The sequence below is a fragment of the Wolbachia endosymbiont (group A) of Norellia spinipes genome (assembly GCF_964273535.1).
The window spans coordinates 1,614,800-1,672,470 of the sequence record NZ_OZ187006.1 but is presented as its reverse complement, the minus strand read 5'-3'; the positions used below and the strand labels follow the sequence as shown (position 1 = coordinate 1,672,470).

43 protein-coding genes and 8 pseudogenes (2 of these 51 running past the window's edge) are annotated in these 57,671 nt (G+C 35.2%); 23 read left to right on the top strand and 28 right to left on the bottom strand.

Annotated elements, in window-relative coordinates; genetic code table 11:
* The 4 genes from ACFZP3_RS08035 to ACFZP3_RS08020 form a co-directional block, all read right to left on the bottom strand.
* A protein-coding gene (locus ACFZP3_RS08035) for a hypothetical protein (RefSeq protein WP_253309617.1) crosses the window boundary here: on the bottom strand, positions 1-234 show its beginning. 369 nt of this gene lie to the left of the window's left edge; 234 of the gene's 603 nt are visible here — the first part of the coding sequence; the start codon lies at positions 232-234; the stop codon falls past the left edge of the window.
* 54 nt (positions 235-288) lie between these two features.
* Entirely contained in the window at positions 289-3,084 is a 2,796-nt protein-coding gene (gene uvrA / locus ACFZP3_RS08030) for an excinuclease ABC subunit UvrA (protein ID WP_253309618.1), read from the bottom strand.
* Between the two features lie 298 nt (positions 3,085-3,382).
* A complete protein-coding gene (locus ACFZP3_RS08025) occupies positions 3,383-3,895 on the bottom strand; it encodes a hypothetical protein (RefSeq protein WP_253309619.1) in 513 nt (170 codons plus the stop codon).
* A 203-nt stretch (positions 3,896-4,098) separates the two neighbouring features.
* Positions 4,099-7,221, bottom strand: coding sequence for an AIR synthase-related protein (locus ACFZP3_RS08020; protein ID WP_386086887.1), 3,123 nt, complete (start codon positions 7,219-7,221; stop codon positions 4,099-4,101).
* A gap of 107 nt (positions 7,222-7,328) precedes the next feature.
* On the opposite strand from ACFZP3_RS08020, the gene ACFZP3_RS08015 reads away from it, so the two are divergent.
* From ACFZP3_RS08015 to ACFZP3_RS08005, 3 genes and pseudogenes are all read left to right on the top strand, one after another.
* A complete protein-coding gene (locus ACFZP3_RS08015) occupies positions 7,329-10,154 on the top strand; it encodes a WPE palindromic element domain-containing protein (protein ID WP_386086888.1) in 2,826 nt (941 codons plus the stop codon).
* A 19-nt stretch (positions 10,155-10,173) separates the two neighbouring features.
* Complete coding sequence (locus ACFZP3_RS08010; protein WP_353273122.1) at positions 10,174-10,413, top strand: hypothetical protein; 240 nt, start codon at positions 10,174-10,176, stop codon at positions 10,411-10,413.
* Positions 10,414-10,717: 304 nt separating this feature from the next.
* Positions 10,718-11,733, top strand: a pseudogene (locus ACFZP3_RS08005) (IS110 family transposase).
* A gap of 228 nt (positions 11,734-11,961) precedes the next feature.
* Here ACFZP3_RS08005 and ACFZP3_RS08000 read toward each other — a convergent pair.
* The 8 genes and pseudogenes from ACFZP3_RS08000 to ACFZP3_RS07965 form a co-directional block, all read right to left on the bottom strand.
* Positions 11,962-12,664: pseudogene (locus ACFZP3_RS08000) on the bottom strand (transposase); the annotation flags it as partial.
* A gap of 23 nt (positions 12,665-12,687) precedes the next feature.
* Positions 12,688-15,738, bottom strand: coding sequence for a hypothetical protein (locus tag ACFZP3_RS07995; protein WP_265016526.1), 3,051 nt, complete (start codon positions 15,736-15,738; stop codon positions 12,688-12,690).
* An 850-nt stretch (positions 15,739-16,588) separates the two neighbouring features.
* A complete protein-coding gene (locus ACFZP3_RS07990) occupies positions 16,589-20,074 on the bottom strand; it encodes a cytoplasmic incompatibility factor CifB (RefSeq protein WP_386086889.1) in 3,486 nt (1,161 codons plus the stop codon).
* Positions 20,075-20,087: 13 nt separating this feature from the next.
* Positions 20,088-21,527, bottom strand: a complete 1,440-nt coding sequence (locus ACFZP3_RS07985) for a cytoplasmic incompatibility factor CifA (protein WP_386086890.1) — start codon at positions 21,525-21,527, stop codon at positions 20,088-20,090.
* A 271-nt stretch (positions 21,528-21,798) separates the two neighbouring features.
* A pseudogene (locus ACFZP3_RS07980) lies at positions 21,799-22,521 on the bottom strand (Rpn family recombination-promoting nuclease/putative transposase).
* Between the two features lie 204 nt (positions 22,522-22,725).
* Positions 22,726-23,988 (bottom strand): annotated as a pseudogene (ltrA, locus tag ACFZP3_RS07975) (group II intron reverse transcriptase/maturase); the annotation flags it as partial.
* A gap of 8 nt (positions 23,989-23,996) precedes the next feature.
* Positions 23,997-24,263: a hypothetical protein gene (locus tag ACFZP3_RS07970; RefSeq protein WP_386086891.1), complete on the bottom strand. Its 267-nt coding sequence runs from the start codon at positions 24,261-24,263 to the stop codon at positions 23,997-23,999.
* 359 nt (positions 24,264-24,622) lie between these two features.
* Positions 24,623-24,868 (bottom strand): annotated as a pseudogene (locus ACFZP3_RS07965) (PD-(D/E)XK nuclease family transposase); the annotation flags it as partial.
* A 415-nt stretch (positions 24,869-25,283) separates the two neighbouring features.
* On the opposite strand from ACFZP3_RS07965, the gene rnhA reads away from it, so the two are divergent.
* The 7 genes from rnhA to ACFZP3_RS07930 all read left to right on the top strand — a co-directional run bounded on the left by rnhA (position 25,284) and on the right by ACFZP3_RS07930 (position 32,621).
* Entirely contained in the window at positions 25,284-25,817 is a 534-nt protein-coding gene (rnhA, locus tag ACFZP3_RS07960; protein ID WP_386087113.1) for a ribonuclease HI, read from the top strand.
* Positions 25,808-27,607: a DNA mismatch repair endonuclease MutL gene (gene mutL, locus ACFZP3_RS07955; RefSeq protein WP_386086892.1), complete on the top strand. Its 1,800-nt coding sequence runs from the start codon at positions 25,808-25,810 to the stop codon at positions 27,605-27,607. Before rnhA ends, mutL begins: the two co-directional genes overlap by 10 nt.
* Positions 27,608-27,675: 68 nt before the next feature.
* Positions 27,676-28,605 carry a helix-turn-helix domain-containing protein gene (locus ACFZP3_RS07950; protein ID WP_386086893.1) on the top strand — a complete coding sequence of 310 codons (930 nt, stop codon included), beginning with the start codon at positions 27,676-27,678 and terminating at the stop codon, positions 28,603-28,605.
* Positions 28,606-28,769: 164 nt separating this feature from the next.
* Positions 28,770-29,432, top strand: a complete 663-nt coding sequence (locus ACFZP3_RS07945; RefSeq protein WP_386086894.1) for a RadC family protein — start codon at positions 28,770-28,772, stop codon at positions 29,430-29,432.
* Between the two features lie 106 nt (positions 29,433-29,538).
* Positions 29,539-30,693 carry a hypothetical protein gene (locus ACFZP3_RS07940; protein WP_253309529.1) on the top strand — a complete coding sequence of 385 codons (1,155 nt, stop codon included), beginning with the start codon at positions 29,539-29,541 and terminating at the stop codon, positions 30,691-30,693.
* Between the two features lie 79 nt (positions 30,694-30,772).
* Positions 30,773-31,678 carry a helix-turn-helix domain-containing protein gene (locus ACFZP3_RS07935; protein WP_386086895.1) on the top strand — a complete coding sequence of 302 codons (906 nt, stop codon included), beginning with the start codon at positions 30,773-30,775 and terminating at the stop codon, positions 31,676-31,678.
* 49 nt (positions 31,679-31,727) lie between these two features.
* Positions 31,728-32,621: a helix-turn-helix domain-containing protein gene (locus ACFZP3_RS07930; protein ID WP_386086896.1), complete on the top strand. Its 894-nt coding sequence runs from the start codon at positions 31,728-31,730 to the stop codon at positions 32,619-32,621.
* Between the two features lie 92 nt (positions 32,622-32,713).
* Here ACFZP3_RS07930 and ACFZP3_RS07925 read toward each other — a convergent pair whose 3' ends face one another.
* Positions 32,714-33,631 carry a patatin-like phospholipase family protein gene (locus tag ACFZP3_RS07925; RefSeq protein WP_386086897.1) on the bottom strand — a complete coding sequence of 306 codons (918 nt, stop codon included), beginning with the start codon at positions 33,629-33,631 and terminating at the stop codon, positions 32,714-32,716.
* On the opposite strand from ACFZP3_RS07925, the pseudogene ACFZP3_RS07920 reads away from it, so the two are divergent.
* Positions 33,630-34,136: pseudogene (locus tag ACFZP3_RS07920) on the top strand (phospholipase D family protein); the annotation flags it as partial. The gene ACFZP3_RS07925 and the pseudogene ACFZP3_RS07920 sit on opposite strands and share 2 nt — an antisense overlap.
* On the opposite strand, the gene ACFZP3_RS07915 reads toward ACFZP3_RS07920, so the two are convergent.
* The 15 genes from ACFZP3_RS07915 to ACFZP3_RS07845 form a co-directional block, all read right to left on the bottom strand.
* Positions 34,127-34,345, bottom strand: a complete 219-nt coding sequence (locus ACFZP3_RS07915) for a hypothetical protein (protein WP_386086898.1) — start codon at positions 34,343-34,345, stop codon at positions 34,127-34,129. The pseudogene ACFZP3_RS07920 and the gene ACFZP3_RS07915 overlap by 10 nt on opposite strands.
* Before the next feature lie 67 nt (positions 34,346-34,412).
* Positions 34,413-34,943, bottom strand: a complete 531-nt coding sequence (locus ACFZP3_RS07910) for an ankyrin repeat domain-containing protein (protein ID WP_386086899.1) — start codon at positions 34,941-34,943, stop codon at positions 34,413-34,415.
* 52 nt (positions 34,944-34,995) lie between these two features.
* Positions 34,996-35,931, bottom strand: coding sequence for a phage late control D family protein (locus tag ACFZP3_RS07905; RefSeq protein ID WP_386086900.1), 936 nt, complete (start codon positions 35,929-35,931; stop codon positions 34,996-34,998).
* Positions 35,932-36,141: a tail protein X gene (locus ACFZP3_RS07900; protein WP_264723594.1), complete on the bottom strand. Its 210-nt coding sequence runs from the start codon at positions 36,139-36,141 to the stop codon at positions 35,932-35,934. It abuts the gene before it with no gap.
* Entirely contained in the window at positions 36,138-36,494 is a 357-nt protein-coding gene (locus ACFZP3_RS07895) for a phage tail protein (protein ID WP_386086901.1), read from the bottom strand. Before ACFZP3_RS07895 ends, ACFZP3_RS07900 begins: the two co-directional genes overlap by 4 nt.
* The gene (locus ACFZP3_RS07890) at positions 36,494-38,755 is read right to left on the bottom strand and encodes a phage tail tape measure protein (RefSeq protein ID WP_386086902.1); all 2,262 of its coding nucleotides are present in this window, start codon (positions 38,753-38,755) and stop codon (positions 36,494-36,496) included. The genes ACFZP3_RS07895 and ACFZP3_RS07890 overlap by 1 nt, the downstream gene beginning before the upstream one ends.
* Before the next feature lie 115 nt (positions 38,756-38,870).
* Entirely contained in the window at positions 38,871-39,125 is a 255-nt protein-coding gene (locus tag ACFZP3_RS07885; RefSeq protein WP_386086903.1) for a phage tail assembly protein, read from the bottom strand.
* 36 nt (positions 39,126-39,161) lie between these two features.
* Positions 39,162-39,668: a phage major tail tube protein gene (locus ACFZP3_RS07880; protein WP_386086904.1), complete on the bottom strand. Its 507-nt coding sequence runs from the start codon at positions 39,666-39,668 to the stop codon at positions 39,162-39,164.
* A 21-nt stretch (positions 39,669-39,689) separates the two neighbouring features.
* Positions 39,690-40,868 carry a phage tail sheath subtilisin-like domain-containing protein gene (locus ACFZP3_RS07875; RefSeq protein ID WP_386086905.1) on the bottom strand — a complete coding sequence of 393 codons (1,179 nt, stop codon included), beginning with the start codon at positions 40,866-40,868 and terminating at the stop codon, positions 39,690-39,692.
* Positions 40,861-41,421, bottom strand: a complete 561-nt coding sequence (locus tag ACFZP3_RS07870) for a hypothetical protein (protein ID WP_019236467.1) — start codon at positions 41,419-41,421, stop codon at positions 40,861-40,863. The genes ACFZP3_RS07875 and ACFZP3_RS07870 overlap by 8 nt, the downstream gene beginning before the upstream one ends.
* 10 nt (positions 41,422-41,431) lie before the next feature.
* Entirely contained in the window at positions 41,432-42,874 is a 1,443-nt protein-coding gene (locus ACFZP3_RS07865; RefSeq protein ID WP_386086906.1) for a hypothetical protein, read from the bottom strand.
* The gene (locus tag ACFZP3_RS07860) at positions 42,871-43,065 is read right to left on the bottom strand and encodes a hypothetical protein (RefSeq protein WP_386086907.1); all 195 of its coding nucleotides are present in this window, start codon (positions 43,063-43,065) and stop codon (positions 42,871-42,873) included. Before ACFZP3_RS07860 ends, ACFZP3_RS07865 begins: the two co-directional genes overlap by 4 nt.
* A 4-nt stretch (positions 43,066-43,069) precedes the next feature.
* Positions 43,070-44,257, bottom strand: coding sequence for a hypothetical protein (locus tag ACFZP3_RS07855; protein WP_265032412.1), 1,188 nt, complete (start codon positions 44,255-44,257; stop codon positions 43,070-43,072).
* Between the two features lie 14 nt (positions 44,258-44,271).
* Positions 44,272-46,215, bottom strand: coding sequence for a DUF4815 domain-containing protein (locus ACFZP3_RS07850; RefSeq protein ID WP_386086908.1), 1,944 nt, complete (start codon positions 46,213-46,215; stop codon positions 44,272-44,274).
* Between the two features lie 16 nt (positions 46,216-46,231).
* Positions 46,232-46,915: a hypothetical protein gene (locus ACFZP3_RS07845; RefSeq protein WP_386086909.1), complete on the bottom strand. Its 684-nt coding sequence runs from the start codon at positions 46,913-46,915 to the stop codon at positions 46,232-46,234.
* Between the two features lie 251 nt (positions 46,916-47,166).
* Here ACFZP3_RS07845 and ACFZP3_RS07840 point away from each other — a divergent pair, with 251 nt between their 5' ends.
* The 12 genes and pseudogenes from ACFZP3_RS07840 to ACFZP3_RS07785 all read left to right on the top strand — a co-directional run.
* Complete coding sequence (locus tag ACFZP3_RS07840; RefSeq protein WP_386086910.1) at positions 47,167-47,646, top strand: sigma-70 family RNA polymerase sigma factor; 480 nt, start codon at positions 47,167-47,169, stop codon at positions 47,644-47,646.
* 52 nt (positions 47,647-47,698) lie between these two features.
* Positions 47,699-48,508, top strand: a complete 810-nt coding sequence (locus ACFZP3_RS07835; protein WP_264724057.1) for an ATP-binding protein — start codon at positions 47,699-47,701, stop codon at positions 48,506-48,508.
* A 19-nt stretch (positions 48,509-48,527) separates the two neighbouring features.
* On the top strand, positions 48,528-49,337 hold the full coding sequence (locus ACFZP3_RS07830; RefSeq protein WP_386086911.1) for an AAA family ATPase: 810 nt from the start codon (positions 48,528-48,530) through the stop codon (positions 49,335-49,337).
* A 26-nt stretch (positions 49,338-49,363) separates the two neighbouring features.
* A complete protein-coding gene (locus ACFZP3_RS07825; protein WP_353277479.1) occupies positions 49,364-49,855 on the top strand; it encodes a hypothetical protein in 492 nt (163 codons plus the stop codon).
* The gene (locus tag ACFZP3_RS07820; RefSeq protein WP_386086912.1) at positions 49,852-51,036 is read left to right on the top strand and encodes an AAA family ATPase; all 1,185 of its coding nucleotides are present in this window, start codon (positions 49,852-49,854) and stop codon (positions 51,034-51,036) included. Before ACFZP3_RS07825 ends, ACFZP3_RS07820 begins: the two co-directional genes overlap by 4 nt.
* 35 nt (positions 51,037-51,071) lie before the next feature.
* A complete protein-coding gene (locus ACFZP3_RS07815; RefSeq protein WP_386086913.1) occupies positions 51,072-51,281 on the top strand; it encodes a hypothetical protein in 210 nt (69 codons plus the stop codon).
* A gap of 1,610 nt (positions 51,282-52,891) precedes the next feature.
* Complete coding sequence (locus ACFZP3_RS07810; RefSeq protein WP_386086914.1) at positions 52,892-54,949, top strand: AAA family ATPase; 2,058 nt, start codon at positions 52,892-52,894, stop codon at positions 54,947-54,949.
* Positions 54,950-54,983: 34 nt separating this feature from the next.
* Positions 54,984-55,484: a sigma-70 family RNA polymerase sigma factor gene (locus ACFZP3_RS07805; protein WP_386086915.1), complete on the top strand. Its 501-nt coding sequence runs from the start codon at positions 54,984-54,986 to the stop codon at positions 55,482-55,484.
* Between the two features lie 17 nt (positions 55,485-55,501).
* Positions 55,502-55,678, top strand: a pseudogene (locus ACFZP3_RS07800) (AAA family ATPase); the annotation flags it as partial.
* Positions 55,679-55,765: 87 nt separating this feature from the next.
* Positions 55,766-56,768, top strand: a protein-coding gene (locus ACFZP3_RS07795) for an IS630-like element ISWpi10 family transposase (RefSeq protein WP_386086916.1) whose coding sequence is annotated in 2 segments (ribosomal slippage) — positions 55,766-56,275 and positions 56,277-56,768 — 1,002 coding nt in all. Because the reading frame shifts where the segments join, the coding sequence is not laid out codon by codon here.
* Between the two features lie 16 nt (positions 56,769-56,784).
* Positions 56,785-57,414 (top strand): annotated as a pseudogene (locus tag ACFZP3_RS07790) (AAA family ATPase); the annotation flags it as partial.
* Between the two features lie 16 nt (positions 57,415-57,430).
* On the top strand, positions 57,431-57,671 hold the 5' end (the start) of the coding sequence (locus ACFZP3_RS07785) for an AAA family ATPase (protein WP_386086917.1). It continues 566 nt past the right edge of the window; 241 of the gene's 807 nt are visible here — the first part of the coding sequence; its start codon is at positions 57,431-57,433; the stop codon falls past the right edge of the window.

Here is a 57,671-nt window from a genome sequence, read left to right as displayed (position 1 = left end):
TTCCTCTGCCCTGTAACCCACGTATTCACATTTATCATTGTTTTTATAATACTTGTTATAATTGTCTTTACTCTCAACTCCACAAATTACATCTTTCACAGGTCCTAGCACATTATCAACGTAATGTACGGACTTATAGAAACTATTTTCTGGAACTAGTGTGCAATCTTCTGCTCTCTTAGCAGGTACAATTCCATGTTTAGCATACCTTTTAAAATATTGATATATTGACATTACCCTCTCCAAATCATAAATATGCAACCTAGCCTAATATAATTAAGAAATAGTTTATAATAAATACGTTTTAAGATACCTGCCTGTAACACTTTCTGGAATTTTTACCACTTCTTCTGGAGTTCCAGTGGCAATCACTTCTCCGCCTTTTATTCCGCCCTCTGGTCCGATGTCTATTATATAATCTGCAGTTTTTATAACGTGCAAATTGTGCTCGATAACTATAACAGTGTTTCCCAGATCGACTAATCTATGGAGTATTTTTAGTAAGTTATTTATATCTTCAAAGTGTAATCCAGTTGTTGGCTCATCAAGAATATATAATGTTCTTCCGGTAAATCGTTTTGATAGCTCTTTGGACAGCTTTATTCGTTGTGCTTCACCCCCAGACAACGTTGTTGACGACTGTCCGAGTTTTATATAGCCAAGCCCCACTTCCTGCAAAGAAACCAACTTTTCTTTTACCATTGGAAGGTTTTCAAAAAAATCACAAGCCTGATCTATCGTCATATCAAGCACATCAGAGATTGATTTTCCTTTATAAGTAACTTCCAATGTTTCACGATTATACCTTCGCCCTTTACACTGCTCACACTTCACATAAACGTCCGGTAGAAAATGCATCTCTATCTTTAAGTGCCCATCACCTTTACAAGCCTCACACCTTCCCCCTCTGGTATTAAATGAAAACCGGCCTATATTATATCCCCTTGCTTTTGACTCCGAAAGACCTGCAAACCAATTTCTTATATGAGTAAACATACCGACATATGTTGCTGGATTTGACGCAGGAGTTCTACCAATTGGCGACTGATCAACTTCTATAACTTTATCTATATATTCAAGGCCTTCTATTCTATCACACCGACCATACCGTGCAGACGAATGATATATCTTATGTGCTGAATATTTATATAACGTTTCTATGACTAAACTTGATTTTCCCCCTCCTGATATTCCAGTAACACAAATAAGATTCCCTATAGGAAATTTAACGTTCACATTTTTTAAGTTATTTTCACATGCATTTATTACTTTTATGAACTGAGTTGCTTGCTTTCTTCTCCTTGGAATTAAAATTTTTTTCTCTCCACTCAAATATTGCCCTGTTATGCTCCCTGAATTTCTTTGCACCTGGTCTGGTGTTCCTTCTGCAATAACTTTTCCACCATTTACGCCAGCTCCAGGACCAATATCAATCGCATAATCAGCAGCCATTATTGTATCTTCATCATGCTCAACAACGATTACAGTGTTACCCATGTCTCTCAAGTCTTTCAGTGTAGCAATTAACCGATCATTATCGCATTGATGAAGGCCTATCGAGGGTTCATCAAGCACATACAGCACTCCTGTTAAACCAGAGCCAATTTGCGAAGCAAGTCTGATCCTCTGACTCTCACCGCCAGAGAGAGTGCTAGATTCTCGATCGAGCGTTAGGTAATTCAACCCTACATTCTTTAGAAATGCTAGCCTCTTGATTATTTCATTTAATATTTTACTTGAGATTTGCTTCTGTTGTTCTGTGAGCTTGTCTGGCAAATTTTCAAACCACTTAAGGGATTTATCGATGCTGAGCCCTGATATTTCACCTATATGTCTGCTATCAATTTTCACTGTGAGTGCTTCTTTTCTCAATCTATGGCCAGTACATTCCTTACAATGAATAACAGAGCAGTATCGCTCAACAAGCGTTTCATCATAATCCATCTGGTTCTCCAAGATACTGATCAAACCTTGAAATTTATTAGAGCCAAAGAGTATCATATCTTTTACTTCTTGATCTATGTTCTTCCACGGAACATCAAGGCTAAATTTACAATTTTCAGCCAGTGATAGAATTGCACTTTTTAGAAATCCATAACTTGTGTGCACTTGACGGAACATTGGTCCTACTGGCTTTAAAGCACCCTCAGATATTGAAAGAGTTTCATCTGGCACTATCAGCTTTACATCAACAGCCAGCTTTTTACCAAGCCCATTACACGAACCACATGCACCGTAAGGGCTGTTAAAAGAAAATAATCTTGGTTCTATTTCCTCAAGAGTGAAACCAGACTCGGGGCATGCAAAATTCTCTGAAAAAGTCAGAATTTGACCATTTTTATACTCGGAATTATGGTTGTCAGGTAGGTTTACTACTTCTACATACATTAGACCATTACCAAGTTTTAGTGCGGATTCTATACTACTTGGCAGTCGATTTCCTATATCGCCCAATATTGATATTCTATCTGCAACCACAAAAATGTCGTGTTTCTTGTTCTTATCAAGTTTAGGCAAGTCATCTACATTGTACACTTCACCATCTATTTTGAACCTTACGTAACCTTGTCTTTTAATTTCCAATATCTCTTTGAGATGTTCTCCCTTTCTACCACGCACAACAGGGGCAAGTATATATATTTTAGTTTCTAAAGGTAACGCAATTATAGTATCTACAATTTGAGATACAGTTTGCTTTGTTATCGGTAATCCAGTTGCAGGTGAATAAGGAACCCCTATTCGTGCATATACTAAGCGCAAGTAATCGTAAATTTCGGTAACAGTTCCAACTGTTGACCTTGGATTTTTTGAGATCGATTTCTGGTTGATAGATATTGCAGGGGAAAGACCTGTAATCGACTCAACATCTGGTTTATCCTGAATGTTGAGAAATTGACGCGCGTAAGCTGATAGGCTTTCAACGTATCGGCGTTGGCCTTCTGCATAAATCGTATCAAATGCGAGACTAGATTTACCAGAACCACTTAGCCCAGTTATAACAACTAGCTTATTTTTCGGTATATTGACATCTATACCTTGCAGATTATGTTCCCTTGCACCCTTAACTCTTATAAAATCGTCCATATTATACTATATAACGTATTTTAACCATTATAGCCTTAAAATACATGAATTTACAGTGATATGTTGATTTTCTATTGATTTTTTCAACTGTTACGGAAAATTAGGCAGCGTTTGGTAAATCGTCATTCCGCTACTTGTTAGCGGAATCTATGCTGAGATACCGGGCGGTATGACGTAGGGCTGTACAACTTGTGTTAGAGTCTTAGGGCAAATCTACTACCTATAAATTCTAAACTGTTGTTACGCACCAAATACATCCCCAGGACCCAAAGTCAGTTTAGCTATATCAGAAAACAGGTTATGTGGAAATCTTAAAATACTTCTTGTTTGCCAAGCAAAATAAATACATTCCTACAAACAAGCAGATGCTTAATACTGACGCATAAGAAAACTTAAAAATTAAATCTCTAATATATATTGCTAAGCATTTACCTGCAGAAAATTTGTATAGTAATCCAACACATACAACGGCACTATCAATTACTGATGCCATAATTAAAGTAATGAAATTTGCCATATGAAAATTCAACTTGGACTTCAATTTTTCAAAAACAATTATGCTCGAGAGAAGAGATACTAAAATTGCAGCATATGAAGTCAATATCATCAAACTAAAACTTTGCCATTTTAAAATACAGCATAGCGCTGTACACACTATTAAGCTATACGTAGCTTTTTCTTTGCCATAAAATTCAACCATTGAATTTACAACTAAAGCAGCTCCTATAAATAAAGCAGCACATATCATCAATTTATTTGAAGCGTTGAGTAAAGAAAGACTGATAAATAAGAGTGTCAGTAAAATAGACATAACTACCTACCCAAATTCAATGACATACATTTATTTTAAGTAAATATTGCACATAGTGAAAGAGTTATTTAACCTAATGGAAAAAAAACATTTTAAACTGACATGCTATAGCTACCCAAGAAAGGTTTTCCTACGTCATACCGCCGCGGCCGCTAACAAGCAGCGGGATGACGAGTTTGTCGTTTATCAAATCGTCTGTAAACCTAAGTTACTTTAGCTATATAATAACTATTTCCCAAATCTTTCAGATTTACTTTTAAAACATCCTTTATGTTTAGCACCTTTTTCTCTGTTACTTTGCCAATACATGAATAAGCCGCATCTTCAAACAACGCTTCAAACCTCTGCTGATTTTGTGGTGCAATAGTAACCAAAATTCTACTTTGCGATTCAGAAAACATTATTATCTTGTTTATTATGTCTGTATTTTGTGTTTTTCCTATTGGTACTAGTGAAAGATCGATTTCAGCACCAAGGTCTCCTGCAATTAGCGATTTTGCCAGAGCAATAATTAAGCCGCCTAAGTTTGGTGCAATTGCAGAGGCAATTATGCCATCTTTTATTGCCTGGTTGTAACGCTCATACAACTTCCTAGCGCTCTTTGCATCAACTTTTGGCACGTTGTTATTATCTATTCCACTATATAACTGATATTCAGATCTACCAAGCTCATCGTGGGTTGTACCAAGCACATATATCAAGTCCCCTGGAATTTTCACATCAAGCGATACCGCATTTTCAATATTTTCTATAACTCCAATTGCTGAAATGAGTAATGAAGGTGGTGCAGATATCATCACTTTCTCGCCATTTTCGTCATATCCCTTGAAGTCATTGAACATACTGTCTTTTCCGGATATGAATGGCGTTTTAAATGCAGTTGCAAAGTCGTAACAAGCCTCTGCAGCTCTCTTTAGCTGCCATAGCCTTTCTGGATTATAAGCATCGCACCAGCAAAAATTGTCGAGCAACGCTAGATGATTTATATTTCCTCCTGCAGCTACGTAGTTGCGTATTGCAGTGTCAATCGCACATGCTGCCATGTGATAAGTGTCAATTTCTCCATAACTTGAGCCAAATCCCTGCGATTTTACAACACCTTTGTTTGAAGAAAGGACTGGCCTCGAGACAACAGCTTCACTGCATACTCTTCCCTTGCCTTGCAGTGGTTTCAGTATTGACGACCCCTGAACCTCATGGTCATATTGCACCACTATGAACTCTTTGCTGCATATGTTTGGTCTGCTTAGCATTTTTTTTAATGCAAAGGTGTCATTCCAGTGCTTGACACTGGAATCCATTTCACATTCAATTCCACCGTTGGATGGGTTTTTGCATAAAATGTTTGCAGGCTCAGCCTGCTGGATCCCAGTGTCAAGCACTGGGATGACAGGGAAGAGTGTTGGGATGACAGGAGAGGGTTCCGGAATGACAGCAGGCTCCTTAGAACATGGCTTTGTTTGTAAATGCACTTTGGGATTACCGTCATGCAAAAATTCAGTTTCCATATCCATTATTACTGTCCCTTCAGGACATTTAACAACAGCTTTACCACTCTCATTAAACTCTCCAATCACACAAACCTCCACATCATGTTTTTTCATGATTTGCTTAAACGCAGGAAAATTTTCTTCTGGCACTGCTAAAGTCATTCTCTCTTGTGATTCTGATATCCATATTTCCCACGGAGCCATACCATCGTTTTTAAGGAGAACCTTGCTCAAATCAACTTCAAATCCGTCTTTTCCCATTTCACCAATAGACGATGATAGACCGCCTGCTCCATTATCCGTTATTGCATTATAAAGACCAAGATCTCTTGCTTTTATGACGGCATTGGATAGTTTTTTTTGTGTTATGGGGTCACCAATTTGCACAATCGTTGAAGGGCTGTTTCCCGACAAAGCCTCTGAAGAAAACGTTGCACCGTGAATTCCATCTCTTCCAACTCTTCCACCAATAATTACGATTTTATCGCCATTTTTTGGTCCTTTAATGTGTGAAGGTGCATTATTTATATTGCGTGGAATAATTCCGACACTTCCAACAAAGACTAATGGCTTGCCACAAAATCTATCGTCAAAATATACCGATCCAAGTTGCGTTGGAATGCCAGAACAGTTACCAGCAACATTAACGCCATGAATCACTTCTTTCATTATATATTTTGGCGGTAAGATCTCATCAGTGCGCTCCTTGTCCCTATAAAATTTGCCTTTTGCTTCTTTGGCAAAGCAAAAGTAATAGGTATTCATTATAGGCTCCGCGCCTTTCCCGAAACCCACTATATCACGATTAACTCCAAGCACTCCGGTCATTGCTCCACCAAATGGATCAAGAGCTGAAGGGCTATTGTGAGTTTCAACTTTATCGACAATCAAGTAATCGTCATCAAAAATTATTCCTCCTGCGTTGTCGGAGAAAACTGACACGCATATGTCAGAATTTATCTCACGCGTTGCACGCTTAATATAATGAGCATATAGACCGTCTTTTATTTCATCAATAGGGGAGCAAAAAATATTGTGTTTACAATGTTCAGACCAAGTCTGTGCCAGAGACTCAAGTTCAATATCATATGGATTTCTACCGAGTTTTTTAAAGTAATCCTTTATAGCTTTCATTGCTGCCAGCGAGAGCCCTAAAGTGCCATTACCATCGATTCCATCTCTGCTGATTTTTTCAAGCTCTTGGTCACTCACATTGAGGTCAACAGACTTAGTACTATCCTCTGTCATCCCAACCCTACCTTCTGTCATTCCAGTGCTTGACACTGGAATCCAGTTTGCATTATACAATTGCTTGAAATTTTCTGGATCCCAGTGTCGGGGCACTGGGATGACACCAGGTGTTGTATTCGATTTACCATAATATTTCCAGCTATAGTTCTTACAGATAAGTGTGCAATATTCAGTGATAGGGTTGAATTCTTGCTTTATATCATCTTCGGTTGGCATGCTTCCTTTACCCAAAATCAGCTTTGAACTTCTTGCTTTGATATGAACGCCTTCATCAATGTGGCCCTTGCTAATTAAATACTCTCTAACAATTTGTTTCGCTGTGTTGCCCATATTGTCAGTCATGCCAGGTAAAAAGCTTATTTCCAAGCCCCACTTTGCTTGTGGTTCTATGAAGTCATATTGAAGGTTTTCATTGTAGGAATAATAACGGCAGTCTTGTATGACTTTATTATAAAATAGCCCACAAATTTCTTCATGTAATTTTGATGGTAATTCTTTGCTTATGTAAATCAAGTAAACATTAACTACCCTTCTGCGGCCAACTTGTTCACATTTATTTAAAACTTCTATTCTGATGTTTGCCATGTAATATTGTGAAAGACTTTAATATATCATAGCATAAGAAACTGCGAGCACATTTATATTTTGAGTGATTTCTATATAATAAAATATTGTATTAATTGTTACTGTTAGTGGGAAGAGTTTTTACCGTTAATGTGGATGAGTCCTTTTTCAATGTATTGGTTCAGCACATATTTTCTGAATATGAAAGAGAAAAAATTCCCGAGATAAAGATCATACTTCCCTGCAAAAGGGATGTAATAGCGCTGCTGAGTGCGTTCAAGAATTATAACGCTAAAAAATGCATAATTTTGCCAGAGATAGTTTCACTGGAAAACATTGATGAAGAGGATTTAATATTAAATCTTGATAGAGTTAAAGTTATCAATCCAACAAAGAGGACGCTGCTACTCATTCAATTCATATTGGAGTGGAATAGAAAAAATAATGATAATTTCCCCATTGATTTAGCTTATAGCCTGCCATCATTGCTTGATAAAATTCAATCTACCCAAACAACGGATTGTTATCAATTCGATGAACATTCAAAAAAAATAGAGAATTTCATAAGCTTACTCATTGAGAGTTGGAATAAAATTTTAAAAGATTTAGGAGTAGTAGATATATTAGAACATAAGAGTGATTACATAAACAATATGATAATCTCTTTACAAAAAGACCAACATATAATCTTTGTTGGAATTGGAAAGGATAAGTCGTTAATTAAGGCTATATATGACCTGCCGTTTGGAAAAATAATTTTTCCTAATCTGAATTTGAAAATTAAAGAGAAAGATTGGCAATCACTTGATAAAAAACATTATCAATATTGCCTGAAAGATCTACTCGATTATTTAAATGTAGATAGAAGAGATGTGAGTTTTCTGCCAGAAGCGTGTTCTCCAGTGCCCAGACACTGGGATCCAGAAAACTTAACTTTAAATGAGCGCACCAGGTGGCTGTATAATGAAAACTGGATCCCAGTGTCAAGCACTGGGATGACAGAAGAAAGGGCTGGGATAACAGGAAGTCCTGAGGAATATCTAGATTACATTTTTGATACAACTGCCGATCTAAGCAAAGTTAGTAATGGACATATTGGCAATATTGAAGTCATCACTTGTGATTCCAGAGAGGAAGAAGCACAAGTGACATCATTAATTATAGAGAATGAAGGTTATGAAAACGTTTCTTTGGTTGTCTTTGATAAATTACTTGCAGCTCGTATAGCATGTTTATCAAGGCAACACAGTGCCATACCGGAAAATTATCCTTATATAACACTCCTACTTTATAGTATCGAAGTTTTGACCTCAAATTGGAGCAGTGTGTCATTACTTTCGCTCCTTAAACATAGGCTAGTGACTTTTGGTTACACTCAAGAAGAGTACACTCGGATTTTATCTGAATTTGAAATAGAGATATTACGCAACTTTAGTACAAATGGCCTTAAAGATATTATAGATGCTATTAATACCTATAAAAAGCTAAAACATAAAGAGGATATATTGCTTATTATCAATAGGTTAGAGGCTATACTTAATCTTTTACTTAACTCTATAAATTGCCCTATTTCTGATGTGGTGGCAACTCATTTGCAGTGTATTAATGTGCTATCTGGTATAAATTTTTCAGAGCTAAATAGTGAAATAGGTAGTTTCACCTGTAATTTCTTGAATGCATGTGAGGGTATAGAAATTAAGTGCTCCTTAGAGTTATATAGCCAAATTCTGACCTTATTTTTAGAGAAAGAGTTTTTCTCTGTAGCAAATGACTTGAATAAATTCAGCTTATATCACAACAAAGTTGTAATACTCGCTGGATTTAATGAAGCGCCAAGCTTTCAAAGTCCGCTTTTGAATGCACTTACGAGAGAAAAATTTAACCTTCCTTCTGCGCAAGAAGAGCAGGGGTATTTTTTTTATACTTTACACAATTTGTTTTGTGCAAGTAAGGTTTATATTACAAGATCGCTAAGCCATAGAAAACCAATTCTATTGCAGCGTTTGGAAATTCTGCTCAAGGAGGGGAAACAGCCGTATCGCGATTGGCTGAGGATATTAAATACGCCTGAATGTACTGTTCCATGTACTCAGCCTATGCCAAAACCTCAAACCGAAGTTAGAAAAGAAAAAATGCAGGTGATGTCTTGCAGTGCAATAGAAAAGCTAATTCGTAATCCTTATTCATTTTACGTTGAATATATACTGGGCCTTAAACAATTAAGAGACTTGAATTTTAAGCCATCGATATTGGAATTTGGCACTATGGTGCACAACATTCTTGCAAGATATTTACGCAACAAAAAGTCGCCAATGAGCATTGCACGAAAAGCATTCTCGACTAGTCAGTTTAATTTTTCAAATATGTGGTGGGTAAGACTGCAAAGGATAATTCAATCTTTTGTCGAATTTGATGAAACTCGAAGCAATTATGTTGAGTTGGAAAAGAGTTTTACCTGTCCGATATTTCATATTCCAGCGCGTGACGCTGGAATCTATATTTCTTGTGATGATGTATCCCAGTATGAAACTGCTTGGATGACAAATAGAGATCTGATCCCACAAGAAATTTTACTGACAGCAAGATGTGATAGAGTTGAGTATCTACCAAGTGGGCAAGTAGCAATTATAGACTATAAACTTGGTTCACCACCTTCCAACGAAGAAGTGATGTCGGGGTTTTTTCCACAGTTAATTTTGCAAGCCTTAGCGGTAGAACATATAACAAAAAGAGAAGTTTCAGAACTTGCTTATTGGAAACTTGATTATGATAAAATAAAAGTTATTTCTATACAAAATTATAGATACAAAATGCAAGAATTAAAAAATGATCTGCCTGGTTTTTTATCTAATTATTTAAGTAATTCCACACCCTTTATTGCCTCTCCATATTTTGATAAATTCCTGAGATTTAATAGCTATAAACAGCTAGAAAGGGTAGGGGAGTGGTTGTAAATGGTGTCATCCGAGTAGCTTGACTACTTGGATTCAGGAAAAAGAATGGTGTCATGCAAGTAGCCTCCTTCTCCTGTCATCCCAGTGCCCCGACACTGGGATCCAGAAAAGTTTGCTTGTAAGCAAGCAAACTAGCATAGAAAGTGGTTACAACATTTTCGATGAGATTATATGGAAAACTGGATCCCAGTGTCTGGGCACTGGGATGACAGCAGTCCTACGTCATACCGCGATTCATTCGCGGTATCTCTTAACATAGATCCCGCTAACAAGAAGCGGGATGACGGTTGTCAGGGTGTCATCCGAGTAGCCTCTTTCTTGTTATCCGAGTAGCCCCTTCTTGTATCTTGTCAAAAGCATCTAATGTTTTAAGCTTAAGCATTAGGTGGAGAAGGGAGGAACTCTGTGCTTCTTCTTAGATATAAAATCTGTAGAGGAGATAAGAATTCCCTTCTCAAAAGTATAGGCTGGAAGGTATCGTAGAAAGACCTGAATGGTTCTAATTCTGTATTCACAAGACTAGCCTTACTTTTCATTTTTAATGGTAACGTATGGGGTTATATATGATCAACAACTTTTTGGGCATAGATATATCAAAAGATCGCTTTGATGTTTTTCTCTCATTTATAAGCAAAAAAGGAAAGCGTGAAACTAGAAAAAGAAGCTTTAAGAACGATGGTTTCAAAGTCTACTGAATTTTCTACACAAACATAATGTAGAAAAAGTAAAAACCTGCATGGAATCTACTGGTTGTTATAGCGAAGCACTGGCTGAATTTCTACACAATGCTGGACATTTTGTAAGTGTTGTAAATCCTTATTGCATAAAATCTTATGCAAGGAGTAAGCTGATACGACAAAAGAATGATCAGACCGATGCAGAAGTTATTGCTGATTATTGCCAAAGACAGGAACCTTCTAGTTGGACACCACCTTCTCCTGAAATGAAAAAATTAAAACATCTTTATCGTTGCTCAGTTGCGTTAAAAGATGAGTTAACATTAGTAAATAACCACTTAGAAAAAAAAGAGAGACTGCCTAAAGAAGTTGCAAATGCTTGGGAAGACCTTGCAATGAATATAGCTCAAAAAATAGAAACAATAAAAAACTCCGTACGTGAACTATTAAATCAACACAAAGAATTGTTGGAAAATTTTCAACTTCTATTGACTATTCCAGGCATAGGAGAAGAATCAGCAATAGCTATTTTAGCTGAAGTTTCTGATATAGAGGTTTTTAGAGATGCCAGGCAATTGGCAGCATATACAGGAGTTATACCACGAAATATGACGTCAGGTTCCTCTGTATATGCCAAACCCAGATTAAGTAAATCCGGTTCACAAACATTACGTAAGGCACTTTTCTTTCCTGCCATAGTAGCTAAGAATCACAATCCTATCATTATGAGCTTTTGCCAAAGATTAAAGGAAAAGGGTAAGCATAATATGGCCATCGTTGGTGCTGCAATGCGTAAGCTACTCCATATCATTTTCGGTATTCTGACATCCAAAAGTGCTTTTGATCCTAACCATATCAAAAACTACAGGGCTAGGAGGTTGACTGAAGGTTTAGTACTTTAAAATCAAAAATGCTTCCTATCTATCTTATGTAAAGTGGTATCTTACACAAATTTATTGAATGTTGTTGGTTAGTGGATATGTTGATAAGTAAACTTCATCTGTTTTGTGCGTATAAAACTAATTTACTTATCAACATATCCACTAACTATAATCTGTGTACTGTTACACAATTGGAAGTATTTTTTGATTTTATGATGCAACTTGGGAAATTTTTATAATTTTTTTGTTGACTAACAAGACGGTATCTCCTCTTTCTTTGAGGTCATTTAGCACTCCCAACCAGAAGTTAGCTCCTTCACTTTCAGCCAAATAAAAACCTAATACTTCTTTTTTGCCATTTTGATCTATGCCTAATATGTTATACATGCATTTACTTACGCAATGCCCGTCCTCTTTGACTTTAAAAAACCATGAAAACTATCGGATATACAGACTGCAGCGGGCGACTACGCCATTCGTTGATTACTGGTAGCAATTTGTCAGTAATACTTGATATCTCTGCCACCGATATTTTGTGATCATAAATTTCCTCAACATGTGACACTATATCTCTATAGCCCATACCACTGGCAAATGTGCTCAAAATCTTCGTTTCAAGCTCTGGATGTAAGTTTGTTTGCCTTTTTTTGACTATTTGTGGTTCGAAACTTCCTTCCCTATCTCTTGGCGTCAAAAGCTCAAATGACCCTGCGCTTGTACGTAAAGTCTTTGCATTCCTCCCATTTCTTCGATTATTCTCTTCGCTTTCAGCCGACAAGTGGTTTTCTATTTCACCTTCCAGGCTTACCTCCAGCAACTTTTTTATAAACGGTGTTAATGCTCCATCTCTTCCTGTCAACGGTCTTCCTTCTCGTATAGACGACAGGATATTTGTTTCTAATTCTTTATAATCTACCAAACCGGTAGTTCTGTTTACTACTTTCTGACTCATTGTCAAACCTCCATTTTTTTATATCAATTTATTACTTTTTTTTCGGTTTGACACAGTTTATTTAACACTCCCTGCTTAACAGCAGTTCCTACTTCCATATCTGGATTTTCTGCTTTCTTTTCATAAATTTTTACTGCTCCAAATAGTATAGCAGCAGTTACCACAGCTCCAACAAATATGCCAGCAGCTACCACAGGATCGAAAACTGCTGCACCTACAACTAAAGCGTAAATTCCCACTGCTATAAATGGAGAAGCTATCATCACACCATACATAATTTTCTTTTTTGTGCTGACTTGCTGAAAGGATTTACTTGCAGTACTAGGTGTTCCTATACTTTCACTTGCATTATGTACAGAGGCACATCTTCTTTGTGATCTTTCTTTTTGTTCCATGAAAATTGGAGCTCTAGAATTGGGATCGGCTTTAAGTAAATCTTCGTGGCTCATAGGTTTTGTATGAACTATATAGCGTGCCCAATCTGCTAGTGACATGTCGTCCGAGTATTCTAGTGCGTTTGTGCTCACTTGCTCCAATTGCTTGACTACACCTTTAAGCCCTTTTATTGACTCTTCTAACTCCTTGAGTGCTGCATCATTTAATGGGATGCTTTCTGCATAATCTACACAAGCCCCTAATCTCCTTACATTTTCTAGGTTTACTTTTTGTGTATTGAAAGTTCTTTCCAAATTAGATGTACTTCGTTTTAAAACACCGGTAAAAACGCTTATAACAGCTTTTTTATCATAACGATATTGAATGCTTAGATTACTCAACTCGCTCTTTATTCTTTTTGCAACTGCGTTTCGAAGACTTTGTTCTTTCTGAAGATGAGGATTCAAATCATAGAGTACGATAATTTGCTTTATATCCCACTCCAACAAAGCAGAACACGTTTTAATATTACCTTCTCCATCTCGAATATAATTTTCATGCCCCTCCTCAAGCTTTGTAATGAGGTTTGCTCCTGATAGCGTAGTTATTTCATCAACCTTTAAGCAGCTTTCATCAGATGTAAACATATCAAAATAACATGATCCTTTACTTTTTGCATCTCTTCCAACTCTTCCCATAAGCTGAAGTAAAAACATTGGATCTAGCATTTCGGTTTTGTCTTTTACTATAGCTGCAGCTCTGCTGAGTCTTGGAGCATCAATTCCTAATGCCAGCTCTTTAGAAATAGTGTTTGGCACAAAGCCAGCCTTAATTATACTAAGTATATTCTTTTTATCCATATCATCAATATACTGATAGATTTGCTCTCCATTACTTTTGAAACGCTTCACACTTCCATTAAAGCAACAGATAACTGCATCCTGCTCACAAAATTTTTTAATTTTAGGAAATTCGTTAAAAATATGCTCATGTAGTTTTTTATCTCCAGGATAGTTACGTTCCGTACTTTTTTTGTGACCTTGATCACTTTGAAGCTTATGTAATTTCAATATAGCATCTGTGAGTTCAGAATTGAACTCTAGAGAAGAAGAATCAGTAATTTCATATTTTTCATCAATAAATTTACTTATTTCATCCTTATTAACTGCTCTGCCACTCTTTTTATATTCATCCAAAGTATCAAGTATGTTATGTAGTTTAATGGAAGGAAGTAATTTGCTACCAATTTCAACATTTAAGTTTTCCTCTACCAGGCATCTTATATTGTTTTCTGTTAACCCAATATTCAGATCTTTAATTACTTTAACAAAAGATTCTATGCGCTTTTTTCTTCTTTCTTGAGCATCATCTTTTCTTCCCTCAGTGATATAATTTTTCACGTTTTCTGCCCACCTTTCTTCAGTGCCGATTAAACCTTTCTTATAAGCTTGACTGTCTAATGATTTGCTAATGAAATCTAAAAATGGCTGTGATAGCTTACTAAGATCACCGTTCTGCTTTGTTATCTCACTTATAAATTTCGCTACTGCATCTTTATATTGATTGAGTCTTGTATGGGTATTTTCACTTTTTTCTGTATATGCTATTTCTGGATTTACAAATCGCAACTCATATGTGCTTTTGCCTCGACCTTTAGCACTTACCATCTCTTCCAAGTTTTTAAATTTCATTTTATGGTAGTACACCACAGGCAATTTTCCAATACCAAGTGCTTCTCTTTCCTTTGGAGAAAGCAAGATCTGTTGTTTTATTTTAAATTCTTCACTGAGAAATTTATCTGGTGTAGCACTGAAAAAAGCAGTCGGGTTACCACGAGATACTTCAACTGCACGAGCCATTTGCACAGCATTTTCTTTCAATTTTGGAGCTTCATCGATAAGAATCAATGCTGGTTTGCTTTTATTTTTACCATATTTATCATTAAGCAAATTCCATTGCGTATTAAACGCTTCAGTAAAAGTTGAAGTTGCATATTCAGCATTTGTTTCAGAAAAAGGTTCAGCAAATTCTTGTGCAACTTCATCAGGTAAAAATGCTCTATCAAAATTATTTGATTGATTTCTCAAATTGTCGCTTGGAACTGCAGTAACGCAAGGAATATTTGTAAGATAAGCCCAGAATTTTAAGAGCGCTATATCCCCTGTTTTTCCTGAACCAGTTGCTATATTATTTGCTATTCTTAGTCTTTCTTCTAATGGTGTCCCTTCATCCTTTAAAACCTCTATGACTTTGTAAAAATTGGCAAAACGCAAAGCAAATGGAACTTTTTTACCTAGCCCACCGACTTTTAAATCTTGCAATCTTGATTGATCATGTAAACCAACAGCAAATGCCCTATTATTATTTGGATCTTTTTCGAAAGACACTTTACTATCGGCCCATAGAGCTATTATCTCTTCGTCAGTATATTTCAGTATATCTTTAGCTTCTGGTTTAGTATGCTCACCTAAAATTCCAAGCTCATAGCTACCACCTTTTTTGATAATGTTAACTTTATATGAATTACCTTTTACTTTAAACTCTGCTTGTGTTTTACCTTGAGTAATTGCTTCAACAATTATATCTTGCAGTGATTTTCCACTATCAACTTTAATCTCATTTAGTTTATATAATAGTAAGTAAGTGTTGTATATTTCCTCTGCAGTCCCAGAAATTTTCTCTTTTTGATGTAATCTCATCTTTTCCTCACTATTTTCTAATGAACAATTTAATTTTTGTTTAAGTTAGATAAAAGCTTAGCAACTCTTGTCAAAATTTGCAAGTAAATACTACTATCTCTAGCACTACAATAAATTTGTTTGTTTACTTCTTTAACCTTTCTCAGAACCACAAAAAGGTACATATATCTGTGAGAACAAGCCGCGTAAAAATAGGGTTGTGAAAATAGAAAAGTAAAACTGTTGCAACAAAGTTAAGCAAATTAGTTCATATATAAATTTAGTTAAAGTAGGCTAATATAGCTGGTTTTGCGATATAGTAAAATTATTATATAGAAAAGTTCGCACAGAACAAGCGGTAGACCATGCCATCCCAAGACAAACACTTCTCACGCTTATTGGCTTTGGTTGCTGAAAATAGTTATACAATTAAATTGTTAGCAATATATAACACTAAGTTAATATTAATCTCTACTCAAAAATACCAAAGAAGCATAAGGGTGAACTCACGGTAAAATAGGATAAAATCTTTTTTGTCGATAAACCACATAACCTTTACAAGGTTAACTTTAGCTTGAAAAAACATAAATCGGATTTCTATAGATTCCAATTTCCTTTGCAAATACTCTTTCATTATTGAATTTAATAATATAGGCAAATTTTTACACCAATCAATGTTACTCGAAAAGAACTGGATAACACGTTAAACCAGCTAAGCCTGCAATTATAGGCTATTCTTTCTTACCCTATTGGCTAATAATATTGGTTGTTTACACTCATAATCCACACTATTATCCTTCGTGACCATATAATTTTACAGTTCAGCATGTCCTTAACTTGAAGCTTATGTTTTGTTAAACACTTTCCACAATCAATATCTACCCAGTCGAGTACTTACACCAGAGACATTTGCATCACTTAACATAGTTGAAACCCCTTGACTCTCAAAGCTTTTTATTCCAGATAATCTCGCATCATTTACAGTTTTATTTGCATCGCTTGCATTCAATATTAGATTCTTATTCTGCTTTATTCCTTCACATTTTCTTTCCTCAGCTTCTTGCCTTGCTTCCATCTTATCATTTTTTGGTTGTTCTAGTTCTTTTAATAATTCCCTATTATCAGAATCACCAATACTAAGTATAGGCATTCCTCCCCCTCCCCCTGGTGGTTGCTGTTGCCATATCCTATGCGCTGGATATTGGAGCTCTAAAAAGTTTAATAGTAGTTCACGGATTTCATTTTGATTTTGAAGTCGTATAGCACCTCTAATCTGTGGATTATTGTCACGATCGTGTCCAGCATTAGTACCAGTGTTTCGAAATTCTCTTGAGATTTCTCTTCTCAGGTTTTGAAAGTACTGTTCATTTCTAAGATTATTTTGATCAACTATATTATTCAGACCTGGAACATTTAACGTAAGAGAATTACGTATTTCACCCAACACGCCTCGACCTTGTTCTCCAAGATTATTATTCTGTTGTAAAATTTGATTAATACTTCTGGCATTTTCTAATACCCATATGCCACAATTATAACCATCTTCTTGTTGTACTAACAAATTACCTTCTTGATCAGCTAAAACATTATGGACAGGAACAGGAACATTATTTATCCTAAGAGTATTCAGCTGATCTGGAACATTACCACCAAGTGAATTAGCATAATATCCATAATAATTTCCATTTTGGTAGACAATAACTAATGTAACCCAATGACTACGACCTGTATTGATGATCAAATTTGATATTAATATTTCACCAACTTGCACTCCTCTATAGTTAATATAACCTTGCAACTGATCATGTATATCTTGTTCTCTTATTACGTTAAACAATATATTACCTTCATCATGTGGCAGATTATATCGTTGTGCCCTTGCAGCGTAACGTATATCCTCATCTTGAAGCCAATAATGATAATTACAATTATCTGTTGCAAAATCTAGTGTAAGTATATCATGTACATCCCTCAGCTGACCGAAAGCACCATTTGGATTATTTTGAATATATGTATTTATTAGGGGTAAAATACTATTAAGTGCTACTGGCCTTACAATTCTTCCTGGTCTTAAGCTGCGACTACGACGATCAAATCTATGTACATACTCTTCTCTTCCTATTCCTTCTGGGAAAAGTATAAGATTACCTGCTTCATTTGCACCTCTATTAAACACAATAGGAAACAAAACCACCTCATTTCCAGAAGTAATAGGCAAATATCCTCTTTGTTTGCTCATCAATTCTGTTATTCTGTACCTTGCTTCGTCTTGCTCCTGTTCTACTTCTTCTTCATTATCAGCAAACCCTAATACATATCCAATTGGGTGAGTATCTGAATCATTCTCTGTAGGTTGTCTTAATAATAGAAGATCTAATCTATGCTCTGCAGCTCTTGTACTTACTTCTCCTGCCATTCTTATATCAGGACTATACGTTTGACCTACCCTGTATTCAGTAACCACTTTATCAGGATTGTTACAAACATAAAATATACCGTGCAGTATAGAACGAAATTTGTCATTGTTACTTACATCTATTATTGCATTACCATTCATATTATCTGGAACTAACACTCTAGAAATAGCTCTCAATAATTCTCTATGCTGAGCTATACCTTGCCACCCATCATTCATAACTTGATTCAAAGTATTATGTACATTTTCAGCATTAGGGACTCCTATAAGATTACCATCATAAGAAGTATATCTACTCCTACGTAGGTAACTATCAGGCGAATTAAATCTATCTAATAGAACATTTAGTCCATATTGATTATTAAGTATGTATGTAACTCTATTCACAGCACCATCATAACCTGGTGGTAGAGAGATGGCTTTTACTGATCGTATATCATGGGGATTTCTAATATCAAGGATAACTATAGGAAAACCTTGAGCATGGAAAACCATAGTTAAAGCATGTCTTCTTAAATCCTCATTATTATATCTAAATATGTACTTTTTTAGACGTACTTGATCTTCTCCCTCTCTTAGCTCTAAATATTCTCTTGTAACAGCACTATTCCCAAAAGCAAAACCAATTATATAATCAAGTATTCTGTCATGATTTTCTGCATTTCTTGGTATTTCGATAGGAAAATGTTGAAGCAAGAAATCTCTAACATTTTCTCTAATGCCTTCATCTTCTACACACTCAAATAATCTTTGTACTAAAGGAAACCTATTCTGTTGACGCTCTGCTATGCCAACCCTAAAAGGGGTTAGATGTGAATTAAAATTTAATCCAACACAGACAGCATGTCTTGATTCAGTATGAATAGATATAAATGAAGAAGCATGTAATCTTTGAGCGTCACCTCTAGCGTGTTCCAATGCAAACAATGTTCTCCATCCAATATTAATAACGATAGGAATGTTTTCTCTCTCTGCTTGATGGTGTACAAGAAAAGCAACGTACGAATTTACAAGAGATAAGTTAAGGTCAATATCTATTGTGCAAAGATGACTAAAATTCGCTAAAAAACCTAATAAAAACCCATGACTCTCAAACTTTTGATTGCGATCTTGAATATCATTTTCTAATGTGCCTGCGTAATTACGATAGATTCGAGTTATATATCTAAAAATTACTGTGCTATTGTCTCGTAAAGTTCGTACAACTCCACTTCTTAACATTTCTGCAAAGTTATCAATTCTTTGTTGACCTGGTGCAATTTGCACAAAATTGACCAACTCATCAAGCTGTCCATGCTGATTTTGATTGAGGTCCATCCCTTCTATTTCCTTAATTGTTAATTCGTGATTTTCTAAGAGCACTCTAATAAGATTGATTTCAGATGCTGAATATTTGGCAAATCTATCTCCACCTCGAGAATCTTTTTCGCGAATCTCTTCAAATACTACTGCTCCTTTCTCTCCCTGGCTCTTGCCTTTCCCATGCGTACACACTTTGTATTGCTCAAAACTTAGGCCTTCTTCCCTTAAATCCCGATTTTCCCGTCCAATCTCTTGCACTAGAGAATTTTTCTCCCTTTCACTAAATCTTAACCCATCACTATTAGGGACATCAGAGATGCTGTAACACCTGACAACTCGCTTTTTACCAAGGGATTTATTAGTTAAAACTGCAACCTTCAGGTTTCCTGTACTTCTATTCCTACCATCTGTATCAATACCATGATTATCAAAACGAATATAGACTCTCTCATCTGGAGCTAAAATACCTGCGTCATGTGCAGTAGCAAACATACTGAAAAAGAATACAGGAAGGAAACGACCCGTACCCACGTGATACAAGAAAGATGGACATTGATCTAAAAAGGATTCAAACTCTCGTCTAAAACCTTCAAGATTTTTATTGACCAAACTTCTGATAAATCCATCACCATTATTCATATAATATACCTTTCTACTTGCTACGGCGAGAAAAATCACTTACACCAGGGGTTCCAAGAATGGATTTCGGAGCATCACCAGAACCATCATGTCTAATAGAAAGACTAGAATCTTCAGCTTCCACTATGGATATGGACCGTCTTCGATAATCACCGGAACCATCATCTCTAGGAGGTAAAGTTGCTTTTTCTAACTCAGAAAACAATTCTTTTGCGAAATTACCGTAGTCTATATCTTCTTTCATTCCTTCTCTACCACATAATCTAAGGTCTTCTATCATAACTTCTTTGAAGGACTCAAACTTTTCAGGAAAGCAATCCTTGGCAAATAACATTATCTCTAATATTTCTTTTTTTTCATCAGACTTACGACCAGATCGTTCCCAATTAACCACTAACCCTGCAAGTGCGTTTTCTATAGGAACTTGGAAGTTAGAAGTATCGACAGCAGCCTCCTTGTGTTTATAAAAGCGATCACATCTCCACATTTCCATAATAAGAGATCTAGCTTGAGCATTAAACTCAGGATTTTCCAACATAACATTTGAAAGTGAGGAAAGAAGAAGTTTATATTCTTCATATGAGAATATTTTCTCTGAATGATCTCCGCCTCCACGTTCTGAAACTCCTTTATAACACCAGCACTGTACTAAATCATGCACTGTATCAAAAAAATACGAATCTATTAATTCAGCAAAAAGGGAATATACTCCTTTATCTTTCTGCGATAATTTCTGCAAAAGAGTATCTTTGTCAGCTACCTTATTTACACAAAAATCTAAAATAGGAGCATCTTTCTCAACAGATTGAACGCGAGACAGAGCAAGAATAGTTTCTGTAAGCTTCTTCTCTGCCATATCTTGATTTTCTTTTAAAATTTCTTTATAAAAATATTCTACTCCTTCACTCCACTTAAGTTTTACAGCACTATCAAAACCTTCTGATGCATTACTTGGTTGCTTCAATTCTCCAGACTCTTTATCTATCCAGAAATTAAATACATGTCCCTTCCTTCCAATGCCACTCAAAAGTGAATTTCTTATGTATTTGTCAGTTATAGGATTGCCACTACCATCAAGTTCATCAGAAGAAAAATTACTTTTGTAAGATTCAAATCTTTTTTGGAAGAATGGATGAATTTTATCTACCACACAGTAACTAGAAGCTATTTCATATATGCGAAGTGGATTATCTATTTTTTCTACTTTTTCTTCAGTCAACCTTTGACCTAGAACATGATTATTTAGTCTTGTACCTGACCAACAATTTTCATCTTGGAATATATTGTACAAAAACTGCAGTTTATCACCCTCAAAAGATTTAATATTCTCTATATAGGTCTCCGCCCACCTTTTAATAGCTAACTTCCTCCCAGCAGCTTCAGGATCTGTATGTTTTATAACATCTTGTAGCTTTTTAAGTACTGCAGCTTGACGCTTTGTTTCTATTGGCATTTTACCCCCTATATAAAAATATTTACTGCATTATGCAAAAGTTAGAATTAAATGGCAACACTAAAATTATCAAGGACAAGAAAAATTTTATGAAAAACATTTTTTATATTTAAATATCATCTATTTTGCACTTAACTGATGCGTAGAATTGGTGAGAAAATCAAACAGGCCATAGCGAGAATAGCGGAAGAGTTAGATATAGCCTCTAGACTAGTGGATAAAGAAATATAATAAGTTAAAAATGGATAGAGCTTTAAGGGAGTTGCAATACTTAGGCTTTTTCCTTGAGTTGTTCAATTTCATCTATCGAAAGGCCGGTAGACTCAGCTATTAAGTTAACAGATACGCCAGCTTTCAGTAAGTTTTTTGCAACTTCAATTTTACCTTCAATTTTACCTTTTTGATGGCCGATTGATGGCCGATTTGGATGCCTTCTAGTCTACCTTCATGTTTAGCATCATCGAGTTTTTGTTCCAAGATAGCAGCTTCTTTTTTTAAATCCATTACCCTTTCTTCATAAGCCACTAGATCCTTCTCATTCCTATGCTAGCTTTATTATTGGTGACTTTTCTGCTATTTTCCTTAAATCTTCATCAGTTGTTTCTTCTGCATATTTAAAGAAAAATAGCCAACGATCTACTACATTTTCTAGCTGCTCTTCTCTGTTCTTAGGAAACTTTGGCAGCTCAATGAAGATAAATTGAAAATCTTTTAAGTCATGCTCGTTAGTTTTTTCATCTCTTATGGTATGGCTAGATATATAATCAGGCTTATCAGGAAATAAATTACAATTGGAAATAGCAATAAAGAAAACCTTCTTTAAATCAGTGTACTTACCACCTTTATCAGCCTGCCTTGAGTAAGCCTTAGCAGCATATAATTGAGCCCGTTTTTCGAAGCCTTTATCACGAGCGAGTTGGTCAGGTAAGGAAGCAATATTACTACTACTCCCTCCCTTAGAAACGCAGCCTCTTGAAAAGGAGCTTGCCAACATTCTTGTTCGTTTTACTCTCTCATCAAAATACTTTTTCCATTTTAAGTCAAGGGGATTTGCATCCGCTCTGATTTTAACATGTCGTCTGATAAGTATATCAATCAGCTTAAGCAGTCTTAAATACCGTATCTCTTTTGGTTTGTTCTTGCATATGGGTGCAGCAAAGACCCATTGTCGTTGACCCATTACTTTGAAGTAACGATTCTTTATCCAACGTAATCCTTTACGAGGATGTCTTTTCTTTGCCCATTTCCATAAACTATGCCAAATTTCATTGTCGATCTTTCTAAACGCTTTTTTAGCACACACATGGTGATAGTAATTTCCCCATCCTCTCAGTAGAGAATTGAGTGACTTAATTACTATAGCCTGAGTGTTCGCTATATTTGCTTTTATCAATGTACGTGCTTTATTCAGAAGTCTTTTAATACTTTCTTTCGAAGGTTTAATAATTAACTTCTTATTATATCTACGTACATTACAACCAAGAAAGTCAAACCCTGTTGTGATAGATGTAATCTTTGTCTTCTCTTCTGACAGAATTAAACCTCGCTCATGAAGAAAAGATGATATTAAAGGCTTAACTTCATTTTCCAGTACTTCATGTGTGAAACCTGAAATAATAAAGTCGTCTGCGTACCTGATTACATTCACTCCACTTCTGATTTTTCCTCTTCTTTTGCTACCTAATTTACCAAAGCGACTTTCTAATAACTGTTCAAGACCATCTAAGGTAAAGTTAGCTAGTATTGGAGAAATTATACTTCCTTGCGGAGTGCCAGCAGTTGTGGGATACAGAGTTTTCGATTCTAGGAAACCAGCTTTTAACCATCTATGAAGAATTTTCTTCTCCATAGGAATATGCTTCATGAGCCATTCATGGTTAATGTTATCAAAACAACCTTTGATATCACCTTCGAGTATCCATTGTAGTTGATTACGACTTGCCAGTAATAAGTGGCAAGCCACAGTAGCGTCTGCGCAGGATCTTTTAGGTCTAAAGCCGTAAGAGTGACGATCACTGATTGTTTCAGCTACCGGTTCCAACGCGAGCAGATACAATGCTTGCATCGCTCTATCTTTTATCGTGGGTATACCAAGAGGCCTTCTTTTGCCATTAGATTTACTGATATAAATTCGTTTGAGCGGAGAAGGTTTATATCCTCTTTGTTTTAAAAGCTTTATTCCTTGAAATTTAGCATTGCAAGTTGACCATAGTTGACGATCTACACCTGCTGTGGTTTTTCCTTGGTTTTCAGTTACTCTCTTAACAGCCAAAGCTTTTCCGCTAAAAGAGCGTGTGAGAAGATGTTGTAAAGCTTTTACCTTACCCCATCTTCCTTCTTGGACAGCCTTAACAATACGTCTTTGTAGCCTCACAATAACTTTCTGGCATTTCTTCCATGGCAATTGCTTCCATGCTTCAAAGCTTTCGGTAGATGCACTTACAGGTTTACTTGTAATCATCTGCTTTCCTACCTTAAGTGGTTAACAAAGTTTCTTGTCACGAGGGACCAAATGGAAGTCTGCTCGTTTTCACGAGAATTAATGTTACAAATTCTATCCATTTCGTTACAAAATGGCATTCGCTTTCTCCATTCTCCTTTACCTGCACTTCCATCAGCATTCCTTGCGGTTTGCTTGCCATGTAGGCGAAAATACAGGCTTACCCTGTTCCTTCTATCATACAACAGTGGGTTAGGTGGCTTCTCTATACCGGTGGAGTTATTATTTGCGTACATCTAGAAATGAAAAATGTAACTTATCCACATTACCTTTTGGTCAGAGCTTATCAGCATCTTTAGCTCTTTCATCGTATCGGTACTTATAAAGCTTCACTTACGTTCACCATACCACTAAGCCTAGCCCTCCAACCACATGATGCTTGCAGTTTATGCCCCTCTCACGATTGAGCATCTTCTTTTTCAAGAGGAGGTTCATTGTCCGCATCGCTTGGCACCAACCGGTTGCCCGATTCGCACTGATGCGTAGACTCAGATGGCAAAACATCTGGTTTAATAAGTTTTAGAATCCTTTCAGTTTCTTTCTGAATGAATTCCTCTCCTTTTAAACAATATGACCGAAGACTTTCAGGTCGCACCATTTCGACTATGACTTGCAGCCCATTTTCATCTCTACAAAGAACATCAACAATACTCTGCTTTTTAGCGGCAATTTCAGGATCCAAAATGGTAGCTAAGAATTCAACATCGTGAATAGCAGCTAAACCAGTAAAGCCTAAAATATCGTTCAAGAAATGAATGAGAATATCTTTGTTTTTCTCAGTGCCAAATATTCTTTTGAAGGCATAATCATTGCGAGCATCAAGAAACTTCGAAAGAGCCATGACGAATTAACCTAAAAAGCATTAATAATTATACACAATTGTGAAGAAATATTCAACGTTTTTGTGCTAAAGCCTATTAAGGTTAGCTAAATTTCAAGAGTCGGCAAAAACTACCTTCATAAATGACCCTAGAATGCTATTACGCACCTTAATGTTATATTTTATCATCTTTTACAACTCCCTCTATAAACCCCAGCAAATGAATTCATGAGCTATAAAGAGCTTTAAAAACAATTATTTTGGGTATGAGAGACTAACCTCCTAATAAAAATACGAGCCTAAAAGCTCAATTACGATTTACCTAACATCGTGAGGACAGGTTCATTAGCCTCCCACACCTTTACATGATAAAGATCTTGAAACTTAATGTCAACATTTCAGTAGCAAATTTATGTTAAATCTATATCCTGTCAATATGGACAAAAAGAAGGTTATAATATATACAGATGGAGCATGTTCTGGAAATCCGGGGCCTGGTGGATGGGCAGCCGTGGTGATGTATGAAAATAAAAGTGTCTTTATCAAAAAACGCATCTCTGGAGGTGAAGAAAACACAACGAATAACAAAATGGAATTAAAGGCTGTGATTAATGGGCTAAAGATGTTGAAAGTTTCTTGCAAAGTTATTTTACACACTGATAGTCGTTATATTAAGCAAGGTATAACAGAGTGGATCAATAAATGGAAGGTAAATGGTTGGAAGACAACCGATAAAAAGCCAGTGAAGAACAGGGAATTATGGCAGGAACTAGAAGAAGTTGCTTTGCAGCATGATATTAATTGGAAGTGGGTTAGAGCTCACAACGGTAATATGTACAATGAGGAGGCAGATAGACTTGCTAGAAAGGAATCTAAAAAGCTAAAATATAGAGATTGTGAGGTCAAGAAATCACCAAAAAATAGAGGGAACTCTAAGTTTCATAGATTGGGTGGAGTATTATGGCAATAATTCTTTTAGACACAAAAACTATAAATCGTATAGCAGCGGGAGAGGTAATAGAGAGGCCAGCAAGTGTAGTAAAGGAATTAGTTGAAAATGCAATAGATGCTGGAAGTTCAGAGATAGAGATCAAAATAGAAAGTGGTGGGCGTAATCTTATAACTGTGACAGATAATGGAAATGGAATAGAAAAGGAAGATTTGGAACTTGCGTTTATGCGCTACGCTACTTCAAAATTAAGCGATAGTGAGTTAATAGAGATCAAGCACCTTGGGTTTAGAGGAGAAGCTTTACCTTCAATTGCAGCAGTAAGCAGAATGAAATTATCGTCTAAGGCAAGTAGAGCAAAGGAAGCATGGTCTATAAGGTATGAGGGAGGAGAAAAAATAAGAGAGATTACACCTTGTTCTTTGCTACAGGGTACATATATTGAAGTTCGTGACTTATTTTTTGCCACTCCAAATAGATTAAAATTTCTAAAAACCGAGAGGGCAGAAACACAAAGCATTGTTGACATTGTAAATAACTTAGCAATGATTAACTATAGTATTGGGTTTACTCTCACTTCCGGTAATAAAAAGCTCTTAAAATATGTTAAGCAAACTTCATTATTTAACAGATTATGTGAAACAGAAGAAGAATTTCAGAGCAATTCGCTGGAAGTTAAAGAGGAAGAAGATGGCATCAAACTTACGGGACACATCTGTAAACCAACTATTAGTCGTGGCAATTCAACTCAGATCTATACGTTTGTTAATGGAAGGCCAATAAAAGATAATCTACTTATTGGTGCAATTAGATATGCGTATCAAGATTTTATTCTAAGTGGGAGGTATCCTTTTGCAGTGCTGCACTTAGAGATACCATACGATCAAGTAGATGTAAATGTGCATCCAAATAAATCGGAAGTAAGATTTCAGAATAAAAGGCTAATATATGAAATAGTGAGAAGAGGGATAATAAAAGCATTATCAACGAGGTTTGCAGCAAGTGGTCAAGGTATTGAAGAGGAGCTAATTTTTAATGATAGTAAAAGCCAAGAGCAGGTTGATAGTAAAGAGAAAAAGAATCAAAAAGAGTTTTATGAAAAGAGACCAAGTCTTTTAGAAAATCGTCTAATGAAAGAATTCAATGCACCAGATGAAAGAAGGCAAAGCTTACCAGAAACGTTTAAGTATGGAGAATCTCCACCCCAAAAGGGAGCGATGGTTCTAGAAAGGGAGCAAATTGATTTGATAGAGGATCACCCTCTAGGATATGCACGCTGTCAGGTCCACAGTACTTACATTATTGCTGAGGCTAAAGGCAAATTAATTATAGTAGATCAGCACGCAGCTCATGAAAGATTGATATACGAGTGCTTAAAGCAAAAATCAAGCATAAAAAGACAGAAACTTCTTCTTCCTGAAACAGTTAAAATCAAAAACCAAGCTGGAATGGGGATGATTGAAACTTATAAAGATGAGCTTTTTGAAATGGGTTTTGGTATTGAAATAGAATCAGAAGATAAAGTAAGGGTGAAAGAAATACCTGCAATCTTAGGAACAATAGATATAAAAGAGATGCTAGTTGATATAGTAGATAAGTTAACGGAAATGGAAGATACGTTGCCAATAGAGGATAAGGTGAATAAAATATCAGCCACAATCGCTTGCCATGGAGCAGGAAGAAAAATGAAATTGGAAGAGATGAATGAGATACTAAGACAAATTGAGAAAACTCCATATTCTGGTCATGAAAGACCAACTTATATAGAAATGAAACTAAGTGATATAGAAAAATTGTTTGAAAGGAGATGAGTTCAGTTTGTCAAAAAGGTTCTCAATTAAGCATACGTAACAGCTCTTCTGGTTATGGAGTATAAAATGTGAAAAAAGAGAATAATTACTCTAATTTTTTATATTATAAAGTAGTAGGACAGAAAGTAAGAAGTTGTAGGATAGCAAAGGGGTATACTCAAAAAGATTTAGCAAAAAAAATCAGTGTAACGTATCAAATAGTACTACAATATGAAAAAGGAACACGAAAAATTTCGATTGAAAAGTTGTGCGCTATAGCAAAGGTATTATCAATTAATATTACGGATCTTATTCCTGTATCAAATGAAAAAATCTGTTTTGAAGATAAGGGAGAGGAAATATTAAATCTAGTAAGAAAATATAAAACGATTAATGATCAAGAGTTGCGGAAGGTGTTTTACTTGCTAACAAAATTTACCCGAGTTGGTGAGAAAAGTAGTAAAAAAGCAGAGAAAGTAAAAATTGCAAAGGGCCTGGTTAAAGCAGGGATTTCTGTTGATATTGTTTCACAAGCAATTGGCCTCTCTGCTGATGAATGTGTTGAAGAAAAAATAGGTTCTATATACTGCAAAATAGGAAAGAAGATAAAAGAATGGAGACTAGTGCGGGAATATACTCAGAAGGATTTAGCAAAGAAAATGAGTACAACACGTGATGAAATAAGCAACTATGAACAAGGAAGAACTGCTGTTCCACTGGGAAGATTATATGAGATAGCAAAGGCGTTATCGATTAATATCATGGACCTACTTGAACTAACAGAGGATGCAGATGATAAAGTGGTACCTAATTTAATTGAAGAATACAAAAAAATTGAAAGCCAAGAACTACGTTATGCACTAATGAAATCTCTGTTTGAAAGCATACAAATTTGCGAAGAGAAAGTGAAAAGAGCAGAAAAGATGAAAATTGTAAAGGATTTAGTTAAGGAAGGAATTTCTATCAATATTATTTTAAAAACAGTAGGCATCTCTTTAGACGAAATTCAACAAATTTAAAATAAAAAATCAGTATCTATTAATATCTTTACTTTTTGATGAAAAAATAAGTAAAAAAGATTGAAAAATTGATTTGACTTCACTCGGAAGCTATGGCTCTATGCCAATGCTGATAAAGCAGTAAATATTAAAAAAAAGTTTGTTGTTAGTGAAGGGTAAATTATATGAATAATAATAAGAATAAAGAAGAAATAGAATTCAGAATATTAGAAAGCAAAGGCAAAGCACTACTTGATCGTGAAATAATGGAAACATTTTTAAGTGCAGTACATGAAAGGCCGCAAGCTCAAGAAATTGCTAAAAATCTGGTGAATACTTATGCAGGAGTAGGAAGGATTTTAGGTAGAGAAATGGATAACCTGAAAGTTATAGAAGGAGTAACTGATTCTGCAGTAGCAATGATTATGTGTGTTAAGGAAACACTAGAAAGGGTACTGAGAGAAAAGCTCAAAAGTGAGCCAATAATGGACTTACAAGGGCTAGTAGAGTACTTAAACGTAAGTATAGGCCACTCAGAAAGGGAATGTGTAAAAATACTGTACTTGAATAAAAGGCGTCAACTAATTGGAGAAGAATCCTATATTGGTGAAATGGAAAAAGCACCAGTATACATAAAGGAAATTACAAGAAAAGCATTAATAAAGAATGCAACATTAGTAATAATGTCACACAACCACCCTGGGGGAAGTTTAGAACCTTCAGAAGAAGATCAAGAAGTAACAAAGAGCTTAGCAGCAGCATGTAGTACTGTAAGCGTTAGATTATTTGATCATATTATCATTACAAGTGGGGGTTATTTTAGCTTTAGAGAAAACGGATTGTTATAGCAGAAAGTATTTGCAAATCTACTCATATTAATTTATAATGAGTAATATAATGTATAATAACAAAGTTTATTGTACACTTAAAAAGTATTTTTAATATGAGGTTTATATGACTAGTAAAGATCAGAATAAAAAGACTAATGTTAATCACAAGAAAATATTTGGTGCTCTTGAGAGCGTTGATATAGAGCAGTCTAAATTTGTGAGTAAAATTAATAGCCAGAAGGAGATAAAACTGGAAGATACAATGCCTTTCCCTAGCAGAAACGTTCGTGAAAACAAAATCAACTATGGAAAAGGACTTGATTATATATATGGCACAAAACCTGTAAGTGATCAAGAAGATAAAAATCCATTTGCCTCAGCTTTGCAAAAAATAAAGCCAAATACAGAGAAGCTGAGCTGGTTTAAGAGTTCTATAGTAGAGGCAAAAAACGTAAATGAATTGCACAAAGTTATAGACAAAGTACTAGCTTCTGGAGCAAGGCTAAATGCATGTAATGATGGAGAATGGAGCTTCGCGGAATATGTGATACTGGGCACACATTTTCATAAATTTGATAAGGCTGATCGTAAAAAGCTAATACGTAAATTAATGCTAAGTGGTGCAGAGTTTCATGATACTCTACTGCAGAATAAACTGATAGGTGAAATCTATAATGAGCTACAGCCAGAAGTTCAGCCACAGATAGATAAGCAACTAGAAGAGCTAGAGGAAGCTGGCGAAAATGCTGTGCAAGAAGGAGAATTAATAGATGTTGAGATAGATAATACAACATCGTATATAGAATTTTCTGGGAATAGTAAGGTAGAGGTAGCCAAAATACTGGAAGCAAACAGAAAGTTAGGAAGTAATATCTTAAAAATTGGTAATGATGCAGTTGAAGTTAAAAGTGAGAAGGGAGGTATAAGAAACTATACCGATATTTCAGATGGCAGCTCTATCATGTTAGAATTTCCTACAAGCATTGGTAAGCTAAATATTATATTGTACCACGATGTAAAAAAATATGATCAAGTACAAGTCAGAGTAGAAAACAAGGAAATGTGGGCTGAACTACAACAAAGAGGAGAAGAAATAGGAAAAAATTGTCTTTTTGCTGGAGTAAAACTTAAAGAAGCAGTAGAAAAGGGAAGTTTTATGAGGTGTGGCATATGGAATAGCAAGCAGCTTATGAAGGAGGTTGATAGCCCAAGTGAAAAATTGTTTTCATGGGCAGACAAAGTACGTGAAAATAGTAAAGAAACTTGTAGGGCACTTTAATTTAAAGGTTCCAGAGTCTGGCTATTATATCTGGAGCCTTTGAGCTATAATAGAAAATATTATATGCAAGGTTCTTTTTGTGGAAAAAAGTCTAGATTATAAAGTGGGAGAAAAATTAAAAAGCTGGAGGTTAGAGCGAGGGTACACTCAGAAAGATTTAGCAGAGAAAATTTGTGTAAAATACTGGGTGATATTGCAATATGAGAAAGGGAATCGTAGAGTTCCAATTGAAAGGTTGTATTCTATAACTGAGGCACTATCAATCAGTATTACGGATCTTATTCCTGTATCAAAAAGCTGTCTTGAAGATGAAGAAGAAATATTAAATCTAGTAAGAGAATATAAAAAGATTAACGATCAGGAGTTACGTAAGATGTTTTGTTTGCTAACCAAATTTGTCCAAGTTAGTGAGAAAAGTAGTAGAAAATCGGAAAAAATAAAAATTGCAAAGAGTCTGGTTAAAGCAGGAGTTTCTGTTGACGTTGTTTCGAAAACAATTGGTCTCTCTGCTGATGAATGTGTTGAAGAAAAAGTTGGTTCTATCTACTACCAAATAGGCAAAAAGATAAAGGAATGGAGACTAGTGAGAGAGTATACTCAAAAGGATTTAGCGGAGAAAATGAGTACAACACGTGACGAAATAAGCAACTATGAACAAGGACGCGTAGCTACTCCACTGGGAAAATTATATGAGATAGCAGAAACATTATCGATTAGTATTACAGATCTACTAACAGAGGAAGATGAAGGTAGTAAAGTGGAAAATGAGCTACCGAATTTGATTAAAGAATACAAAGAAATTGAGAGCCAAGAACTACGTCATGCACTAATAAAATCTTTGTTTGAAGGGATACGTATTTGTGAGGGGAAAGTGAGAGAGATAGAAAGGATTAAAGTTGCAAAGGATCTAGTAAAAGGGGGAATTTCTATTGATACTATTTTGCAAGCGGTAGGTTTATCTATTGATATGGTTTTAGATGGATAGCTCGTAAAAAAATTATAGCAATAAAGTTTTTTTCTTAAATGGAGGATAAATGTTTGTTTCTGCAAGCAATGTTAGTTACGGAATAGGGCAAAGAATAGAAAATTGTAGGTTAATGCGAGGGCATACTCAAATAGGATTAGCAAGTCAAATAGGTTTAACATACCAAGAAATAAACAGCTATGAAGATGGGTATATTCCTATTCCAATTGAAGTACTATATATAATAGCAAGAGTATTATCAGTTGACGTTGTAGATTTATTACCTGAACCAGTAATAGTAAGGGAAGACAGCTATGAAGACGAGGAAATACTCTATCTAACGAAAATATACGAGAATCAAAAGTTAGGCAAAATAGTACCTTCATTAATCAGGTTTGTTCATATTAGCGAGAAAATCAATCAAGAGGAGGCAAGATTAGAAGTAGCAAAAAATCTAGTTAAAGAAGGAGTTTCAGTTGACATAATTTCCCAAGCAACCGGCTTATCTATTTACGAGTATGATAATACAGAGAAAGAAGTCTGCACTGATTCTATATACTACAGAGTAGGGCAAAGAATAAGAGAATGGAGATTGATAAGGAGATACACTCAAAAAGATTTGGCGGATAAAGTTGGTTTAACACTCAAGGAAATACACGACTATGAAAGAGGGTATACTGCTATAACATTTGATAAATTATATGAAATATCAGATGCATTATCAGTGAATATTAAAGTTCTGCTACCTAAAACAAGAGAAAGCAAAAAGCTATTGAGTTTAATGGATGAGTACGGAGAACAAGAATCATTAGTCAAATCTCTATCTGAAGATATGAAAAGTGGCAAGGAAAAAGTTAAAAAAACAGAAAGGATCAAGGTTGCAAAAAATCTAGCAAAGGAAGGTGTTGCTATTGATATTATTGTGCGAGCAAGTGGCCTAACTGCCGATGAGTGTGAAAATTGAATTGTGTTTAAGATATAAGTAAAAATGGTTAATATATTATCTATTCTAAACCCTTATTTAGCTCTGCAGAATTTTTTTGGCATTTCTACGTATCAAGATAAAACATCACAGAATTTATCGACTACTTTTTGATTTTCCTCTATCATTGCATTTGCTTCTTGCTGAAGAGATTTGATATTTTTTGATGTAATATTATCCATGTCAGGTGATGCTATTTTTAGTTGCGATTGTATACGTATATATTTATCAGCTATAACTTGATTAAGTTGATAGTTTACTGCATCTAAACTTGAGGCAAACATCACATGTAGTAGTGGTTTTATCCAGCTTATTTTTCCAAATCTCCTTGAATTAGCTATGCTTCTATCTCTTCTTCCAGTACCTATTGATAACAGTAGAATATCATCATTTGGAAATAACCTCTTACCACTTGCATATGCACAAGCCGCTGGATTATTGGCAAACACCCCACCATCCACTAATACTCTTTTTATCTGGTTAATTTTGAGATGTTTTGGCATGAAATAAGTAGGTGCAGCCGTTGCAGCTCTGAGTGCATCTTTCAGCTTAATATTACCTTCTTTCCAGCTTTTAAAGAAAAATGGACGATTATTGTGAATATCATAACTTGTTATCAGTACCTTACTTAATGTGTTTTTTAGAATATCCTCTCCAAAATATTTATCCAGTACAGATTCAATATTTTTATGTGGGTATTGTGCGCAGTTAAACCAAGATAATATTGATCTCCTAAAAAATGAAGACTTAAAAATATATGCTCCGTACTCTTGGTAAAGCTCAACTAAATCATTGGCTGAATATTGGGGATTTCCTCGTTCATCTTTTCTACATAATCCCGCTACAACAATTCCACCGGTTGAGGTTCCTGCCACTAAATCAAAGATTTCAGCTATCGGTTTCCTTGCCCTCTTTTCTATTTCTGCTAGTATAATGGCTGGTATGATGCCTCTTATGCCTCCGCCATCTACTGAAAGGATATATTTAGTCATGTTTAGATATTTATTGATTTTATTAACTTGTTCTCTTTTATCAGGTTGTGTTTCTTGTCCAAGTACTACTGTATGTTTCACTCCTAGAGAAAATTGCACCAATCTAATAATTGATTCCGTAGAGCATGCTAAAGGGTCTGTATTGGTTCAAGCATATTCATTTACTTCTAAATCTATTGCAAAGTCGCTAATCGAAGCTAAGGAACGTGGTGTTGATATTAAGGTTATTCTAGATGAATCACAAACTAGTTCAAAACATAGTGTAATTAACGAATTATTTGAGCACAAAATCCCGATATGGATTGACTTTAAACCTGCTATTGCTCATAGCAAGGTAATTATTATTGATAATCAAAAAGTCATAACTGGATCATTTAACTTTTCAGATGCAGCTCAGCAAAGAAATGCTGAAAACCTACTGATCATAACAGGAGATTCTCCACTAGTTGAACAATACGTCAAAAATTGGAAAAATCGCCAATCGCAGTCTAAGCATTATACACCAGACTTTAAGTTATCTTTGAATTCATCTAATTCCTCAGAAAGATTTTTCACCCTTTCCTCAAGTACTAACACTTTTTCCATTAAACCATATTCAATAAGTTTATCGTGAAATTGTACCCTTGAGTCTAACTTGGATAACCACCATATGATTGCTACGGTTTGGATTAATAACGTGATAATTACTGTAATTGGAACTTTTTGCTTTTTCATGTGAAAGTATTAATCTATTATGAATAGTTTTGGAAGTTTATATACAGATCATAGAAAACTTATAGCTTTAGTGATTACTTTTTGTTGATTCGTATTGATCCTCTGCTTCTGCAAGTAGCTTTATTATTTCTCTGTAAGGTTTATCTTTATTGTGCCTTGATCTTAGTACAGCTACATCTCTTGGGTTTTTCCCATCTGTGTCTCTAATGGTAGGGTCTGCACCTTTGTCTAATAAAAACTTAATAACTTCTAGGTGTCCTTCACCTGCAGCGTGATGTAAAGCTATTCTTTTAAATGCATTTCTATCAAGTGCGTTTATATTTACTTTTTCCTCTTCTATTAAAAATCTGATAATGTCTAAACATCCTTTTCTTGCTGCAAAATGTAACGTTGTTCCACTCAAGTTTGGAGCCATGTCTTTTACTAAAAGTTTTACTATTTCTAAGTTGCAATTATTAGTAGCCACTTGTAATGTTTTGTTATAATTATCTGCAGCTTTAGATCTTTGGTAGCAATAAGTAATAACAACACATACCATTAATATTATAAACCATACAAAATGTATTTTTTCCTTTTCATTACATTTCAGTTGACTCATATTCAGTAGTTTCTTTACATTGAATAGACTATATACTTATTTTTCCTTAACGTTACTTACTCAAAGATGCTGATAACATAGTAAGGTAGCCCGAGCTATTTAAAGTATGTTCCGCTCTATTAACTATCCATTTACCATCTACCGCTTGATTAAAACCTATAAGATTAAGTTTAGCTTCTGCAAATAACTCTGGATTACCAGGCATAGTTATATCTAAAGTTTCATTGTTACGCTTCAATTGTTTCAACTTGGCATTTGCTGCACTCAGCGCTGACTCTGCATTAGAGTAAAGTTCCAGCATAATATAACTTGGCTCGCTACTACCAACTGTTTCTTTAATAGTTTCGCCCTTTTCATAGCTGTGCCATTTTGCTACTACTGAATTATACTTATCACGTACGGTAAAATGCACTTTCCAATTAATTGTGTCTTGAGGTCTAATAGTCGTTGTTCCTAAAGCTTTTCCTGTGGCTGATTTTGCCATATTCTTTGAAATAAACAATATATACCCACCAGCTAATTTTGCCATTGCTTCACGCTCTGTTGCGATCTTTGTTAACAGACTTATATCACTTTCATCTGCCTGATTAATATGGGGTATCAATACATTCTTAAATTCCTCAGCAACTTTATGTCCATATCCATGTTTTTGAGCTATTTCTTTCACTAAGTTTTCTATGGTAATTTGATGCCATTCTTTTGATACCTTTGCTTTTAAAGATATTCTTAAATTTGTTGCATGAGCTTTGATTAGTAGAGTCTTAGGTGGACCTTGTATCGTAACTTCGTTGACTGTATATATACCCATTGGAAAGATTCCAGTTTCCTTATAACCTAGTGCTATGTTCAATTCATTTGGAACTTCTACATTTTCATTGCCATAATCAACGCATACCTCTGCGACATCATCTATAGTACCAGATTCATCAGTAAGATGCACCGATATTACATGATCTTTTATTCCTTCAATGCTAAATTCAGGTTTCATTTATTCCCACACTTTTAACTTCGATTTTTTTAATTGCTTTTGTATTGTAGGTAACTTGATCTTTAATCCTGTAGGCAAAAAACTTCCATACTCTGCAAGACCAGGATTAGCCTCCAATACTATTTCTACTGCTCCAGAGCTATATCCATAGTGCTTAAAACATATGTAATCTAACATTTCATTTTCTCGGGTTATATAATGTACTGTCATACATAACTCCTTAAACTTAAGCTAAATTCAACCTTTTTTGGTAATCCACAGGGAAAATACGACGTTTGCTTTTCTTCTAACCGCACAATAACAAATCTTCCCAAAACATTCCCTAAATTGTCTACTAAGATACTTGGTTCATGATTTTTCTCAGTTTCTTTCATACTTTTTAATTGATTTAAATCATTCAGATTATGGAAATAAATTACTCCTTCTAAGTCTACATTTTCTGCACCTTGACCAATATTTTGTAATGAAGGTATTTTACCAATGCACTCAATTGTACCCCAACGATTTTCTTTACTATACCTTACACTTGTTGGAGAAAGCTTATGTTGACCAAGTGATAGCATTAATAAATTGGTTCTATTGAATCAAATAGAACGTCTCGCGATTTTTCTCTTATTCTTTTTATCACTGCATCGGCAAGACTACGTACGTCTTGGTTAGGTTCTGCTTTTATACTTATATTAAATGTAAAAGTTTGATTGAAAATTTTTTGTTCACACTTTTCACAGTCTTTTAAAACTTTCTCTGAATTATCTTCCATAGCACTTTTTTCTGTAATCACACTTTCAATATTCGTTCTACTATTCGAAATTCCACTAAAAGCATTATTATTTAATAAAGGATTTTCTTTACTAAAAACATTGTTTTCACTAGTTGTGCTGCCTATTTTTGCTTCTACTGGGTTCTCTAATGCTTTTATTGGATTATCATTAAACAATTTTCCTATACCAATCCAATTTTCTATAGGTTTTGTAATTGATTTCCAGATACTTGAGAAAAAGTCCTTTACCTTTTGCCAATTAGCGATTACAAGCGCTGCACCAACTGATAGTCCAGCAACAGCAGCTCCTATAGGATTGGTTAGCGTTAAAGCTTTCAGTCCCATGATTACTGCTGGAATTACTCGCGCTGATAACGAAGTTAATACTGGTAAAAGTGTTCCCTGCAAAATAGCCTTAAAAGTTAATATTCCACCTCCAGCCAATGCAAATGCATAACCAAAACCTACCACTGCAATCTTGCCAATAATAAGAGCTGAAATTATGCTCATAACTCCTGTAGTTAAAATTGGACACTTCTCTGCGAACCAAGCTATAACTGTAGATATTGACCTCAAAATCTTACTTATCCAATTTAAAGGAGGTAGCATAACTGACCCTAAGTTCATTCCTAGCTCTGCTATTGTATTTTTAAGTAGCTGCAAATTATTTGCTGTAGTACTTGCACGGTTATTAAATTCCTTTTGCATAGATTTATTATACTTTTCTTTATCAGTCACAAAACCTATTGCTTTTTTATATTCTTCCAAACTCCCAACTATCAATGCAATATCATCTTGATATTCTTGACCGAAGAGGTTGAGAAGAATTTGCGAACGTTCCTGTTTATCTATTTTCTCTAAAGTTTTAAAAAAGTAGAGTAATGCTTCTTGACCGTTTTGAGCAACTTTTTGTGACATCTCTTCTGCAGTTATTCCTATGGATTCCAATGCTGCTCTGAACTCTTTTCCCTGTCCTTCAGCAGTCTGAAGTTTACTAAGTAGAGCGTTTATTGCAGTTGCTGCTTTTGCTGGTTGTTTACCTAAACTAATGAAGGCATTTACTAAACTACTTGTTTCCTTAATATCAAGACCAAACTGTTTTGCAGTACCACCAACTATTGCTAGAGCTTCAACCATATCTTTTGCTTTGGCAGCAGTGTTATCTGATAGGTAATTTATAACATCACCAACTCCTTCCATCTTCTCTACTGCAATTCCATAAATGTTAGCGAGTTTAGCTATGGAATCACCAGCTTGTTCGGCAGACATGTCAAATGCTGTGGCCATTTTAGCTACTGTTGTGGTAAATTCAAGTAGCTTATCTTTGTCGATACCAAGCTGACCACCACTTGCAGCTATTTTTGCTAACTCTGCAGCCGATAATGGTATTTCACGGGATAATTTCTTCAATTTTCGAGTAAATATATTAGCTTCATTATCACCATTAAATTCTACTACTTTCCTAACGTCAGCCATGGCACTCTCAAAGTCAATCGCAACTTTAATTGGCGCTGCAAGTGAAAGCCCTAGTCCTATAGTCTCCATTACTTGTGATCTATAATGCGCTTTTTTTGCCAAAGCATTTTGCTGTTTTTGTATTACAGATCCTAATTTATTGTATTTCCCTTTGAGTACTTCAATAGATGAACCAAGTTTAGTTTGATCCCTCACTAAAGATTTAATATCCTTTCCACTTTTCCTTATTTCTTCATTTAATGTGTGAAGTGCATCTCTCTTTTTAATATAAGCCTCTTTTGCCTTTGATGCCGATGCTTTCAATTTTTCGAATTCATTTCTCAGTGCTTTGCTTGGTTCTTTTTTTTCCTTCTTCTCTTTAGCGATTGCTGTAGCTGATTCTTTTGCTTTCTTCTCCGCTTCCTTCCAATTCTTCATGGCTTCAAGAGCATCATGATTTAATTGCTTAAATTTGGAGACTGATTTCATTGACGAATCAAGCTGCTTTATACTATCACCCAACTTAGAAAGCTTTGCTGCACTACCTTTCATTGCACTATTAAAACTGCCATCTAATGTTGCACCGATCTTTATTGAAAGCATTGACATTTTTTTGCCACTCCTTTACTTATTTCTATCCAGGATAAAAATTCATTTACATCCATATTAGTAATCTGCTCAATTCCACTTCCTGAAATAGAACTGAGTAGTAATACATTATACTTTAAGTTCTCTGTTTCAGCGGCGACAAAAAATCTTTTAGCACCTTTTGTATTTCTACATAATCTTTAATACATAAATCTTCAACTGCTTCTTTTGGCACAGATGCTAGATTAGCAATTAAAGCTACCTCTTTCAAAGCTTCGCCTTCTATGCGTTCTATAGCAAGTAAATCTCTTACTTTAGGTTCACGCATCGATAACTCTGAGACAGAGATACTATCAACTGTTATTGATTCACTAAGTGTAATTGTTTTCATATTTTCCTCTAAAAAAATAAAATTTCAAATAAGTTTTCATATTCCTAAAACCGTTTGCAGCAAGGCCATTTGATCAACACCATTTATCTTTCTAATCATATTTTCAGCATCGATCTCTATCAGTTCATTACCACCTATAGTAAGTTTATAGTAATGAGCAGCTACAGTACACTTCAGCGTTGCTTTTTCAGCAGGTTTCCAGTTACCAAAATCAAACTCTTTAAAAATGCCTCTTAAATTGATTATTACTGCTTCAATATCATTACTACCACTCCCTTGCATTCCACCTCTGAGTGTCAAAGAAACTGAATTCCCATTTATTAGACCAAATAGCTTAAAGAGTTCTGTATCGTATTCAGAAAAAGTGAAATCTGCTTCAAGCTTTTCCATTCCCATATCAATATTTATTGGAATATCCATACCACCAGCTCTATATTCATCTGTTTTTATGGTAAGTTTTGGCAAGGTTATTTCATCAATTTTCCCTGCATAACCTCGACCATCTACGAATACGTTAAAATTCTTTAAAATCTTCGGTAACATTTTTTCCTCTTTCTCCCATTTTTATAATATTGTACCACTCACAAGATGTGACCTGAAAGTAATCTGTTCTGCTGGATATGGTGGTGTAAACTCGAAGTCAAAATACACTTTCCCGCTTGCAATGTTTGCCGGTGTGTTGAGTTCTGGAGTTGCATAACATTTTCCGCTAATAATCGCCCCTTGTGCTTTTAAACTTGCCAGATAGGAATTCACCCCCTCAATCACATCATCTATATAAGTTTTGGTAATATTGCGATCAACTGCCCATAGATGAGCTCGAAGTAGACTATCGTTGATTAAATCTGCAGTCCTTCTCACTGACAAAAAAGCCCATTTTGAGTCATTTGAACATGTCCTATTTCCCCAAAGCCTGTAGCCATTTTGATGAATTATCGTTGTTACTTCATTTTCATTTAAATGGTTTGCTCTACAATTTGTATTACCGAGCGTAAAATCAATAGGCCTGCTTGTGCCAACAATACCATTTATCTCTTTATTTGAAGGTGAGTGCCAAAATCCTTGCTCGCTGTCTATTTTAGCTATTAAACCTGCTACAAATGGACTTGCTGGCAAGATTTCTTCTTCAATAAATACCTTAACCCAAGGGTCAACTACGTAAACTCTTGAGCTGCCTACACTTTTTCTCCATTTTATTGCTTCTTCATCATTAGTATTTGGTCCATCTGCAACAATAATTGCTCTTAATTTTTCTGCTATGGAAATTAAAGCACTCACTACTGGATTTACTCCATCTATTTCAGGTAACTGATGAGTAAACTGAGGTGCAATTAATATTCTTGGAGCAATATGAACTATGCTTTCACTACTGAGGAATGCCTCTATCCCTTGATACTCTCCAGTCTCTTTATCAACACCGCCAATTATATTTTGGATAGTTTCACTTTCTTTGAGCTTTGAATCGCTGTTTTCACTTTCTTTAACTCGAATAACTACTACTGTTGCACCAATCTGGGAAAATATTCCGTTTGTTGCAGAAGGTAAACTGCCACTCTTTCCAAGTCTTGCTGCTTCTTTTAAGCTTCCTGCAATTAACACTGGTTTATTTAGCGGAAATTCTTCCACGTTCGCTTCCGGAGCAGTACCAATTACGCCTATCACTGATGATTTAGCTGTACGTACTGTCTTTGCTCCTGAGGTTACCTCAATAACATTTACTCCGTGTAAAAATTCTTCAGCCATTTCTTTGTATCTTTTGTTTAAAATCGTTTAGTAAGTTCTCTAGCTCATTTTTACTTTTGGCTTCTGCAATTTTTTTCTTGGTAATGTCTTCCAACTCTTCACATTTAATTATTTCTTTTACTGCTTTTTTTGCTTTTTCTTCAATTATTCTTGCCATTTCAATAACTGTAATACCACGGACTTTTGCTAAAGGTTCTATAATTTCTGTATCCTTTTTACTTATAGACTCTGGTGCTGCTAGAATGCTTTTTGCGGCTTTTTCTTGTATTTGATACGATTTAGCTTTTTGGTGAGAATTTCCAGCGTATTCGTTAGTATAGTTATTAAAATAAAAACGCACACTATCAAGTGCAGAAAGTTTCGCATTTTCCAATAATTCCAGCTCAATATCTTCCTTATTCCTTTCAACAATTTTCTCTCCTTCTGTTAAACAATAACTTTTTTGCCAGTCAAAATTCTTTGGTGCTTCATACCAATCATTTCCAGTTGGCTTGTTTTCAAGTGTTGTTGTTTCAATCTGCTTGTGGTTTTCAAAACGTATATAAATAGTCACAAATTCCTCCTCATTGCCATATTTGATCAGTTCGTTCTAACCCTGGACATTGCCAACCCCTGAGCGTCCTTTCCACATCTACCTCAAGCCCTGTGGTGAGAAAATTGCTACGTATGTTATAAATCCCCCACTGAATAAATTGACCATAGTTGTGTACATAATTTGATGCAAGCATACCTTGACTAACTTGTGTTCTGGAATACAGATAAGATGATGTGTAAAGTAATATTGCAACTGTTTTTCCTGCTGGAATCTCCACATTACCAGATCCGGCTAACTTGCTATCAGAACTCGTGTATTGGTAAACATTTTTCCATACTATTTTTGAAATACTTGATTTATTAGAATTAGTGTTATCAGGAGTTCCCACAAATAATCCTGCTCCCCCATACTCCGTACTCGAATACGATGATCCAACAAATTCCATTGTCTTATTTATGTTCACATTGGTTGTATTTTTTACAAATACTACTCCAAGTGCAGCATACGGGTAATAGTATATCTCATCATAACTACCCGAAAAACTTTTTGTGCATAACTCTCCGTAAATAAATGTTCCTTTACTTCCCTCTATAAAACTTAGTTGTCTTGGCCGATAAAAACTAACGTAATCTGTATTGTACGTATGGCTACCTGCTAGTAGTTGTAACATATAGTCAGTTTTTGTTATATCACTACTCCACTTTCCAAGCTCTGTCGTAAAAGTTCCGTGGCCAAAATAATTATTTTTTCTGCCAAGTACACCAAATAAGAAAGGTAATGACCCTGGTTCAACCATGTTGCGCTTTCTTATTTCATTTATAAGAGACGCTTTTAACTGTTCATCCCGAGTTTTTACCTCATTTATCAGGGATGTTTTTAATTGGTTATCACGAGTTTCTATTTCCCCAATAATTGATGAGCCAGATGGTACATTATTAACAGCACGAAAATCTTCTACTAAACCTTTAAGACCATCTTTATGACTATTACTAATGCTATTTATTGCTGCAATATTGGCATTCTTTCTCGTATCAAGTAGCGATAAATTTGTTGTTCCTTTTTCATCAATTCTCTTTAATAATTGCTTCTCTGATTCAGAGATCACTGCTAAAGAACTAGCTTTTTTATTATCCAGATCAGTTAAGTGTTTTTTTGCACTATCAAGAAGTTCTTTTAGCTTACCATCAGTCATCTGTACAATTTCAGAAACTGCACTTTTGTCGACTATTGATTCCAATGCTTTAGCAAGATATGCTAATTGATCTGGTGTACTGTTTTCTGCTAAATCCTTAAGTCTTTTTTGTAGTGCATCAATTATTCCTTTTACTTCAGTCATCTGCACAACGTTGGAAATAGCTTTTTTATCTGCTATCAATTCCAGCGATTTTGCAAGATATGCCAGTTGATCAGCTGTGCTACTTACTGCTAAATCCTTTATCCTTTTATGTAACGCTTCTATTGCTTCTTTCATTCCCAAAAATTCAAAAAAGTCTCAAAATTAAACCGCTCAAAATTACTCTTAAGTTGATTATGCTCATCTTCTCTTTCGGTAATATCTTCATCTATTTTCTCAATTGTGGTACGGATACGAACAACATCCTGCACAGCAATATTTTCTGGATGTAGTAGTGTATATCCTCGTTTGCTTTGGTCATTTGGCATTGATTTAAGTAATAATCACTCGCAAATTTTTGACTTTAGGACGATAGACAACTGTTCCACTTAAAACTAATTTTATCCTTGTCTCATTACCATTAAAGTTTGTTAGCACATGAGTTCTCTCTACCCAATTTTCCCCTATTGGTTTTCCCGAGGTTAAATTTACTAGCTGCCATTCTTTGACGCTTTTCTGCACATATGCTTTTACGTCTGCAGTGCCAGGTATTAGCGCATCATATGTTATGGTAATCTTAGTGTTAGCTCCTGCTGTAATGCTTCTTGTAACATAATCTCCTTTTTCCCCTATATTACCCATAACTAGCTGTAACCCAGGATAAAGAACTGGACTTTTTTCTCGCCCTCCTTTTAGGCTTGCTTTTACCGTTAATTCCCCATTTATTCTTTCACGCAGTGCGAGCGGCAAATTATCAGACAAAAAATTTTCTTTTCCTTCTTCATCTGTTAAAATAAATTCCACATTGGTATCAAATGCTACTTTTTCGACGTTCGTCAAAACAATTAAATCTGATACGTTATTTGCAGTAACCTTGCCAAGATCAATAATGTGAGAAACTTCGCTAAATTTTGCAGCCAAAAGCCGAAACGTTAAATCTAAGTTCTGATGTGGAGTCCAGGTACTTGCATTGCTTGATGAAAGTAATACTCCTACTTGATATGGTTGACTTGTTACCCAACGAATATTTACTGTATCATATTTGCCAAGCTCTGCTATTTTTACTGCAGTATCTGCATCATCAGTGAGTAGCACTATTGCATACTCTTGTCCTGCATGGCAAAACACTGGTAACCACTCTATACGTGTTGCTGTGCCATCTATCTTTATATCTTTTGGCTCAATATAACTTTCAGCAATGACAGTCTGCGAGGGCATTCCCACTGCTGTTTCTCTAATCTGCACAACAACACGTTTTTTGCCGCTATTTGTGAACCATAAATCTAGACCCCCTATGTGTCTGCTCTCATTTAAAGTAAATGTTTGTGCTAAAGGATCAACTCTTCTTGCTGCGATAACTCTTCTTCTTTCCTCTATGGTAATTGTTTTTTTACCAGTATAAGTTGCTTCTCCATAACTTCCTTTATCCCCGTAAAATTGCACTAATTTAGTACCGGCTGGAATATTTGCTGGTACTTTCACCTTTCCCTTTAATTTTCCCTGATTGTTAGCTGTTAACATTTGGTTTTCCAGTTTTAAGTTATAGGTTGAATGTTTATTCCGTCAAATTTTATCTCTTTAAGCTTCTCATTTGGCTCAAAACCTTCAATTTCAAAATTCTGTATTGCTTCTCTCATAAATTCAGTTTCGTATGAAGCACTTGACAGCAGCTCTGTCGTTTCTTTAACATTAAATACTCTTGTTACTGGACTTTTCCAATTTGTTTTTACCTCCGTCCAGTGATCTATATTTTTATTTAGAGTAATTTGTGCCGGTACTGGATCAAAAGCTTGGTATGGATTGATCTTTTCTCCTTTAGTCTGTAAAAGCTGCTCCAGTACCGGTTCAAGTTCATACGGCAAAAGATATCTTTCCCCACCTTTTTCAATATCTGCAACTTCTACATCTATTGGCAGAACTAGCTCTCTATTTACTATTGCTGCAGACTGCGAAATTCCTTGATCACGCATATCATCATCAAAGAATGGGTCAACAAATACTCCTTTTTTGGTAGTAGGTTCTCTTGAATTTGCATCATTGCGTAAACGCTCCTGTGCAACCAGCGCATAAAGATCATTTATTCCCTTCTTCATTGCTTCAAGTTCATTCATTGGCACAGCATGAATAGCATTATTCACTATTTTTACCCCTTCGCCTTTTTTCCATGTCTGATGAATGTAGCAGAGCAAAAGTTGTCCACTAGGCGCTCTAGGCATTGATGGTCGCCAAGGGTGGGAAATTCCTTTTATTCTTCTTACCACTCCTTTGCTATCGATAGTAATTAAATCATAGCGGGGCATTTTCCAGGTATAATCAACCAGAACCAAGCTGTTATCAACTGCACCTCTTACTTTACATCCCTCTTCGCTTATATCTTCAGGGCTTATATGAGTGCGGCAGCGATAGGTTATCAGGTAACTACTTCCAGGAGCTGGTTCTTTACCAGGTAATGACCAATCAACGTTTCCTGCGTTTAGTTTGTAATCTATACTGTTTTCATAAATAACATTGCCTTGTTTAACTTGAATAATCTCAAGTACTGCAGAGTCAGGTATCGGATCAATAGCTCCAGAATATGAACCGTGAGTAACAATAATAGTTTTTTGAACAGTTATGTCTACTTTTTTGATTTCACTTATTGGAAAATCATTAACCTTCAGTTCCATTACTCTTTGGCTATTTGGCTGAAAAGTATGTGGTTCTGATTCAACTGATTTTATATCCGGATCTTCATCAAAAGAAACACGAATACTGTGAGGAAGTTCAATCTCATAGCCATCAACATGAGCTTTTCCCTCATTAATCACAAATATTTCTTTTTTACCTTTTTTTACCCCTTCTTCTCCCTTTTCTTCTTTGTGGAGGAACATCACTTCAAGGCCATTTACAACGTAGGAACCATTTGCTTCTTTGTCATAACGAGCAAGAGCAGTAGTTACTATATTTGCTTGTGGTGGCGGTGAATGTTCTATCAATACTCCATTTTCAATGTTATAAATTGGATAAAATTCTCCTGAAGCATTAGTAGTCACACCCTCAGCTTGATAACTCCAAGTGGTGGAAACTTTAAGCCTTGCAGCGCCTACTTCTTGATAATTACGTGTACCAACAGCAGGATCACGAAGGTTTTCATCCTCAAGCTCTGTAATGGTAGATTCTAGATAATAAACACCTATGCGAACTATAGTACTCAGTGGAATAACAAACTCTTTTTCCTCTACTTTTCTCACTGCTCCACGCAGATAGATTTTTCCTGACTCAAGTGTAACTTTACCAGTTTCTCTATCTATAATACAATTGCTTCCTGTTATAACATCACCATCACGAAATATTGCATCACCTATGCCTTTAAGCTTAGAAAGAGCATACTCCTGAGTCTCATTTAATTCTGCAGACTGTAGACCTCTTCCAGCAAGAAATAAGCTTTTTTCGTATTCTTTGTCAGGATTAAAGCGGTTATAATAGGCGTTTAAAGTCATTTTATGCTAGAAAAATTCAAAAAGTTACAACAAATGAAAAAGTTTCCCGAGTTGCAGATGTTCTGATAAGTGGTACGGTGTGTTCTAAAACTAACAAAATTCCAGGATTTTCCACGTCTTTTGGCTCGAAATATCTCTGTCCTTCAGGTAATCCTTCTTTTATTTTAGTACCAACCATAACTCCTAGCTCCCTGATAACTTGATTTGCTGCGTCCGTGAAATCGAAAGTAAATTTAAGATAGAGATTATTAGTTGGTACATTTGAGGGCCTAAACCTTCCAGAAGGGGTCAAAAGCTCTCCATTCTCATCACCTGTGCAGAAGAGCACTTCGTTCGCAGTACGTCTGCCAAGCTCATTGAGCAGTTTTTCAGAAGTTATCAGCTCTGGTGGTGTGCTTTCACTATATTCTACAGTAACTGCACTATTTGCCCTGATAGAGCTATTTCCCGTACGTTTAATTACACCACTACTGCTATCAACTATATAATCTATACTTGGCTGATAAGTTGTTTGTCCTGTAAAAACCCTTACATCTTTAATAGTATGGTGATTTAGAGCTATTTCACCCTCAACAAAAACTTTTTCGACCTGATGACTACTTTCCCAATTAGCATCACCACTGCCCCAAGCAAGATGGATAGATTGCTCTTTTATGCTGGCTGCTATTGCTGCTCGACCTGATTGTGTAAGAATTGACACCTGTGATGAGTTTGAAAGGCTTATATAATATATATTCAGGATTTGGAAAATTTTTGTCCAAAAAAAATGAATTTTTGCCTAATTTTTTGTTGCAGTATTATTTAAAAATCGAACTGTATTATTCTCGAAAAAAAACAATAGAATATCAATAGGTTAAAAATTGCATCTGTATTATTTATTTTTGCTCCTGTCCTACAAAGTGCACCTATAAGTTCTCATCCTTAAAGCATTAATTGTTTTAGGGAAAAGTTATGAAACTAAAAACTGCCATAGTTGTTCAAAATATACGGTATCAAGCTAAGAGATTAAAACTTTTTGAATGCTTTGCTCATGAAGATCTTGAGCAAGAACTTTTCTGTGAAATTTGGACTTATCTTGATAGATATGATGAAAGTAAAGGTAGCTTTAACACTTTTGTAGCAAGATTAACTGAACGTCGTGCCAATAACTTATTGGAGAAACAACTATGTATAAAACGCAATATTAATAACTACATCAATATTGAGAAAACAGAAGCTTTTGAAGATGAAGTAGCAAAACGTACTGATGTAGATTACATGATTTCAACGCTACCAAGAAAGATGCAGAGGATATGCGAACAACTCAAGTACTTTAACTTATATGAAGTTGCTAAGATGAACAACATATCAAGAACTACTTTAAATACTATGGTAAGAAAAATACGTATAAAACTCTCTTCCATCTACTACAAGGGCAAAAAGAAAAATTGAACATAAATTCTACCTTTCCTGAATATATAACATATACCATTGAGGTGAATAAATGACTTTTAAAATTTTAAACAATAATGAAAGATTGAAAACAACTACAGGCATAAAAGTAGTAATTTTTGGTCCTTACGGTATTGGTAAAACCAGTCTCTTAAAGACTATAAGTGAACCAACACTATGTCTTGACTTTGAAGCAGGTCTGCTTGCTGTTCAAGATTGGCAGGGAGATTCAATTAGTGTTCGTACTTGGAATCAAGCTCGGGATATTGCCTGCCTAATTGGTGGTCCAAACCCTGCGCTGAAATCTGACCAAGCATACAGTCAAAAACACCATGAACATGTATCTGGCAAGTATAAAGATCTTCTTTCTGAAGTTTCTAAATACCGATGCATCTTTGTGGATAGTATAACCGTTGCTTCACGTTTATGTCTATTATGGGCAAGGATGCAACCTGAAGCTTTTTCCGATAGATCAGGAAAAGAAGATAAAAGAGCTGCTTATGGGTTGCTTGCCCAAGAGATGATGGCTTGGCTCAATCAGTTTCAACATATCAGAGATAAAGACATCATAATAGTTGGCACATTAGGTCAATATCTCGATGACTGCAATCGTCCAACTTGGCTACCTCAATGTGAAGGAGCTAAAACTGCTAGTGAGATTCCAGGGATAGTTGATGAGGTAATCAGCATGGTTGGAATCAAGAAAGATGATGGTACAGAGAAACGTTCATTTGTCTGTCAGACTATTAATACTTGGGGATACCCAGCTAAAGATCGCAGTGGCTGCCTGAATATGGTTGAGGAACCACATCTAGGTAAATTACTTGCGAAAATTAAAGCCAAAACTTTGCTGTTTAATTAAAAATTGGAGAATAATTATTATGGAACAAAGCTTTTTCAATATCGGTCAAAAAATTCCCTTTTTCAGTGTGAAAGAATACTTGAATGATCAATCACCAATACCAGAAGATATAATCTCACCAAGAATTTTAACAAAAAGAGGCTTATTGGTACTGGGTGGCCCTCCTAAGATTGGCAAAAGCGACTTTTTGATCTCTTGGCTTGTTTACATGGCTGCTGGAGTTTCATTTTTGGTTATGACTCCAAGCAAACCTATGAAAATTTTCTATCTGCAAACTGAAATTGAATATGAATATATGAAAGAACGTTTGCAACAACTTCAACTGGATAACGAACTTTTGAATATAGCTGCCAATAACTTAATCATTACACCAAGAGTACAATTATCTTTCAGCAGTGAAGAAATAGATGAAATTAAAAATGTTATCAAAGAGCGTTTCAAACCTGATATTATTGCCGTCGATCCTCTTCGTAACATTTTTAACTCAAGTGAATATGGCAATGAAAACGACAATAGCGCTATGTTATTCTTCTTGCAAAAAACACTTGAAAGACTGAGAAATGTTATCAATCCAGATTCGGGCATAATACTCACTCACCATACAAAAAAACTATCCAAAAAAATGTTAGAAGAAGATCCATTTCAAGGCCTAAGTGGTGCTGGATCTTTACGTGGATTTTATAGCACTGGCATGGTGATGTTTGCTCATGATGAGGAAAGCACTGTCCGTCAAATAGTATTTGAGCTTCGTAATGGTGAACGTGTAGCAAATAAGCTTGTTGATAAGATAGATGGTCGTTGGAAGCTTGCAGACCAATGGAGTAACTGATTTTTACTTAATTTATAGGAGACAATATGTTATCAGATTTTTTAACTGATTTTAATAACGCAAAACTGCAGAGCAATTTAATACCAAAAGGTACAATAGTCAAGGTAAAAATGGCAATTAAACCAGGAGGTTATGAAAATTGGTTCACTAAAAGCTACACTACTGGCAGCATCTATTTAAACGTTGAATTTACTGTCACTGAAGGTCCATATGCAAAACGCAAGATTTTTCAAGTAATTGGTATTAAAAGTGGCAAAGCAAGAGTTGAAGGAGAAGATACTTGGGGAGAATCTGGTCGTTCTATGCTTAGAAGTATTTTGGAGTCAGCACGGAACATTCATTCAAATGACACTTCAGAAAAAGCAGCTATTGCTAGAAAAGTCAACTCTATAGCTGACTTTAACGGGGTAGAGTTTACTGCAAAAGTTGGTATTGAAGCTGATCGGTATGGAGAAAAGAACAAGATTGCTACGGTTATTACTCCAGAACAATCTGAAGTTGATTGGTTGCCATTTTGAAGTACGACGAAGAGAAGCTCTGGATTGCTGTAATTGAGAGAGCTATCAAAGATGCAGCAGGAAAAAATCCAGAGCTAAAGAAAGAAGCAATTAAATGGTTTGATTCAGAGTCTTTTGAAACTGTTTGTGAGCTAGCTAATCTCAGCTCTAAGCGTATGAAAAGTATGTATGGGGGTTTTATGCAGAGAAAGGAAATAAAAGGATTATTGATTGATAATATTAAGGAGTGTGTACCTTACCTAATTCCAAACGGTAATTTTTATCGAGAGAGGACTTATGTTGGCAACTGTGACGGGGATATGATTACGGTTAAAATAGTGGGTAAAGAAGCTGGAAATTGGCGTAATTTTACTAAAGGAATTAGTGGTGATATTATTGATCTTTGGACTTTAGTTAAAGGTGATATAAATTCCGCTAAGAAGTGGTTAAATACTAAAGAAAACACAACAGAACATAAAATTACATCGTTTTCAGCAAGGCATTACTTGAATGATAAATCACCAATGCCAAAAGATATAATAGGCCCAAGAATTTTAACTCCAGGCGGTCTTTTGGTTATAGGCGGAACTCCCAAAATAGGAAAAAGTAATTTTCTACTTTCCATGTTAGTACATTTAGCTGCTGGAGTATCATTTCTTGGTATGAAGCCTGCAAAGCCACTTAAGATATTCTATCTACAGGATGAAATGGAATATGATTACATAAGAGAGCGCTTACAGAAGCTAAGAATCAGCAAGAAAATCCTTGGTGAAGGAACAGAAAACTTAGTTATTACTAAAAAAGTACAGTTAACTTTGAATGTGGAAAAAATAAAAGAAATTATGTCGGAAAATCTCGATGTAAAAACAGTTGATCTTATAGTGATAGACTCTCTTTTTGATTATAGGAGTATGATCTCTTTTTTGCAAAATGGTATTGATGAACTACGCTCTATAACTAACCCTACGGCTGGAGTAATAGTTACACATTATACCAAAAAAGTGTCAACAACCACGTTAAAAAAGAATCCATTTCAAGCATTGAGTGGTGCTAATGTTTTAAGAAGTTTATATACATCTGGAGTAATGATATTTAGGCCAGAAAGGAATACTCTGCAATTGATATACGAACTTAAAAACGGCAAACCAATACCAACAAAATTCATAAATATGGTTAACGGACGCTGGATAGCTACAGCTTAACCAAATTTCTAAACTTTAAATATATTGGAGATTTTATGGGTATCTATTGTGATTTTAATACTGCAGCTCCACGAAAAAATGCACCGTTAGTAGAAAAAGAACAACTTAAAGCTCAGCTTCTGTTAAATATCAGATCATGCCTTTCTTATCTATTGCCAAGAGGGATTTTTTGTGGTGATAAGTTTTATGTAGGCAATATACAAGGGCGATCTGACTCATTAAGTCTTTTGGAAATGGAAAAGTAATGCACTAAGTGGCTAAAAGCATAGAAATTCAGTGAGTTAAGTATAGTATGTTTTTGTTCCTAATTTTTCAATTTTACTGGAAATCACAAAACTCAGAACAGCTTCTTATTCCTTAAAACCTTACTTTGAAGAATAGGCCACACATTTATCTTCCTTTGAGTGATGCCTTTAATTATCTTACAATAACTAGGTTTATGTCTACTAATATCATGAAATACAGCTGGTCCACCTGTATGCGTAAGTAGTTAGAGTAGGTTATAGGCGGCTTTAAAAAACCGGTTAGTTGCCACTTGAGTTTATTTTTTAAATGACTTTTATATTTCGGTTAAAAATTTAAATGGACGGTATATTAGCCTTTTTGAAAACCATTTCAGTTGAGCAGATGGCCACCGCGGAACTTCTCTTAAGGTTTATATTATAATAAACTTATTACAGTTCATGTTTTTTTGCTTAACTTATTATTAAAAAAGTAACAAATTAAACATTTAAGCGCGTTAATAATATTTAGGTAGGTATTATGAAAGGTACATATCCTATATGTTCTATTATTATATATTATTATATATTATATATATAATATATAAGGTTTTACCTGAAACTGGGCTACACTCAAAAACCCTCTATAATCCTAGCTTTTAAAGCAATTAAGAAGTTTTTTTGAATTTCAAACTTAAATTACTCTTAACCCTTTAATATAGCCGGGTTTTTTCCTTTTTGGAGATTTCATTTTTCAATCTAAAATGGCTTAAACTGCCAAAAATCTATGTAATCTCGAATCTAAAGCACTTAATTCACAAATAATTATTATGAATAACTTTACTAATATAGCATTTTGTGGCTAATTCTTATAGACGGAAAATCTCTCCCCTGAGTATATTGTAAATGTGTTAAGCTCTATTAAAGTTTAATAGAAAAATCGTAATGAAAAAAATTTTAGAGCAATTCATATTTCGGACTGCATTTCTAGTATATATCTGTTATGGAGGAGAAAAAAGGATGGCTTATTTGGTTATTCTCATAAGCAAAGTATAGTATATTTTGCAACATAATGCAGATGCAACTTATAGGCGGCTTTTTTGTTTAAAGTTAAAATGAAATTAAATTTTGTAATTTTTTTGAGGAGTGTAAGTTGAGAGCAGAGTTAAATTTTCAATATCACCATTTACCTCTACAGAAGAGAACTTTTTTAGTGTTGCCTATATATTTTTGTAGTTTTTTGGACGAATTTGAAATTGAACGTATATATATACTACAGGGGCATATGAAAGATAAGAGAACGCAGGTAGTAGCTTGTGCAAAATTTTCTAAAAAGTGACCAGTTTTTGTATTTTGTTGAACTTACTATAGTAAGACCTAGCAGCCTGGTCTTCTGAATTGTAAATATTTGGGGTAAATATGGACAGTGTCAACTTACGCTTGAAAAAAATTTCTCCACTCTTCCGGAAAAACCTATGAGAAATCCGGTATTACTATAGTAAAAGGTACAGAGACATCTCTCTACCCATTTATAACTGTATTTTAAATTACCAGCCTTTAAGAACATCATCATGAGCTATGTAGCAGAGACATTTTGTCAACAAACATAGCTTATTTTAACAGGAGAAAACAATATGCATGACAAGCAAGCTTTATTTGAAAGAGCAGCAGAAATAAAAGCAGAACTACTCTCAAGAATAGAATCATCTTTATCCTACTTATTACCAAATGGTACTTTCCACGGAGGTAAGTTCTATGTTGGTAATATTAGAGGAGATAAAGGGAAAAGTTTAGTAGTAGAAACAAGAGGAGAAAGAGCCGGATTATGGCACGATTTTGCTACTGGTGAAGGCGGAGATATACTTAATCTCTGGTGGGATGTTACTAGTCAGACTAAGTTTCTTGATACCATAGAAGATATAGAAAAATGGCTTGGTCACTCAACAAACCATAAAGAAGAATTTTCAGAACGTTTAATAGCATGTTGGGACTATCATGATGAAAATAATCAAGTAATAGCTAAAATTTACCGTTATGATAGCACTTCAGGGAAAAAACGATATAGCTGTTTTGATGTAAAAAACTCAAGTAGTACTGCTCCAGATCCAAGGCCTTTGTACAATGTTCCAGGTATAATTAAATCCGATAAAATTGTTTTCGTTGAAGGTGAAAAATGTGCTGAAAGTTTAATCAGTAAGGGCATAACAGCCACAACAATGATGTTTGGAGCAAATTCACCTGTAAATAAAACAGATTGGGCTCCGCTAAAAGGTAAACACATAACCATATGGCCAGACAACGATAGTTCAGGTCAGAAATATGCTGAAAATGTTGCAAAGAAGCTTTTAGATATAGGCGTTGCATCGCTTTCTATTCTTAAAATTCCACAAGATAAACCAAAAGCTTGGGATGCTGCTGATTGTATTAAAGAAGGAGTAGACGTCAAAAGATTTTTAACCTCAACTGTTTCTTTCCCATATACAAAAAACGTTACTTCATTTCCTGTATTGCAGTACCTAAATGACAAATCACCAATGCCAGAAGACATAATTGCTCCTAGAGTTTTAACTCCTAGTGGTCTTTTAGTTTTTGCTGGCGCGCCTAAAGTGGGAAAAAGTGACTTTCTTATTTCTTGGCTTTTTCATATGGCATCTGGAACTCCATTTTTTGATATGGTGCCAAAAAGGCCCTTAAGAATCTTCTACCTTCAGACTGAAATCGGTTACCACTATATGCGTGAACGGCTGCAACAGATGAAACTTAGTGAAGAACTTATTAAACTTGCTGCAAACAATTTAGTTATTACACCACAGACTAAGCTGCTTTTAAATGAAAATGGCATTAAAGATATCGTAGCTGAAGCAGAAAGAAACTTTGACCTAAACACCATTGATGTCATAGCGGTAGATCCATTGCGTAACGTTTTTGATGCTGATGAATACGGTAACGAAAATGATAATAATGCCATGATTTTCTTTCTCCAGGAGAGAGTTGAAAAACTGCGTTCTCTAATCAATCCAGATGCTGGAGTTATTCTTGTGCACCATACAAAGAAAATGCAAAAGAAACTATTAGAAGAAGATCCATTTCAAAGTTTTAGTGGCGCTAGCAGCTTACGAGGATTCTATACCACTGGAATGATCATGTTTAGGCCTGATGAGAAGAACAGCTATCGTCAACTGATGTTTGAGTTACGTAATGGAAATTCTGTTATGCCAAAATTTGTTGATAAAATTAATGGTCATTGGTACGAAGTTGACGCTGAGTCACAAAGGTTAATAAATAAAGACTATGGTGAAAAACTAGATGCCGAACGTTCTCGTAGATATGACATCATCTTGGACTTAATATGTGCAGAAGGACGTAAGGGTCATGCTTATACAATTAATCAGTTTTGTCAGGCATTTGAAAATAAAGAAGGTCTTGGCAGTACACATTCTATTCGTGATCGTCTCGATGTTCTTGCTACCAAAGGCTACGTTAAATTCAACAAAGAAGGCAAAAACGCTGCAAGAAACAAATACGGAGTACTTTGCGTTGAAGGTATGGAATTTGGGCAAAAAATACTTGATCCAGAGAAGAACAAAAAGGTTACAGTCTATCACAGGTTACTACCCACACACTACAAATCACCGCATTATGGCAGCGTAATTCCTGTAGAAAATCCAAATACTTGGGTTTATCACAATTAACACTTTAATCATTTCTTAATTAGAGGGAGAAAATATGCATTCTAAAAATTCCTATACTGGTATTAATCCAAAAGTTGTTAAACACATACGACACTATGCTAAACTTCTGAAGAGAGGAAAAGCTTTTGCTTATAAAGACATTGAAGATATTGAGCAAGATCTTTTACTTGACTGTTTGCCTGGCCTTAATGAACTTGAAGGACATTTTATAAAACAGTACGTTAAATGCCGTGCTCTTAATTTAAAAGAGAAAGAACTATGTAAAAAACGTACCATTAATTTTGTTGATGAAGCTTTATACGAAGAGAGCGATGAAAGTCTTGAATATAGCTCCGCAGTACGCATTGACGTAAATGAAGCAATTGCAAAGTTACCTCGAGAGTTAAGAAAAATATGTAAACTATTAGCAGAAGATCACAGCATTTGTGAAATTTCCAGAAGGACTGGTGTACCAAAATCAACTCTCTACGACACAATCAACAAATTACGCAAAGAGTTTTCCCACCTTAAAACATACCTAAAACGAGATTTCTAACTATAAGGGGGAAAAATATGAAAATAATAAACAGCAAAGAAAGAGCAAAAATGGTCACAGGTGTGAAAGTAGTAATCTTTGGACCTTATGGAATCGGCAAGACCAGTCTGCTCAAAACCCTCGATGAATCAACAACACTTTGCCTTGATTTTGAAGCAGGACTTCTAGCTGTACAAGACTGGAAAGGAGATTCAACTGATACCAATTCCCACTATGTAAAGAACAGATAGACAATAATGGGAAAGAAGTGATACTAAAGTAGATAAAATAGAGAGGTATAAATGGCATTAAGGTCAAAACTGTTAGACGAAAAAGTTGTAAATTTGGCGAAAGAAATGTTAAAAAAGGTCAGAAATAACGCATATGTTTCAAAAAAGTTACAAGCGGTGATAGTAGGAAAAGAAAGTAGTATAAGCGCTGTGGCAAGAATATGTAAAATTTCAAGGACTGCTTTGACTGAATGGATAAAGCATCTAAAATTTGGTAGAGTAGAAAAATTATTTTCCCCTTCTCAGCGGCGAAGAAAAAGCAAATTAAACAAAAATCAACGTGAGCAAATTGAAATATGGGTAGAAAGAAATCCAAATATTACTATTAAGGAAGTGCAAATAAAAATCTCAGAGGAATTTGGCCTAAACATTAGCAAATCAACAGTGCATCGTGAGATACAAAGGATGAAGTTTTCTTACATAACACCGAGGCCAATTCACCATAAACAAGATAAAAACAAGCAAGAAGAGTTTAAAAAATACTTCAATAAAATAGTCAATTCCCACCCTGAAAAGGAGGTATTTTTTTGATGAATCACGATTTGGAACTCATTCAAAAATCGGACACGGATGGTTTAAAAAAGGGGTCAGAATGCAGGTTAAAATGAAAATTGGTAGACAAAATTTCTATATCTACAGTGCGGTAAATCCAAGAAGTGGTAAGAAAATTATCCTACTTGCTCCATATGTAAACACTGATTGTATGAATATATTTCTGGAGCAGATGTCGAAAGATTTAGGCACGAAAAAAGCCTTTCTTGTAATGGATTGTGCAGGCTGGCATAGATCAAAAAGTTTGAAAATTCAGAAAAACATTACCATTATATACTTGCCTCCTTATTCACCAGAACTGAATCCTGTTGAGAGGTTGTGGCAATATATCAAACACAATACTTTACGCAACAGAGTCTACTATACCATAGGCTTACTTGAAGATGTTCTGTGTAATTTTATTGTCAGTATTTCCAGTGCTACTATTAAACGAGTTTGTAATGTTTCTTATTTGTTCGATTAGTAATGGAATTTGGTATGAGATTCGTACTTGGAGTCAAGCTCGTGATATTGCTTGCCTAATTGGTGGTCCAAACCCTGCACTAAAATCTGATCAAGCGTATAGTCAAAAGCACTATGAGCATGTATCTGGTAAGTATAAAGATCTTCTTTCTGAAGTTTCTAAATATCGCTCTATTTTTATTGATAGTATAACTGTTGCATCACGTTTATGTCTTTTATGGGCAAGAATGCAACCTGAGTGTTTTTCTGATAGATCGGGAAAAGAAGACAAAAGAGCTGCCTATGGATTACTTGCTCAAGAAATGATGGCCTGGCTCAATCAGTTTCAACATATTCGAGATAAAGACATCATCATAGTTGGCACACTAGGTCAATATCTCGATGACTGTAATCGTTCAATTTGGCTACCTCAATGTGAAGGGGCTAAAACTGCTAGTGAGATTCCAGGGATAGTTGACGAAGTAATCAGTATGGTTGGAATCAAGAAAGATGATGGCACGGAGAAACGTTCATTTGTCTGTCAGACTATTAACTCTTGGGGATATCCAGCTAAAGATCGAAGTGGCTGCCTGAATATGGTTGAAGAACCGCATCTGGGTAAATTACTTGCGAAAATTAAAGCCAAAACCTTGGCTTCTGTTGCCTAATTTTAAAAGGAGTAATATGGAACAAAGCTTTTTCAATATCGGTAAAAAAATCCCTTTTTACAGCGTAAAGGAGTATTTAAGTGATCAAATGCCAATACCAGAGGATATAATCTCACCAAGAATTTTAACAAAAAGAGGCTTATTGGTACTAGGTGGCCCACCTAAGATTGGTAAAAGCGACTTTTTGATCTCTTGGCTCGTTCATATGGCTGCTGGTAGATCGTTTCTTGGTATGACACCAAATAGACCTTTGAAAA

What these genes read in the sequence shown, in the direction of transcription:
- ACFZP3_RS07850 (WP_386086908.1), bottom strand. Translation starts at nt 46,215, where the DNA reads ATGACTTTAAACGCCTATTATAACCGCTTTAATCCTGACAAAGAATAC.
- ACFZP3_RS08025 (WP_253309619.1), bottom strand. Translation starts at nt 3,895, where the DNA reads ATGTCTATTTTACTGACACTCTTATTTATCAGTCTTTCTTTACTCAAC.
- ACFZP3_RS07990 (WP_386086889.1), bottom strand. Translation starts at nt 20,074, where the DNA reads ATGAATAATGGTGATGGATTTATCAGAAGTTTGGTCAATAAAAATCTT.
- ACFZP3_RS07865 (WP_386086906.1), bottom strand. Translation starts at nt 42,874, where the DNA reads ATGAAAGAAGCAATAGAAGCGTTACATAAAAGGATAAAGGATTTAGCA.
- ACFZP3_RS07945 (WP_386086894.1), top strand. Translation starts at nt 28,770, where the DNA reads ATGAATAATAATAAGAATAAAGAAGAAATAGAATTCAGAATATTAGAA.
- ACFZP3_RS07890 (WP_386086902.1), bottom strand. Translation starts at nt 38,755, where the DNA reads ATGTCAATGCTTTCAATAAAGATCGGTGCAACATTAGATGGCAGTTTT.
- ACFZP3_RS07940 (WP_253309529.1), top strand. Translation starts at nt 29,539, where the DNA reads ATGACTAGTAAAGATCAGAATAAAAAGACTAATGTTAATCACAAGAAA.
- ACFZP3_RS07875 (WP_386086905.1), bottom strand. Translation starts at nt 40,868, where the DNA reads ATGGCTGAAGAATTTTTACACGGAGTAAATGTTATTGAGGTAACCTCA.
- ACFZP3_RS07970 (WP_386086891.1), bottom strand. Translation starts at nt 24,263, where the DNA reads ATGTACGCAAATAATAACTCCACCGGTATAGAGAAGCCACCTAACCCA.
- ACFZP3_RS07905 (WP_386086900.1), bottom strand. Translation starts at nt 35,931, where the DNA reads ATGAAACCTGAATTTAGCATTGAAGGAATAAAAGATCATGTAATATCG.
- ACFZP3_RS07895 (WP_386086901.1), bottom strand. Translation starts at nt 36,494, where the DNA reads ATGCTATCACTTGGTCAACATAAGCTTTCTCCAACAAGTGTAAGGTAT.
- ACFZP3_RS07830 (WP_386086911.1), top strand. Translation starts at nt 48,528, where the DNA reads ATGGAACAAAGCTTTTTCAATATCGGTCAAAAAATTCCCTTTTTCAGT.
- ACFZP3_RS07840 (WP_386086910.1), top strand. Translation starts at nt 47,167, where the DNA reads ATGAAACTAAAAACTGCCATAGTTGTTCAAAATATACGGTATCAAGCT.
- ACFZP3_RS07985 (WP_386086890.1), bottom strand. Translation starts at nt 21,527, where the DNA reads ATGCCAATAGAAACAAAGCGTCAAGCTGCAGTACTTAAAAAGCTACAA.
- ACFZP3_RS07880 (WP_386086904.1), bottom strand. Translation starts at nt 39,668, where the DNA reads ATGTTACCGAAGATTTTAAAGAATTTTAACGTATTCGTAGATGGTCGA.
- ACFZP3_RS07900 (WP_264723594.1), bottom strand. Translation starts at nt 36,141, where the DNA reads ATGACAGTACATTATATAACCCGAGAAAATGAAATGTTAGATTACATA.
- ACFZP3_RS07815 (WP_386086913.1), top strand. Translation starts at nt 51,072, where the DNA reads ATGGGTATCTATTGTGATTTTAATACTGCAGCTCCACGAAAAAATGCA.
- ACFZP3_RS07860 (WP_386086907.1), bottom strand. Translation starts at nt 43,065, where the DNA reads ATGCCAAATGACCAAAGCAAACGAGGATATACACTACTACATCCAGAA.
- ACFZP3_RS07855 (WP_265032412.1), bottom strand. Translation starts at nt 44,257, where the DNA reads ATGTTAACAGCTAACAATCAGGGAAAATTAAAGGGAAAGGTGAAAGTA.
- ACFZP3_RS07810 (WP_386086914.1), top strand. Translation starts at nt 52,892, where the DNA reads ATGCATGACAAGCAAGCTTTATTTGAAAGAGCAGCAGAAATAAAAGCA.
- mutL (WP_386086892.1), top strand. Translation starts at nt 25,808, where the DNA reads ATGGCAATAATTCTTTTAGACACAAAAACTATAAATCGTATAGCAGCG.
- ACFZP3_RS07910 (WP_386086899.1), bottom strand. Translation starts at nt 34,943, where the DNA reads ATGAGTCAACTGAAATGTAATGAAAAGGAAAAAATACATTTTGTATGG.
- ACFZP3_RS07995 (WP_265016526.1), bottom strand. Translation starts at nt 15,738, where the DNA reads ATGAGATTACATCAAAAAGAGAAAATTTCTGGGACTGCAGAGGAAATA.
- uvrA (WP_253309618.1), bottom strand. Translation starts at nt 3,084, where the DNA reads ATGGACGATTTTATAAGAGTTAAGGGTGCAAGGGAACATAATCTGCAA.
- ACFZP3_RS07805 (WP_386086915.1), top strand. Translation starts at nt 54,984, where the DNA reads ATGCATTCTAAAAATTCCTATACTGGTATTAATCCAAAAGTTGTTAAA.
- ACFZP3_RS07930 (WP_386086896.1), top strand. Translation starts at nt 31,728, where the DNA reads ATGTTTGTTTCTGCAAGCAATGTTAGTTACGGAATAGGGCAAAGAATA.
- rnhA (WP_386087113.1), top strand. Translation starts at nt 25,284, where the DNA reads ATGGACAAAAAGAAGGTTATAATATATACAGATGGAGCATGTTCTGGA.
- ACFZP3_RS07885 (WP_386086903.1), bottom strand. Translation starts at nt 39,125, where the DNA reads ATGAAAACAATTACACTTAGTGAATCAATAACAGTTGATAGTATCTCT.
- ACFZP3_RS08020 (WP_386086887.1), bottom strand. Translation starts at nt 7,221, where the DNA reads ATGGCAAACATCAGAATAGAAGTTTTAAATAAATGTGAACAAGTTGGC.
- ACFZP3_RS07835 (WP_264724057.1), top strand. Translation starts at nt 47,699, where the DNA reads ATGACTTTTAAAATTTTAAACAATAATGAAAGATTGAAAACAACTACA.
- ACFZP3_RS07925 (WP_386086897.1), bottom strand. Translation starts at nt 33,631, where the DNA reads ATGACTAAATATATCCTTTCAGTAGATGGCGGAGGCATAAGAGGCATC.
- ACFZP3_RS07915 (WP_386086898.1), bottom strand. Translation starts at nt 34,345, where the DNA reads ATGAAAAAGCAAAAAGTTCCAATTACAGTAATTATCACGTTATTAATC.
- ACFZP3_RS07825 (WP_353277479.1), top strand. Translation starts at nt 49,364, where the DNA reads ATGTTATCAGATTTTTTAACTGATTTTAATAACGCAAAACTGCAGAGC.